The following is a 57,250-nucleotide window of genomic DNA, read 5'->3' on the forward strand; positions in this document are numbered from 1 at the left end:
CCATGAGCCGGCTGGAGACCGGGGCGAAGACGAGCATCATCAGGCCGCCCGGCGCCATCCACAGGCCGGCCGCGAGCACGGACTGACCCAGGCCGTAGCCGGTCGCCTCGGGGAGCTGGAGCAGCTGGGGCACGACCACCGACTGCGCCATCATGCCGAAGCCGATGGCGACGGCGGCGAGGTTCGTCATCAGCACCGGACGGCGCGCGCTGGCGCGCAGGTCGACCAGCGGGTCTGGGTGGCGCAGCTCCCAGGCGCCGAAGCCGACGAGGGCGAGGAGGCCGCCCACGATCGAGCCGACGGTGCGGGCGTCGGACCAGCCCCACGTCGTCGCCTTCGAGACGCCGACCAGGAAGGCCACGAGGCCGACCGCGAGGAGGAGCGCGCCGGCGGGGTCCAGGGCGCCGCGGGCGCCGTCCGGGGCCTCGTCGCGCACGTGGGGCACCAGGACGGCCACGGCGACGAGCACGACGAGCGCCGCGCCGCCGGAGACCCAGAAGAGCGCGTGCCAGTCGCCCACCTGGACGATCCACGCCGAGAGCGGCAGCCCGACGGCTCCGCCCACGCCGAGCGTCGCCGAGATGGTGGCGACGGCGGTCGCGGCCCGCTCGCGGGGCACGATCTCGCGGACCAGCGCGATGCCGACGGGGATGAACCCCATCGCCAGGCCCTGGAGCGCACGGCCGACGAGCACCGGCACGAGGCTGTCGGAGAGCGCGACGACCGCGGAGGCGACGGCGAGGACGGCCGCGCTGCCCAGCAGCACCGGCTTCTTGCCGACCAGGTCGCCGAGGCGTCCGGACACCACCATCGTCACCGCCGCGGTGAGCAGCGTGACCGTGACGACCCAGGCGGTGTCCGAGGCGTCGGCGCCGAGGAGGCTCGGGAGCTCGGACTGGATGGGGATGACGAGCGTCTGGGTGAGCGCGGCGACGAGGCCGCCGAGCGCCAGCGCGGCGACGGCGAGCCCGGGGCGACGGGCGTGCGGGGCGGTGGGCACGGGACTCCTGAGGTGCGGGGAAGGGGTGCGGGGAAGGTGGTCGACGCATATAGTTGCCATCAGCATCGAGTTGCAGGACGCAACACTACACCGCGCACACAGGGTCGCGAAAGCACCGCGACCCCCGCACCGGTGGCACGGGGGTCGAGGCGGGCCCGGAGGCCGGGTTCAGGCGCTCAGGCCGTCAGGTCCGTGAGCCGCAGGACGTCGAGCAGGTACCGGGCCGCGTCGCCACCCTCGTCCAGCGCCACCGCCACGGCGGCCCGCACGTCGAGGTCGGCGAGCAGGGCGGCCAGCACGCGGTCGCGGCCGCTGCCCGCGTCCGCCTTCTCGGCCGGGGAGCCGGCGGCCGCGTAGAGCTTCTCCAGCGTGGCGGCCGCGGCGGCGAAGACGGCGTCCTCGCACTCCCAGGGCTCGCGCCGGTCGCGGTGCAGCAGCCCCAGCCGCACGACGGGGCCGGTGAACCGGGTCAGCAGGTCGGAGACGAGGGTCAGGTTGCCGAGCGACTTCGACATCTTCACCCCGCCCTGGCGCACCTCGCCGACGTGCAGGACGGCGCGCGCGAAGGGGCTCACGTCGGTGGCGGCCTCGACCATCGCGGCCTGGTAGGCGTGGTGCGGGAAGGCGAGGTCGACCCCGCCCACGAGGACGTCGACGCTGCTGCCGAAGGTCGCGACCGCCATGGCGGCGCACTCGGCGTGCCACCCGGGGCGGCCCCAGCCCCAGGGGGTCGGCCAGGCCGGCACCCCCTCGGCCGACGGACGCCAGACCGGCACGTCGAACGGGGACTCACGGTCCGGCACGTCCTCCTGGTCGCCGTAGGCGGTGGAGAGCCGGAGCGCCTCCTCGGTCCCGAGGCCGGCGCGACCGGGCACCTCGGCCCCGCGGAAGTAGACGTACCCGGCGCGCTCGTAGGCCGCGCCGGTGGCCAGCAGGGCCGCGGCCAGCCGCACGACGGCGGCGACGTGCGCCCGGGCCTTGGGCTCGTGCGCCGGACGGGCCACCGCGAGGGCCTGCATGTCGCGGCCGAACTGGAACTCCTGGACCGACGCGAGCTCGTCGTAGTGCCGCCCGGCGCGGGCGGCCGCGGCGGTGAGGACGTCGTCCACGTCGGTGATGTTGCGGGAGACCTCCGCCTTCGCGCCCGAGGCCCTCGAGACCGAGGCGAGCAGGTCGGCCCACACGAACGTGGCGGCGTGGCCGACGTGCGTCACGTCGTAGGGCGTGATCCCGCACGTGTACACGCGCAGCGGCGAGACCGCCAGGAGCGGCGCCCCGTCGAGCACCAGGGGCTGCGGCACCCGGTCGGGGACGGGGTAACGGGCGGGAGCGGTGTCGGTGGCCACGCTCCGATCTTGCCGCACCGGCCCGGCGGCCCGCACAGGCGCTCGCGGTAGAACCGACGCATGACCTCGCGCCCGCAGCCGGGCGGCCCCCGCTGGCCGTTCGCCACCGCCGTCCCCACCCCGCTCCCCACCCCGCAGGGGCATCGGCTCCTGCCCGGGATCGCGCACGCCGAGGTGTTCGGCTCGCGCCCGCTGGAGCTCGACCTGCACCTGCCGCCCGCCGAGCTGGGCGAGGGCCCGTGGCCCCTGCTGGTCTTCCTGCACGGCGGCGGCTGGTGGTACGGCCGCCGCGGCGGGGTGGGTCCCCAGTTCGACGAGGGGACGTTCGAGCCGTTCGCCGAGCTCGCCCGCTCCGGCCTGGCGGTGGCGAGCCTCGACTACCGGCTCACCGGCGAGGTCGGCTGGCCGCTGCCGCTGCACGACGTGAAGGCCGGCATCCGGTGGCTGCGGTCGCACGCCGACGAGCTGGGGCTGGACGCCTCGCGGGTGGTGGTCTGGGGCGAGTCGGCCGGTGCGCACCTGGCCGCGATGGTCGCCCTCACCGCCGACGACCCGGCCCTCGAGGGTGACGTCGGCACCGCTCCCCTGTCCGCCGGGGGCGTCTCCTCGGCGGTGAGCGGGGCGGTCTGCTGGTACCCGCCGACCGACTTCGTCGCGTTCGGCCCCGACCGCGGCCTGGCGGAGATGCCGCCCGACTCCTTCGAGTCGCTGCTCGTGGGCGGCACCGCCTCGCAGCGCCCCGACGAGACCGTGGCCGCCAGCCCCGTCACGCACGTGGACGCCGGCAGCCCGCCGTTCCTCGTCGTCCACGGCACGGCGGACAGCGTCGTCCCGTTCCGCCAGGCCGAGCGGCTGCGCGACGCGCTGGCCGCGGCCGGCGTCCCCGTGGACCTCGTGCCGGTGGAGGGCGCCGAGCACGCGTGGCACGACGGCCCGGCGTCGGCCGCGACCGCCATGGCCGCCACCCGCGCCTTCCTGGACGCCCACCTGCGCTGAGCCGCGCGCAGGCACCGCGCAGGGCCACGCGCAGGCACCGCGCAGGGCCATCACGCAGGGCTCCCACCCGGCCCCCGGGGCCGACGGCACGAACGGCCCCGGAGGAGGGGTGGGAGCGGAGGTGGGGGGAGGCTCAGAGGCGCGCGGCGAGGCGGTGGTAGGCCGCGTTCCAGCGCAGCTCGCGGGCGAACGAGCGGGTGGTGGTGTCCTCGTCGATGACGACCACCTCGGTGCGGGTCATCTCGCCGAAGTCCTCGATGACGTCGCGCTCGAGCGCCTTGGTGAGGACGGTGTGGTGCGGGCCGCCCGCGGTGAGCCACGACTCGGCGGAGACCGACAGGTTCGGGCGGGGCTCCCACACGGCGCAGGCCACGGGCAGGGCCGGCAGCGGCTCGTCCGGCTCGACGACGTCGATCATGTTGACGGTGAGGCGGAACCGGTCGCCCATGTCGGAGATGCCCGCGACGAAGCCCGGGCCGGGGTCGGCGGTGAACTTCAGGCGCACCGGGTCCTCCCGGTTGCCGATGCCCAGCGGGTGGCACTCGAGGCTGGGGCGCGACTGGGTGATGGTCGGGCAGACCTCGAGCATGTGGGCGCCGAGGATGCGCTCGCGGCCCGGCTCCAGGTGGTAGGTGTAGTCCTCCATGAACGAGGTGCCACCGGGCAGGCCGGTCGCCATCACCTTCATGCCGCGGAGCAGGACGGACGTCTTCCAGTCGCCCTCGCCGCCGAAGCCGTAGCCGTCGGCCATGAGCCGCTGCACGGCCAGGCCGGGCAGCTGGCGCAGGCCGCCGAGGTCCTCGAAGTTGGTGGTGAACGCGCGGAAGCCGCCCTCGACGAGGAACGAGCGCAGGCCGGCCTCGATCCGGGCGCCGACGCGCAGCGAGTCGGCGCGCTCGCCGCCGGGCCGCAGCTCGGGGGCCACGTCGTAGAGGTCGAGGTACTCGGTGACGAGCTCGTCGACGACCTTGTCCTCCACCGCGTCCACCACGGCCACGAGGTCGTTGACGCCGTAGGTGTTGACCGAGGTGCCGAAGCGCAGCTCGGCCTCGACCTTGTCGCCCTCGGTGACGGCGACGTCGCGCATGTTGTCGCCGAAGCGGGCCAGGCGCAGGGTCGAGAGCTCGCGGCGGCCCAGCGCCGCACGGACCCACGAGCCGATCCGCTTGCCGACCGCCGGGTTGTTCACGTGCCCGGCGACGGTGGTGCGCGGGACGCCGAGGCGGGACTGGATGTAGCCGAACTCCCGGTCGCCGTGGGCGGCCTGGTTGAGGTTCATGAAGTCCATGTCCAGGGAGTCCCACGGGATGTCCTGGTGGCTCTGCGTGTGCAAGTGCAGCAGCGGCTTGCCGAGCGCCTCGAGGCCGGAGATCCACATCTTCGCCGGGGAGAAGGTGTGCATCCAGGCGATGACACCGAGGCAGGAGTCGTCCGCGGTCGCGGCGAGCAGGGTGGAGCGGATGGACGCCGAGTCGAGCAGGACCGGCTTCCACACGAGGCGGACCGGGAGGTTCGCGGACGCCTCGAGGCGGGCCGCGATGTCGCGCGACTGCTCCGCGACCTGCTCCAGGGTCTCGGGGCCGTACAGCGCCTGGCTGCCGGTGAGGAACCAGATCTCGAGGTGCTCGAGGCCGTCGGTGGTCATGGGTGCTCCTTGGAGGACTGTCGTTGCTCGGGGAAGTCGAGGTGGGGAGGGCGTGGCGGGGAGGGCGGGCCGCGGCTCAGCGCTGGCCGTAGACGTTCTGGTAGCGGTCGAACAGGGAGTCGACGGCCACCTGCGGGATCGCCACCGGCTCGCCGAGCTGGCGGGCCACGTGGACGGTCCGGGCGACGTCCTCGCACATGACGGCGGCCTTCACGGCGTCCTTCGCGTCCTTGCCGATGGTGAAGACGCCGTGGTTCTGCATGAGGACGGCCCGCGAGCGGTGCCCGGAGAGGGTCTCGACGATGCCGCGGCCGATCGAGTCGTCCCCGATGATCGCGAACGGCCCGACGGGGATCTCGCCGCCGAACTCGTCGGCCACCATCGTGAGGACGCACGGGATCGGCTCGGCCCGCGCCGCCCACGCCGTGGCGTAGGTGGAGTGGGTGTGCACGACGCCGCCGACGTGCGGCATGTGCCGGTAGACGTAGGCCTGCGCCTCGGTGTCGGAGGAGGGGGCGTGCTCGCCCTCGACGACGCGGCCCTCGAGGTCGCAGACGACCATGTTCTCGGGCGTCAGCCGGTCGTAGTCGACGCCCGAGGGCTTGATGACCAGCAGGTCCTGGCCCGGGACGCGGGCGGAGACGTTGCCGGCGGTCCACACGACCAGCTGGTAGCCGGTCAGGTGCCGGTGCAGGTCGCTGACCTCCTGGCGCAGGCGCAGGATGGTGGCCTCGACGTCGGCGACGGCGGTCATGCGTGGGCTCCTTCGAGGACGGCGGCGTCGGTGCTGCTGGTGCTGGTGCCGGCGGCGGCCTCGCGGGCCTCCCGGCGCTCGTGGGCGCGGTGGCGGACGCCGCGCAGGCCGCGCATGAGGTCGCGGCGCTCGCGGCCGAAGTGGTCGTGCAGGTCGCGGTAGACGGCGAAGAGCTCGTCGTAGGCCGCGGCGCTCGCCTCGTCCGGCACGAAGACGGCCTTGTCGACCTTGCCCATCGCCTTCGACGCGGCGACCACGTCGGGGTAGGCCCCGGCGGCGACGGCCGCGTGGATGGCCGAGCCGAGCGCGGGGCCCTGCGTGGAGCCGATGACGGAGAGCGGGAGGCGCGTGACGTCGGCGTAGATCTGCATGAGCAGCCGGTTCTTGGCCAGGCCGCCGGCGATGACGAGCTCGGTGACGGGGACGCCGGCGTCGCGGAAGGTCTCCACGATCACCCTGGTGCCGAACGCGGTGGCCTCGAGCAGCGCGCGGTAGACGTCCTCGGGGCGGGTGGCCAGGGTGAGGCCGATGACCGCGCCCGAGAGGTTGTGGTCCACGAGGACGGAGCGGTTGCCGTTGTGCCAGTCGAGCGCGACCAGCCCGTGCTCGCCGATCTCCTGCGCGGCGGCGAGGCGGGTGAGGAGCTGGTGGGCGTCCTCGCCGCTGGCCTCGGCGGCCGCGGCGTAGTCGGCGGGGAGACCGGTGCGGGTGAACCAGCCGAAGATGTCCCCGACGCCGGACTGCCCGGCCTCGTAGCCGTAGGAGCCGGAGACGATGCCGCCGTCGACGACGCCGCACATGCCGGGGACCTCGGCGAGGACGTCGGAGACCATGACGTGGCAGGTCGAGGTGCCCATGATCGCGACCATCTGGCCGGGCTCGACCGCCTGCGCCGCGGGCGCGGTGACGTGGGCGTCCACGTTGCCGACGGCGACGGCGATGCCCTCGGGCAGCCCGGTCCAGGCCGCGGCCTCGGCGGTGAGCGAGCCGGCGCGGTCGCCCAGCTGGCCCAGCGGGTGCTCGACCTTGTCGGCGACGAACGAGCCGAAGCCGGGGGCGAGCGCCTCGAGGAACGCCGGGGTCGGGTAGGCGCCGTCCTGGTAGATGCCCTTGTAGCCGGCGGTGCAGGCGTTGCGGACGTAGGTGCCGGTGAGCTGCCAGACGATCCAGTCGGCGGCCTCGACCCAGTGCTCGGTGAGGTCGTAGAGCTCGCGGTCGTCCTCGAAGAGCTCCAGGCCCTTGGCGAACTCCCACTCGCTGGAGATGAGCCCGCCGTAGCGCGGCAGCCACGCCTCGCCGCGCTCGCGGGCGAGGGCGTTGATGCGGTCGGCCTGCGGCTGGGCGGCGTGGTGCTTCCAGAGCTTGGTGTAGGCGTGCGGCCGGTCGGCCAGGCCCTCGAGCTCGTTGAGCGGGGTGCCGTCGGCGGTGGTGGGGACCATCGTGCAGGCGGTGAAGTCGGTGGCGATGCCGACGACGTCGGCGGGGTCGATCCCGGCGGCCGCCACGGCCGCGGGCACGGCCTCGCGCAGCACGGCCCGGTAGTCCTCCGGCACCTGGAGCGCCCAGTCCGGAGCGAGCCGGCGGCCGCTCGGCAGCGCCTGCTCGAGCACGGCGTGCGGGTACTCGTGGACGGCGGAGCCCAGCTCCGCGCCGTCGCTGACGCGGACCACCACGGCCCGCCCGGACAGCGTCCCGTAGTCGACGCCCACCACGTAGGTCTCGGACACCCTCGTCCTCCTCGCACTCGCTCGCAGCGCTCTGTGTGAGCGCTCACATAGGCAGGAGTGTGAGCGCTAACATCGGCGGCGTCAAGCGGTGGCCGGGACGCGTCGCGGGACGACCCTCGGCGGCCCTCGACCGCCCTCGACCACTCAGTCGAGCGCGGCGAACTCCCACCGGGCACGCCAGGCGTAGGACTCCCCCGCGGCCAGGCGGACGTCGGTCCAGCCGGGCTCGCCGAGGTGGTGCGGGGAGTCCGGGAAGGCGCCCGGCTCCAGGCACAGCCCGTCGCCCTGGCGCAGCAGCGTGGTCCCGCCGTCCGGGGCGAGCCCGTGCAGCGTCCCGTCGAGGAAGTTGCCGGTGTAGACCTGGACGCCGGCCTGGTCGCTGCGCAGCGTGAGGACCGTCCGGCTCGCCGGGTCGGCCAGCCGGGCGTGCTCGCGCAGGCCGTCGCCGTCCGGCTCGGCGTCCAGCACGTAGGTGTGGTCGATCCCGTGCGCGTCGATCACCTGCGGGTGCCCGCGGCGCACCACGTCGCCCAGGCGCTCGCCCGCACGCAGGTCGGCCTCGGCCGGCACGGGCAGCGGCCCCTCGGCGGGGATGCCCGTGGCGTCCACCTCCACCCAGCGGGACGCGGGGACGGTGAGCACGTGGTCGTCCACGGTGCCCGCGCCCGCCCCGGCGAGCGTGAGGTAGACGTGCTGGGTCAGGTTGAGCACGGTGTCCGCGGTGCTGGTCGCGGTGAGCGTGAGCGCCAGCGCCGCGTCGTCCACCTCGAACCGGGCCTGCACGTCGACCGCCCCCGGGAAGCCCTGGTCGCCCTCCGGGCTGTGGAGGGTCAGGACGGCGTGGTGCGTGCCGTGCTCGAGGACCTGCCAGCGCGCCCGGTCGAACCCCTCGGGCCCGCCGTGCAGGCTGTGGCCGCGGTCGACCGCCCCGAGCAGCACCTCGCGCCCGTCCAGCTCGAAGCGCGCCCCGGCGATGCGGTTGGCGTAGCGGCCGATGGTCGCCCCCAGGTAGGCGTCCCCGCGCCGGCGCTCGGCCAGCGTGGGGTGGGAGAGCGCGACGTCGCGGCGCTCGCCGTCGCCCCCGGTCACGCGCAGCCGGTGGACCGTCGCGCCCACGTCCAGCAGGTGCAGCTGCGGCCCCGGCGCCCGGCCCAGCACCAGCACCGCGTGCTCGGCGCCGGTCGGGTCGTCGGGCAGGTGGTAGCGGGAGCCGGCCGCGGGCTCAGGCTGCGTCGGCTGCGTCGGCTGCGTCGGGTGCGTCACGGGGCGGGACGGTAGCGCAGCGGGGTCTCGCGCCCCCGGACAGTCCCTGACGAACGGACCGCTTCCGGGCCCCGAAACCAGTCCGTTGGTCAGGGACTATCCCCGCGGCGGGGCGGTGGAGGCCCGGACGACGAGCGCGGGGACGAGCAGCGGGGCCGTGGGGTCGGGCTCGCCGTCGAGGGCGCGGACGGCGAGGTCGACGGCGAGGCGGCCCAGCTCGGAGAACCGCTGGGCGACGGTGGTGAGCGGCGGCCACAGGTAGCCGGCGCCGGGGGCGTCGTCGAACCCGACCACGCTCACCTCGCCGGGCACGTCGACGCCGGCGGCGTGCAGGGCGCCGAGCAGGCCGAGCGCGGTGTCGTCGTTGGCGCAGAAGACGGCGGTGACCGGCTCGTCGGCCTCCAGCAGGACGGCGGCGGCCGCGTGCCCCGCGGCGGGCGACCAGTCGCCCGCGACCTCGGGGCCGGGTGTCAGGCCGCGCTCGGCGTGGGCGGCCAGCCACCCGGCGCGGCGCTGCCTGGCCTCGACCCAGTCCTCCGGGCCGGCCACGTGCGCCACCCGGGCGTGCCCCAGGTCGAGCAGGTGCCCGGTGGCGAGCCGGGCGCCCGCGTCCTGGTCGATGCCGGCGGCCAGCGGCTGGCCGGGCGTCACGCCCTGGACGACGACCAGCGGGACGTCCAGCCGCAGGCCCTGGGCCGCGGCGAGCAGCTCGGAGTGCGCGGCGGCCACGACGACCGCCTCGACGGCCTGGTCGAGCAGGCGCTCGACGGCGCGGGTGAGCGCGGCGGCGGAGACGTCGTCGAGCGTCACGGACGAGACGTCGTACCCGGCCCGGTGGGCCGCCTCGCTCAGCGCGGCGCCGATCATCGCCGGACCGTGCAGGGCGAGCCCGGCGCCGACGAAGCCGATCCGGCCGCTGCGGTTGGTGGCGAGCACCCGGGCCGCGGTGTTGCGCCGGTAGCCGAGCTCGGCGATGGCGGCGAGCACCTTCTCCCGCGTGTCCGGGCGGACGAGCGGGGAGTCGTTGAGCACGCGGCTCACGGTCTGGTGGCTCACGCCGACGTGCGCCGCGACGTCCGCCATGCTCGGCCCCCGCCCCTCCGAGCGGGCGCGACGGCGCGGTGGGCGCGCGTCGTCCGGGCTCGGCGTGGGGGTCGCGGGGGGCATGGGCGGCATCGTAGGGGCGCGGCGCCCGGCCCGTGGGTCGGACGCCGAGCCCCGTGCGCCGGACCGGCGCGGGTCAGACCCGGCCGTACCGCCGCAGGAACGCCTCGACGCGACCCTCGCTGTCGAGGGTGCCGGCGCGGCCGGTCCAGAAGGGGTGGCTGTCGGACGAGACGTCGACGTCGACGACCGGGTAGGTGGCGCCGTCGACCTCGAGCGTCCGCAGCCCCTCGCGGGAGACGAGGGTCGAGCCGGTGACCACGACGTGGCCGGTGGAGCGGTCCCGGAAGGCGACCGGGCCGTAGGTGGGGTGGATCTGTCGCTGCACGGTTCCTCCAGATGAGTGAGAACGATTGTCGTTCGCATCAACAGGGGTGGGTGCCGGGTTGTTCCCGGGCGGCCGGTCGCGGGGGTGTGACCGGCCGATCACCCCGCGGATGCCGCGAGCGCGCCCGGGTTGGGCAGGATCGGAGGCATGACCGCAACGACGCCGTCCGCCTACTTCGTCCGCACCGGCCCGCACGAGCTGGAGGCCACGCGGCACACGGGCGGGGCGTGGAACCCGGCCGAGCAGCACATCGCCCCCGGGCTCGGGCTGCTCGTGCACGAGGTCATCCGCGACCTGGAGGCGCGGCGGCGCGACGACCGGATGCAGGTCAGCCGGCTCGCCTTCGACATCACCGGCACGGTGCCGGTCGGGCCGGTCGTGACGCAGGTGCGGATGCTGCGCCCCGGACGCACGGTCGAGCTGGTGGAGGCGACGCTGTCGCACGAGGGCCGCACCGTCGCCGAGCTGCGCGCCTGGCTGCTGGCCCCGTTCGAGACCGCCCACGTGGCCGGCTCGCACGTGGAGCCGATCCCGGGCCCGGACGAGGTCGAGCCGTGGGACGCCTCGAGCATCTGGCAGGGCGACTTCATCGCCACCTCGCAGGTCCGCCGGCGCGAGACCGCCCCCGGTCGCGCGCTGACCTGGGTGAAGGTCGGGATGCCGCTCGTCGCCGACGAGGTGGTCTCCCCCGTGGCCGCCTTCTCCGGGCTGCTCGACATCGCCAACGGCATGAGCCCCCGGGTCAGCCCGCAGGAGTGGATGTTCCCCAACGTCGACCTCACCGCCCACCTCCTGCGCGAGCCCGCCGGCGAGTGGCTCGGCCTCGACACCCGCGTCTCGTTCGGCCCGGGCGGCCTCGGCGTCACCGCCACCGTCCTGCACGACGAGGTCGGTGTCCTCGGCACGAGCACCCAGTCGCTCACCGTCCGCCCGCCGCGCCGCTGAGCGGGCGAGGACAGGCGGGGAGAATCAGGCGAGGAGCCTCAGGCGGTCCCGAGCTCGATGAGCGCCACGCCGGCCACCATCACAGCCAGCCCGAGGACGGCGCGTCCCGTGAGGGACTCCCCGTAGATCACCCGGGCCAGCAGGGCGGTGAGGGCCACCCCGGCGGCGGTCCAGATCGCGTACGCGACGCCGAGCGGCACGCCCTCGGCGAGGGTGACGGACATGAGCACGAACGCGATCGCGTAGCCGACAGCGACGACCAGCCACCAGACGCGCCGACCGTCGCTGGCCGCCCGCATGGCCGTCGTCCCGGCCACCTCGCACACGATCGCGATCGCCAGGGCCACCCACCCGTTCACGGGGCCTCGCCCTCGCCGTCCTGATCCGCGTGCGCGCCCCCGTGCGTGCCCGACTCCACCAGCACCACGCCGCCCACGACGAGCACGAGGCCGAGCACGGAGAGCGCGGTGAGCGGCTCGGCGAAGAAGACCGCGCCGAGCACCGCCGTGAGGCCCACGCCCGCGGCGCCCCAGGCGCCGTACGCGACGCCGAGGGGCATGCCGGAGCGCAGGATCTGCTCGAACAGCTTGAACGAGACGACGTAGCCGACGGCCACGACGGCGTACCAGGCCGGGTGGTCCAGGGCCGCCTTGAGCGCGACCGAGCCGGCCACCTCCGCGAGCACGGCGACGGCCAGCAGCGCCCAGGCACGACGGAGGTCGTCCGGGCGCGCGGCAGTGGCGGACGGCTGGGGAGGCACGCCCCGATCGTGGCAGGTCGGCGGCCCGTTCACCGCTTCGGGGACGGTCAGTCCCGGGGCAGGTGTGGCGCGAGCCGCAGCGCCAGGTGCAGGCGCAGCCGGGCGTCGCCGCGCCGCAGGTCCAGGCCCGTGCGCCGCTCCACCTGGGCGAGCCGGTGGTAGAGCGTCTGCCGGTGGATGCCGAGCAGGTCGGCGGTGCGGGCCGCGCTGCCCGCCTCGTCCAGGTAGGTCCGCGCCGTGCGCACGAGGTCCTCCTCGTCCCCGCGGACGAAGGCCCCCACCTCCCCCTCCAGCAGGACGGCGGCCAGGTCGGTGCCCCGCGCGACGCCGAGGAGCCCCAGCTCGCCGAGGTCCTCGGCGCGCTCGACGCGGCCCGAGACCCGGGCGACCCGCAGGGCCGTGCGGGCCCCCGCGTGCGAGGCCCGCAGGTCGTCGGCGCGGACGACGGGCCGCCCGGTGCCCGCGGTGACGGTCCCGTCCGCGGGCAGCCAGGGCCCGCCCACGCCGAGCGCGCGGAGCTGCTCGAGCGGCTCGGCGCCGGCCCGCACGGCGGACGGTCGGGCGACGGCCGCGACGAGCCCCCCGTCGTCCGGCACCCACACGACGCCGGCGCGCGCGGGCAGCGTGTCGATCCGGGCCGCCCACGTGGGGTCCGCCTCGAGCAGGACGCAGACGACCGGCTCGTCGGCGCGCAGGCCGGAGCCCGCCAGCAGCCCCTCGGCGGCGGGGCGGGCCTCGCGGGGGTCGCCGTCGAGGAGCTCGCGGAAGGCGGCGGTGCGGCGGGCCTGGCGGCGGCCGGTGTGGCTGAGCAGCTGGCCGGCGGTCTCCGCGATGCGCCGCACCTCGGCCGCGGTCTCCGAGCCGGGCTCGGGGAGCAGCCGCTCGTGCGGGTCGAGCAGCCAGAACCAGCCGTGCAGCCGCCCGAGGTAACGCACGGGCACGCACACCCGGGCGGCCGTCCTGCGGTCCGGGTCGGCGGGCGTGCGCAGCGGCTCCTCGGCGTCCGCGATGCCGTGGCCGAGGAACCAGGCGCGGACCTCCGGCGTGGCCCGGCGGGTGAGGATCGAGGCGGCCCGCACGTCGTCGGTCTCGGCCTGGCCGGAGTAGGCGAGGAGGCCGAAGGACTCGTCCTCGAGCGTGCACGCCCCGCCGAGGAGGTGGGACAGCTCGTCGACCAGGTCGTCCAGCGCGCTCACGCCGCACCTCCTGCGGGTCGGGGACGGCGCCGAGGCATCAGACACCTGCACCACATCATGCCGCGATCGCGTGGCACCTGTCGCTGTCGGGCGACGTCCGGGCCGACCTACCGTCGAAGCACCGCTGATCCACCCGCCCACACCCCGCCCACCTGCCCACACCTGGAGGCACCCGTGCTCGGTCCCGTGCTCCTCACCGCCTCGCGCTCCGCCCGCACCCGGGCCGCCGTCGAGGGCTTCGGCCCCACCCGCAAGGTCGTCGACCGGTTCGTCGCCGGCGAGACGACCGCCGAGGGCGTCGCCGCGTCCCGCGACCTGGCCGCCGGCGGCCTGGCCGTCACCGTCGACCACCTGGGCGAGGACGTCACCGACCTGGCCGGCGCCCGCGCCGTCCGCGACGCCTACCTCGAGCTCGTCACCGGCCTCGCTCCGCTGGCCGACCCCGCTCGGGGCGGGGCCGCCGGCCGCGCCGAGGTCTCCGTGAAGCTGTCGGCGCTGGGCCAGGCGCTGGGCCAGTCGCTGGGCCGGTCGGGGGGCCAGGGCGTGGACGGCCACGACATCGCCGAGCGGCACGTCACCGAGATCGCCGAGGCCGCGGACGCGGCCGGCGTCCGGGTGAACGTCGACATGGAGGACCACACCACCATCGACTCCACGCTCGCCATCACCAACCGGCTGCGCGAGCGCTTCCCCACCGTCGCCAGCGTGCTCCAGGCGAACCTGCACCGCACCGAGTCCGACGTCGCCGACCTCGCCGCCGCTGGCGCGCGGGTGCGGCTGGTCAAGGGCGCCTACAAGGAGCCCGCCTCCGTCGCGTTCCAGGACAAGGCGGACGTCGACGCGGCCTACCGCCGGCACGTGGCGACGCTCATGGCCTCCTCGGCCACGCCGCTGGTCGCCACGCACGACCCGGCGATGATCGAGCTGGCCGTCGCCACGGCCGTCGCCGCCCGGCGCGAGCCCTCCAGCTGGGAGCTCCAGATGCTCTACGGCATCCGCACCGACCTCCAGCGCGTCCACGCGGACGCCGGCCGGACCGTCCGCGTCTACGTGCCCTACGGCACCGACTGGTACGGCTACTTCATGCGGCGGCTGGCCGAGCGTCCCGCCAACGTCGCGTTCTTCCTCAAGGCGCTGGCCACGGGCTGACGGTCACCCCCCTCGTCGTTCCAGCGGCCTCCGGCCGGGCGGGGGGTGTGGCGTCGGCCATCCGTGACGCGGTCGTCACCCGCCCGGCGGCGACCGGGCCGGCCCGGGCCACCTAGCGTGACGGTTGCCGACGTCCGCCTCCCCGACGTCCCCCGAAAGGCGTCGGCGAAGGACCGACGATGACCTCGCCCACCTCCCCGCGCAGCGGCGCCGGCCCGGCCCTCGCCATGGCGCTGGTGCTGCTCGTGACGATGATCGGCACGACGATGCCGACCGCGCTGTACTCCCACTACGAGCAGCGGATCGGCTTCGGGGTCGAGATGGTGACCGTCGTGTTCGCCGTGTACGTCGTCGGCGTGATGGGGGCCCTGGTGGTCACCGGACGCTGGTCGGACACCGTGGGCCGGCGGCCGCTCATGGCCGCCGCGCTGGTGATCGGGATCGTCTCCGACGGGCTGTTCCTGCTCGCCGACGACAGCCTCCCGCTGCTGCTCGTCTCCCGCGTCGTCTCCGGCGCGAGCGCGGGCATCACGGTCGGGACCGCCACCGTGTTCATCGTCGAGACCGCCGCCGGTGCCCTGCGCGGGCGGGCCTCGGACCTCTCCGGCGGCGCCAACATCCTCGGCCTCGGCCTGGGCCCGCTCCTCGCCGCCGTCCTCGTCGCCCACGCCCCGTGGCCGCTGCACCTCACCTACCTCGTCCACGCCGTGCTGTGCGTGCTGGCGCTGCTCGTCCTCGCGGCCGGGAGGGAGACGGTGGACGTGCCGGAGCACCGCCCCGCCGGGGCGCTCGCGCCGCTGCGTCCGGCCCTGCCGCCGGAGATCCGCGCCGACTTCGTCCGCGTCACCACGCTCTCCTTCGCCGGCTTCGCGGTGCTGGGCCTCTTCACGGCCGTCATCTCGACCGTGTGCTCGCAGGTCCTCGACCTCACCGCGGCGGTGCCGGTGGCGCTGATCATCCTGGTGCCGTACGCGATGTCGGTCGTGGGGCACCAGGTCGCGCGACCGCTGCCCGAGCGTCGCGCCACCCTGCTGGCCGTGCTGCTGCTGGTCGCCGGCATGGCCCTGCTGGCGCTCTCCCTCCAGCTCGCCTCGACCACGCTGCTGGTGGTCGCCGGGGCGCTGGGCGGCAGCGGCCAGGGGATCGGGTTCAACCGCGGCCTCGCGGTGCTGACCCAGCGCGCCCCGGCCGACCGCAAAGGCGCCGTGACCTCGACGTACTTCCTCGTCAACTACGTCGCGATCTCGGTGCCCGTGCTGCTGGCCGGCGTCGCGGTCGCGCACCTCGGGCCGGTGGAGGCCGGCACCTGGTTCGCAGGCGGGGTGGCGCTGCTCGCCGTCGCCTCCGGCGTCCTCACGCTGCGGCACCGGCACGCCCACTAGCCTGCGGAGGTGACCGCTGACCCCGCCCCGGCCGACCCGGGCGACCCGGGCGACCCCGGCGTCGGCAGACCGCTGGCGGTGCCGGCGTTCCGGTGGTTCTTCACCGCCGAGGTCACCAGCGCGCTGGGCTCGGCGGGGTCAGGCATCGCCCTGGCGTTCGCGGTGCTGGACATCTCCGGCTCGGCCGCGGCCGTGGGCTGGGTGGCGGCCGCGAGCACCGTCCCGATGGTCACCCTCATGCTGCTGGGCGGCGCGGTGGCCGACCGGCTGCCGCGCACCCTCGTGCTGCGCGGGACGAACGCGACGATGTTCGTGGTGCGGTCGCTGGCCGCCGTCCTCGTGCTCAGCGGGCACGCCGAGGTGTGGCAGCTCGTGGTGCTCCAGCTGGTCGCGGGCACCACCGAGGCCCTCGGCTACCCCGCGTTCCACGGGATGATCCCGGTGCTGCTGCCGCCACAGCGGCGCAAGGCCGGGTACCTGCTGTTCAGCCAGGCGCAGAGCGCCACGCGCATCGTGGGGCCGGCGGCGGTGGGCCTGGTGGTGGCGACCGTGGGGGCCGGCTGGGCGATGGCGTTCGACGCGCTCACCTACCTGCTGGCCGCCGGGTTCCTCGGGCTGCTGCGGCTGCCGCGGGGCGAGCGGGCGGCCGCCCGTAGCAGCGTGCTGCGCGACCTCGCCGACGGGTGGGCGTTCGCCCGGCGGCTGGGCTGGGTGCTGCCGGTCTCGTCGTACTCGCTCGTCTTCAACGCGCTCATCGCCGGCGGGATCGGCGTGCTCGGACCCGTGATCGCGGCGGACACGATCGGCTCGGACGGCTGGGGCGTGGCCCGCTCGGGCCAGGCGGTCGGCGTGATCCTGGCCGCCTGGCTGCTGGGCCGGGCCGCCGCGGCCCGCCTGGTGCACCGGCCGCTGGTGGCCGCGATCGCCGGCTTCGGGGTCACTGGGCTGCCGGTGCTGGCCCTCGGGCTCGGCGCCGGGACCGTCGTCCTGACCCTCGCGTTCGGTGCCGCGGGCGCGGGCTTCGCCCTCATCGACGTGGCCTGGGGCCTCGTGGTGGCCGAGAAGGTGCCGGAGGAGATGCTCTCCCGCATCCAGTCCATCGACGGGTTCTTCTCCTTCGTCGGGATGCCCGTCGGCGAGCTGCTCGTCGGCCCGCTCGCCGTCGCGTTCTCCACCCGCTCCGTGGAGCTCGGTTTGTTCGCGCTCTTCGTCGCCGCGACCGTCGCCGGCCTCAGCCGCCCCGCGCTGCGGCGGGTGGAGCTGGGGTCGTCGCCGACCTAGGCGGCTGGGCGTCGCATCCGGGGATCGCAGCGGGGAGCGCCGTCGACGGACCGGAACAACGGTCGGGCGCCCCCGACCCCGTTTGCGTTGTCGCAGGTCAGCGGGTTGGCCGCCCGGCAGCCTCGCCGTTGTTCCGGTTCGTGGACGGCCGGGCCCGCGGCCGTCGCCGGCTGGGCCCCCTGCCCACGCGCCCACGGCGGCTCGATCGGTCGGTGGCGGGCATGAGCGTCAGCCGCGCAGACGCTCCTTCTCCGGGACGGGCGCGAGCACGTTGCCGGGGCCGTCATCGGCCCGTCGCCCGAGCGCGAGGGCCCGAGCCAGCGGGCCGACCAGCAGGTCGTAGACCGGCGGCACCAGCAGGAAGCCGAGGCGCGTGAGCGAGTTCGCCGGCCCCACCGAGACCCGTCGGCGCGGGCGCTCGAGGCACCGCACGGCGGCTCGCGCGACCCGGTGCGGGGAGACCACCGGTGGAGGCGGAGAGCCGTGCCTGCCCAGGTACGTGCCGGCCTGCTCGTAGACCGGGGTGTCGACGCCACCGGGGACGACCAGGGAGACCCGGGCGCGGGCGGCTCGGCCGCGGTTCTCCTGCTGCAGCGTCCGGACGAGCCCGTGCACCCCCCACTTGGCGGTCGCGTAGGCGCCCATGCCCGGCACCGTCACCTCGCCCAGCAGCGATCCCACGACCACGAGCGAGCCGACCTCGTCGCGGCCCGACCAGTGCCGCAGTGCCGTGCGCGCGACGTTCACCGCGCCGCCGAGCGAGACCGCGAGGGCGTGGTCGAGCACCTCGTCCGGCACGTCCTCCACGCGGCCGTAGGCGAGGACGGCGGGGCAGTGGACGACTCCCGTCAGGGCGCGTCCCCGGCCCGTCGCCCATTCCGCGGCCCGGTCGAACAGGTCACGCACCTCGGCAGCCGACGACACGTCCGCGACCACCGGCAGCGCCGCGCCCTCGCCCTCGCTGACGTCGACCGCCCGCTCCAGCGCCTCCGCGCTGCGCGAGGCCAGGACGACGTCGTGGCCGGCGGTCCGCAGCAGGGTGACCACGGCGAGGCCGATCCCGCTGGAGGCCCCGGTGACCAGGACCGCTCCCCCACCCGGGTGAGCGGAGGGGGCCGATCGCCCCCAGTCGCGGCTCGGTCCACGCGTTCTCAGTGACATCTCATCCTCCTGGGCGGACTTCCCCCGCAGGTTCGTGGGTACCCGGTTTTTCGTTGCACCACTCAACTATCTGGGGCGGGCGTGGCCCGTCGGCCACGTCCCAGTCAAGGAGGAGTCGCATGAGCACACATCGCCCGGTCGTCGTCATCACCGGAGGGACCGGCGGCATCGGCCGCGCCACGGTCCGTGAGTTCGCCGAGCACGGCTACGACGTAGCGGTCCTCGCCAGGGGCCGCGCCGGCCTCGACGCCGCGTCGAGGAGGTGGAGCAGCGGGGCGCCCGAGGCCTGGGGCTCTCGGTCGACGTCGCCGACGGCGAGGCGGTCGAGGCGGCCACCGACCTGATCGAGGAGCAGCTCGGCGAGATCGACGTGTGGGTCAACGTCGCGTTCGCCGGGGCTCTCTCCTACTTCTGGGACACCACCCCGGAGGAGTACCACCGGATGACCGCCGTGACCTACGACGGCCAGGTCAACGGGGTGCGCTCCGCGCTGAAGCGGATGCGACCGCGCGACCGCGGCGCGATCGTCAACGTCTCGTCGGCGATGGCGCACCGCTCCATCCCCCTGCAGTCGGCCTACTGCGGCGCCAAGCACGCCGTGAAGGGCTTCACCGAGTCGGTCCTGACCGAGCTCAAGGCCACCGGCAGCCACGTCACCATCGGGCTCGTGACGCTGCCCGGAGTCAACACCACCCAGTTCGCCTGGAACCTGAACAAGATGCCGCAGCACCCGATGCCGGTGCCGCCGATCGTGCAGCCCGAGGCGTGCGCGAAGCAGATCCGGCACTCCGCCGAGACGGGCAAGCGCAACGCCTGGGTCGGGGTCGCCACGGCGTACACAGTGCTGGGCAACCGGCTCGCCCCGTCCTTCGTGGACTGGTACCTGGCACGCACGGGCGTGGCGTCCCAGCAGACCGACGAGGCGCTGCCGCGCTACGGCTCCAACGTCTTCGAGCCCCGCGACGAGCACGAGGACCGCGGCGCCCGCGGCCCCTTCGACAAGGGGGCACTCGAGCACGACCCGGTCTCGATCATCGGCCGACACCGCGGGGCCGCCATCGGCGCCACGCTGGCCACGGCCGCCGCCATCGTCGGGTCGCTCGCGCTGCGCCGGCAGGCGGCCTGACGTGCCCGGGCAGGCACCCGTCCCACCCGCGGCGTCGATGCCGGCCCCGCGGGCCCCGGCGACGCAGGCCCACACGCGGGACGACGCCGGGTTCGCCGATCTCGGCCGCTACGGCGTCCTCGGCGACGGGCGGGGCGTCGCCCTGGTCGCACCGGACGCCTCCGTCGACTGGTGGGCCACGCCCGACCTGGACTCGCCTCCGACCTTCGCGGCGCTGCTCGACCCGGAACGGGGCGGTGCGCTGCGTGTCAGCCCGGACGCCGAGGTCCTGGGGACCTCCGCGCGGTACCTGCCCGGCACGAACGTCCTGAAGACGACGCTGGTCACCGCGTCGGGCACGCTGGTCGTGCTCGACGCGCTCGACTCCGGCCACTCCGGCCCGCTCCCGTGGAGCGAGCTCGCCCGCCGTCTGACCTGCACCGACGGGGAGGTCACCGTCACGCTCGAGATCGCGCCCGGCGACGGCCTGCGGGCCTGGCAGCCGTGGGTCGAGGAGACGTCGGCGGGCGTCGTCGTGCACGCCGGCCCCACGGTGATCGGGCTCCGGGTGACCGACGAGGCCACCCTGCACGTGGAGCACCGGCGGGTGCTGGTGCGCCTGCACCTGGCCGCCGGGGAGCGGACGACGGTGGGCCTCGTCGCGTCCGAGGCCGACCCGGTCTTCCTCTGCGACGTCGCCTCCATCGACGCCCGGCTCGACCGGACGGCCGAGTCCTGGCGCTCGTGGAGCGACTCGGTCGTGTGGGAGGGACCCGAGCGCGACCGCATGGTGCGCTCCGGCCTGGCGCTCAAGACGCTGCTCATGACGACCTCGGGCGCCATCGCCGCCGCTGCGACGACGTCGCTGCCCGAGCGCGTGGGTGGCGACAAGAACTGGGACTACCGCTTCACCTGGGTCCGCGACGCCGCCATGACGATCGACGCGCTCGCGGCGCTCGGCCTGGAGGAGGAGGTGCACGCGGCCATGCGCTGGCTGCTGCACGCCATCCGCGACCACGGACCCGACGTCCAGGTGCTCTACACCTTGGAGGGCGACGTGCCGACCGCGCTCGAGGAACCGGACCTCCCCGGCTACCGCGACTCCCGTCCGGTGCAACGCGGCAACCGGGCCACCGGCCAGCTGCAGCTCGGCGTCTACGGGCACCTCTTCGGGGCCGTGCTGGGCTGGGTCGAACGCGGTCACGTGCTCGACCCCCGCACCCAGCGCGAGCTCTCCGACCTCGCCGACATCTGCGCCGACCGCTGGCGCACCCCCGACGCGGGCATCTGGGAGCTGGAGGGGAACCAGCGCTGGACGTCGTCGGCGATGAGCGTCTGGCACGCGCTGGAGTGCGCGGCCACCCTCGCCGAGCGGGGGCAGCTGCACGGCGACGGGCGCCGCTGGCACGGCGAGGCGGAAGCCGTGCGGGAGTGGGTGTGGGAGCACTGCTGGTCCGAGGTGGCCGGTGCCTGGACCGCCCGTCCTGGCACCGACGACCTGGACGCATCGGTGCTGCTGGGCGCCATCACGGGCTTCGACCGCAGCGAGCGGATGAACAGCACCCTGGACGCGGTCGGGCAGCGGCTCGGCGTCCAGGGCACAGGGTTGGTCTACCGCTACACCGGCGCCGAGAAGGAGGAGGAGACCTTCCTCGCCTGTGCGTTCTGGCGGGTCCATGCCCTCGGCCTGCTGGGCCGGACCGATGAGGCGCGTGACCTGCTGCGCTCGCTCGACCACCTCAGCGACCCCGAGGGGCCCGGCCACGGCCTGCTGGCCGAGATGGCCACGCCCGATGGCGTCCCCACCGGCAACCTGCCGCAGGCCCTCAGCCACCTCGCGCTGATCGGGGCCACCGCGGCCCTGCGGGCGGCGGGCGAGGGGGAGCAGCCCACCACCCCGGTGGACCCGGCACCCACGGGCAGGGGTGGTGTCGCGTGAGCCCCCTGCTGCAGCAGGCCCTGCACACCCGGGCCGGGCGCCTCGGTCTCGCGCGCTCCGTCTGGGGCCTGGCGGCCCTCACCGTGCCCGGTCGCGTGGCCACCCTGCTGCCCGGCGCGCGTGACGACCGGTTCACCCGCAGCATCGGTCGCGTGCTCGGCGCGCGCCACCTCGCGCAGGCGGTGCTCTCCGGGCCGGACCCGACACCCAGCGTCCAGGCGATGGGCGTGTGGGTGGACGGCGCGCACGCCGCGTCCACCCTCGTCCCCGTGCTCACGGGCAGGCCCTTCGGCGCGCCCGCCCACCGCTGGGCTGCGCTCGTCGACGGGGGCATCGCGGCGACCTGGGCCTACGTCGGCTGGCGCGGGCTGCCCGTTCAGACCGGCGAGCCGGCCGGCGGGTTCCGAGCGGACGCGGCGCGGGTTCTCCTGTGCCGACTGCCCGGCGGCCGCCTCCTCCTCCGGCGCGCTGGGCTCCCGACCGGCTCTGCCTCCTGACAACGCGGGTGGGGCGGGGCACGCGGGCGAAGGAGCCGGATCTGGGCGTCGCGGCTGGGCCCGACAGAGGGGAGCGCCGTCGACGGACCGGAACAACGGTCGGGCGCTCCCGACCCCGTATGCGTTGTCGCAGGTCAGACGGTTGGCCGCCCGGCAGCCTCGCCGTTGTTCCGGTTCGTGGACGGCCGAGCCCCTGCCCATCCAGCAGCGGTGCCCCAGCAACCACCCCCGCCCACCAGACCGTTGCCCAGCCACCGCTCGCCGACGTCCTTCGCAGGTTCTTCACTCCCCGAGGGGGGATGGCCGACGCGGCCTTCACGCCCCGCCGCGCAGGCTGGGGTCATCCCCGGGAGACGCGCTGTCGAGAGCCCGGCGGGTGGTGAGCCACCGCGCCGAGGACGGACGACTCCCGGGGTTCGGTCTTTTTCGGGTACCGCGCGGCGGGGGCGGCCGGGACCGGGGAAGGATGCCCGGACCGCAGGCGTTGCGCGGGGGAGACACCCGTTCCGACGCCCACCCGCCGACGCGGCGGAATAACCCCCCAGGGGGTTGCGTTGGGGCGAGTGACCTTCCCCGATCCGCGAGCCGAGAGGACCCAGCCACCATGGCGACCATCGACCTGACCAAGGACGACTTCGAGAAGACCGTCACCGACAACCAGATGGTGCTCGTGGACTTCTGGGCCTCCTGGTGCGGCCCGTGCCGTCAGTTCGCCCCGGTCTACGAGAAGGCCTCCGAGAACCACGACGACATCGTCTTCGGCAAGCTCGACACCGAGGCCGAGCAGGAGATCGCCGCCGCGGCCCAGATCACCTCGATCCCCACGCTGATGGCGTTCAAGGCCGGTCACCTGGTCTTCGCCCAGCCCGGCGCCCTCCCGGCCCAGGCCCTCGAGCAGGTCATCAGCGCCGTCAAGGAGCTGAGCGTCGAGGAGATCGAGAAGGCCGTCGCCCAGCAGGAGGCGGAGCAGGGCTCCCAGGAGGGCTGACCCCCCCTGGGCCGCAGGCCCGCCCTGAGCCCGCAGCCCGCCCTGAGCCCGCAGCCTGCAGGCCCCCCCCTGAGCCCGCAGCCCCCGCGGCCCACCCCCGGGCGGGCGTCAGCCGCGCAGCCGCTCGACGGCGCTCATCCCGTGGTAGACGACGAGCGCCGCGAGCGAGCCCAGCGCGATACCGGTGACGGTGACGGTGTCGCCGCCCAGCGTGAGGTCGCCGATGCCGATGACCAGCGCCACCGCCGCGGTGAACTGGTTGACCGGCCGGTTGAGGTCGACCCGGTTGTCGACCCAGATCTTGATGCCGACCACGCCGATGAGGCCGTAGAGCGCGACCGTCACGCCGCCCAGCACGCCGGCCGGGATGGTGTTGACCAGCGCGCCGAACTTCGGCGACAGGCTGAGCACCAGCGCCACCAGGCCCGCCACCCAGTACGCGGCCGTCGAGTAGACGCGCGTCGCGGCCATGACGCCGATGTTCTCGCCGTAGGTCGTCGTGCCCGAGCCGCCTCCGGCGCCGGCCAGCGTGGTGGCCAGTCCGTCGGCGAGCAGCGCCCGGCCGGTGCGGGCGTTCACCTCGTCGTCCCCCGTGAGGTGCGCGACGGTGCGCACGTGCCCGACGTTCTCGGCCACGAGCACGAGCACCACCGGCAGGAACGCGGGGAGGACGCCCCACGACACGACCGGCGTGCCGAAGTCGGGCAGGCCGACCCAGGCGGCGTCGGCGACGGGCGCGAAGTCCACGACGCCGGCCACGGCCGCCACCACGTAGCCCACGAGGACGCCGAGCAGCACGGCGAGCCGCGAGGCCAGCCCGCGCAGGCCCACCGCCACGAGCAGCACCGCCGCCAGCGTCACGCCCGCCACCCACGGCGAGACCTCGACGTTCGCGGTGGCGGCGCCCGCCAGGTTGAGGCCGATGAGCGCGACGATCGAGCCGGTGACGACCGGCGGCATGAGCGCGTCGATCCAGCCGGTGCCGGTCACGAGGACGACGACGCCGACCAGGGCCAGCAGGACGCCGGTGGCCAGGACGCCGAAGAGGGCGCTGCCCATCGTCCCGGTGGCGGTGGCGGCGGTGATCGGCGCGATGAAGGCGAAGGACGAGCCGAGGTAGCTCGGCACCCGGTTCCCCGTGATCGCCAGGAACAGCAGCGTGCCGACGCCCGAGAAGAAGAGCGTCGCCGTGGGCGGGAAGCCGGTGAGCACCGGGACCAGGAACGTGGCCCCGAACATCGCCACGACGTGCTGGACGCCGAGCCCGATCGTCCGCGGCCAGCTCAGCCGCTCCGTCGGGGCGACCACCGCCCCGTCCGCGATCGTGCGCCCGTCCCCGTGCACGCTCCAGCCACCGAACCCACCCGCACCGCTTCCGCCAGCCATGCCCCGCATCCTGGTGCACCGCCGTGGCACGGGGCCAGCCGCCGAGCCGGCCGCCGGGCCGGCCACCGAGCCGGCCACCGAGCTGGCCACCGGCCAGCCGCCGGCCAGGCGCCGGAGCCCGCCGCCACGGCCCGCCGGCCGTGCGGCAGAGTGGCCGGGTGACCTCCCCGGTACGCGTGCAGCCCCTCGACCCCGTCCGCGACGCGGCGCTCCTGGACGCCGCGCTGACCGCCGTCTCGCCCGGAGACCCGCTCGCCTGGATGTACCTCCACTGGCGGCGGGCCGAGGCCACCGGCGGGCTCCCCTGCCGCTGGTTCGTGGCGCTCGACGACGACCACGACCAGGCCGGCACCCCCGTCGGCCTGGCGCTGGCGGTCTGCCGGCCCGTCGCCGTGGCCGGGTTCGGCTCCGGACTGGTCTCGGTCACGCCGTCGCGCCGCAGCGAGGGCGTGGGCACGGCCCTGCGAACAGTCGTCGAGGCCGCGGCCCGTGGCCTCGTCCCGGGGCTGGTCTACGAGTACCGCGAGGGCGAGGACGACGCGGAGGCCGCCCGCCGCGCGTGGGGGCTGGCGGTCAGCGAGCGGCACCACGAGTCGGTGCTGGACCTGGGCCCGAGCACCCTGGAGCGGCTGGCCGGCGTCCCCGTGCCCGACGGGGTGCGGCTGGAGCGGATCGACGACCTCGACGCCGTGGCCGCGGACGCGTGGCGGGGCCTGCACGCACGGTTCACCGCCCTCTTCGCCGACGCCCCGGACGTGGCGGACGGCGACGCCAACGTCCCCTACGAGGTGTTCCGCGGGCTCCTGACGCAGCCGTGGATGCTGCTGCTCGCCAGGGACGCGTCGAGCGACGCGCTGCTCGGGCTCACGATGGTCACCGAGCGCCCCGGGGAGGCGGCCGCGGCCAACACCTTCTTCACCGGCACGACGCCGGCGGCGCGCGGCCGCGGGATCGCGACCGCCGTAAAGGCGCAGCAGGCCGTGCGGATGGCCGCGTACGGGGTCAGGCGGCTCTACACGCAGAACATGGTCGGCAACGAGCCGATCCTCGCCGCCAACCGGCGACTCGGGTTCGCGCACGCGGTGACCACCTGCGACGTCCCCGTGCCCCTCGACCCGGCCTGAGCGCCCTCGCGCCGCCCGACGCGATCAGGGCTCAGCGCAGAGGCGGGTCAGGACGCGCGGCGCTGCTGGATCTGCTGCCAGACGAGGCTCACGAGGACGGCGCCGGCGATCGAGCCGATGAGGCCGGTGGGGCGCAGGGCGAGGCCGTCGCCGGCCAGGAGGCTCACGAGCAGCCCGCCCACGAGCGAGCCGAGCAGCCCGACGGCGACCGCGGTCGGCCACGAGACCTCGCGGAACGGCACCCCCAGTGCCAGCTGCGCGAGCCCGCCCACGAGGACGCCGAAGCAGACGATCGCGATGATCAGCACGGTGGAGCCACCTTTGTCTTCCCTGTCGGCAGCGGCACCCACGACGGCACCGCGCCGTGGACGGTAGGTGTCCGCTCCCCCGGCGGCCACCGCGAGGGGGTGGATTCACCCCCGGCGGGTGAGCGATCGGTCCAGACCAGTGGGGCCCGAAGGAAGCCGCCCACGGCCACCCCCGGAGCCCGGCGAAGACCCTTGCGGGCTGAAACCCGGGTGCCGACGGACGTCCCGCCGGACCCCGTTCCCCGCCTGGGAGCGTGAAATTCCTGTGCAGATTACCCCGGGGGGTACCAACACCCAGGGGCCTGCCGATGGGCCGTGCATCCCCCCACGGGTTTCTTCCCACCTCGACGACGCGGACGGGAGTGAAACGGCGGATTCGACAAGTTGCCGTCGGAACCCACATCCACAGGGCCATCCTGTGACGAAGTCCCCCGTGCACGACGTGCCCCCAGCACGCCCCCACACCGGTCGCGACACCTCCCCCAGAGGACGCGGCTCGGTCACGACAACCACATCCCACGGACGGAACACCCCAATGCTCCACGAACTCTGGGAAGACCCTCTCGCGCCCGAAGACGCCCGCTACTGGGTGTGCCCTGCTGGACCGGAGGGCGACGAGTGCCGCGCCTCCCTGTCTCCGGGCGCCCAACGCACCATGACCGTGCACGCCACGAACCAGCTCGAGGCGATGTACCAGATGTACGACCACCTCAGTCGCCTCGCGAGCTGAGCCGCTCCACCCTCAGCCGGCGGTCCACCGCAGGCTGCGTCCGTGACCATGGGTCCGGGCGAGCATCCGGCCGTCCAGGCCGAGCACGAACGTCTGGTGCTCGACTGGGATCTCGGGGCCGGTGCTCGTGACCGAGGGCAGCACGTTCTTCCCCTCGTTGCTGACCCAGTGGCACGCACCCTCGGCCACCAGGCCGCGCACCATCTCGTCGAAGCGCACCCGGTCGGTGGGCTCGAGGTAGGCCACGACCGCGCTGTGGAAGACCACGGGCGTGCCGTGCCGGCCCGCCTCGGCGACCAGCGACGGCAGCTCCTCCAGCAGGTCGCCCACCCGCAGGTCGGGCGGGTCCGCCCGCGCCACCTCCACGGCGTGCCGCAGCCGGGCCCGCCGCTCCTCCTGCTCGGGCCAGACCAGGGTCTCGAGCCAGGCCATCGCGTCCTCGTCCGTGACGTCGAGCGGGTGCAGGTCGACGCCGGCGCGCCAGGCCACCTCCGGCAGGGCGGACGGGAGGGGCGCGGCGCCCCGCACCCGGCACGGCAGCCGCAGCTCGGCGCCGAGCGCCACCGCGCCGGCCCCGGTGTCCCAGGCGTAGCCCCAGCGGTCGGGGTACAGGCAGAGCCCGGCCGACGCGCCGACCTCGAGGAGCGCCAGCGGCCCACCGGCCCGCTCGGCCACCAGCCCGAACGCGGGCAGCAGGGTGGCGAGCCGGCCGACCTCGTTCGTCTGGGTCGCCCGTGCCAGGACGGTCGCGCGGATCGTCCCGTCGTCGGCGAGCAGCGCCTCGCGCAGCCCCGCGTACGGGCCGGGCGCCGGGACGCCGTGCCAGCGCGCGGCCGCGAGCACGAGGTTCGGCTGCTGCTTGATCCCGGGCAGCGTCGCCACCCAGGCGCTCACCTCGGGGTCGGCCGCCACCCCCTCGGCCCAGTCGGCCATCGTCGCCGAGTCGGCCCGGGCGTACGAGGCGAAGTCGAGGTAGGACTCGGCGACCTGCGCGTAGGGCTCCACCCGCCCGACGCTAGCGCCCGCGGCCGCGGGCGCGACGCCACAGCGGGGGTGTCCACGTCTCACCCCTGCGGGCGGTCACCGACACCCCCGGGGGTGAAGGATGGGCCGGTGATCGACGACTGGCTGCTGACCTCGACCGAGCGGGGCAACCCGCACACGAGGATCGACGGCCACCGCAGCGGCGGCGCGGCCTGGGCCACCGGCAGCGCGGTCCGCCCGATCGTCCACGGCCACCCCTACCTCGCCGAGCTCCACGCCCGGGTCAGCGCCCTGGGCGAGGGCGACCGCCTCTACTTCACCGACTGGCGCGGCGACCCCGACGAGCAGCTCACCGACGACCCCGGCAGCACCCTCACCGACGTCCTCGTCGCCGCCCTGGGCCGGGGCGTGGACGTCCGCGGCCTGCTCTGGCGCTCCCACTGGTCGCGCCTGGGCTACTCCGCCGAGGGCCACCTCCGCCTCGGCGAGGCGATCGGCGAGGCGGGCGGCGAGTGCCTGCGCGACATGCGGGTGCGGGCCCGCGGCAGCCACCACCAGAAGCTCGTCGTCCTGCGGCACCGCGACGCCCCCGAGCGCGACGTCGCCTACGTCGGCGGCATCGACCTGTGCCACAGCCGCCGCGACGACGCCCGGCACCTCGGCGACCACCAGGCCGAGACCCGGCTCGCCTCGGCCTACGGCTCGACGCCCGCCTGGCACGACGTGCAGGTCGCCGTCACCGGACCCGCCGTGCTGGACGTCGAGACCACCTTCCGCGAGCGGTGGGAGGACTCGCTCCCCCTCACCGTCAACCCGGGCCGCTGGCTCTCCAGCAGGCTCCAGCGCGAGCAGCTCGAGCCCAGCCCCCTCGGCGCGCAGTGGCCGGCCCCGCCCTCGCCGGACGGCGCCCACGACGCCGTCCAGGTGCTCCGCACGTACCCCTCGATCCGGCCCCGCGGCTTCGACTTCGCCCCGGACGGCGAGCGCTCGGTGCGCGCCGGCAACCTCAAGTCGCTCGGGCGGGCCCGCCGGCTCGTCTACGTCGAGGACCAGTACCTGTGGTCGGAGGAGGTGGGCGAGCACTACGCCCGCGCGCTGCGCGAGAATCCCGACCTGCGCTGCGTCTTCGTGCTGCCGCTGGTCCCCGACGAGGAGGACCCGCTGCACCGCGTCCCGCAGCTCTACGGACGCAGCCTGGCCATGCGCCGCATCCTCGAGGCCGGCGGTGACCGGGTGGCCGTCTTCGGGCTCAGCAACGAGCACGGCCTGCCCGTCTACGTCCACGCCAAGACCTGCATCGTCGACGGACGCTGGGCCTCCGTCGGCTCCGACAACCTCAACCGGCGGTCCTGGACGCACGACTCCGAGGTCGCCTGCGCCGTCCTCGACGAGCGGGACGGACCCGAGGGACCCGACGGGCCCGCGCCCGCCGACGCCTTCCCCCGCGTCCTGCTGCGCACGCTGGCCGCCGAGCACCTCGGGTGCGAGCCCGAGGCCGTCCCGGAGGACCCCCACGCGCTCTTCGACGCGATGGTGGCGTGCGCCGACGCCCTCGACGAGTGGTTCGCGGGCGGGGTGGCCGACCCGGCTCCCGACCCCGAGTCCGGGGTGCGGGGGCGCGTGGTCCGCCGCGTCGTCGGCGCGCGGCCGCACGTGCGCGACCAGCTCGCCGCCCGGGTGCCCGCCCGGCTCGCCACCTCGTGGCAGCGGCAGGCCCGGCTGCGGGCGGACGCCGAGGCGCACGGGACGATCGGTCGGGCCGGCGCGGCCGCCACCCGGCCCCCCGGCCGGCTGCGGCGGCTCGCCCCGCCCGTCCTCACGCCCGCGCAGGAGCGCTGGGCCAAGCCGCTCTACGAGCTCGTGTTCGACCCCGACGGGCGCCCGCCCGGGCTGGGCGCCGACTGACGCCGGGCGGCCCGGTACTCCGACGGGCTGGCGCCGTAGCGACGCCGGAACCGCTGGCTGAGCAGGGACGCGTCCCCCACCCCCCAGCGGGCGCCGAGCTCGGAGATCGAGAACCGATCCATCCCCGGGTCGTCGAGGTCGCGCCGCACCCGCTCCAGCCGCGCGGCGCGGATGTAGCCCGCCACCGTCTCCGGCTCGTCCTCGAAGAGCCGGTGGAGGTAGCGCAGGGAGACGTGGTGGGCCGCGGCCACCACCGGCGGCGCGAGCGCGGGGTCGTCCAGGTGCGCGTCGATGTAGGCCTGCACCCGCTCGAGCAGCCCCACGCCGGGTCCGGGGGTGCTGCGCAGCGCGACCACCAGCGCGGTGACCAGGCCGGCCAGCCCGACCCCGAGGGCGGAGCCGCGCAGCGTCTCCTCCGGTACCTCGCCCGAGAAGATCGAGCGGACGACGTCGACGACGTTGCGCTGCAGCGGCCCCCCGCCGGTGCGCGGGACGGCGGCCAGGTCGATGAGGGCCCGGGTGGGCAGGGCGACGTCGCGCCGCGGCACGTGCAGCGCGAACGAGCGGCTGCCGGGCCCGAACTCCGCCGTCACCCGGTGCAGCGGCTCGAGGACGGTGAGGTCGCCGGGCCCCAGCACGGCCGTGCGGCCGAGCTGGGAGACCGTGACCGTGCCGAGGTCGCCGATGACGAACAGGGCCCGCTCGTCGTCGGCCGCCGCGACCGTCTCGTCGGTGCGCCGGAAGGTGGCCGGCCCGAGCCGCACCTCCGAGAGGCGCACGGGGCCCAGGTCGACCACCCGCAGCGTCGACTCCCACTCCTCGACCGGGACCGACAGCTCCAGGTCGCCGAAGTTGAGGCTCATCAGGTCGGTCCACCGCCGCACCCGCTCGGAGGCCGGCCACTCGCGCGCGTCGAAGACGGTGACGACCCCGGCGTCCGGCCGGCGCGGCGGCTCGCCCGTGGGGACGCCGCTCGAGGACCCGCTCATCGCCGCAGGCTAGCCGTCGCCGCCCCGGCGCGGGAGGTCAGAACGGGTACCGGGCGATGCTGCCCTGCACGGTGATCCACTGCGTCTCCGTGAAGGCCTCGATGTTCGCCTCGTGCCCGCCGAACCGCGAGCCGGTGCCCGAGGCCCCGGTGCCGCCGAACGGGGCGTGCGCCTCGTCGTCCACCGTCTGGTCGTTCACGTGGACGATGCCCGACTCGAACCGCTCGGCCAGCTCGAACCCGCGGTAGGCGTCACCGGTGAGGATGCCCAGCGAGAGGCCGTACTCACTGCTGTTGACCAGGTCGGTGAGCTCGTCGAGGTCGGAGAACGGGACCACGGGCGCCACCGGCCCGAAGACCTCCTCGCGGAACGCCGGGTGCTCCGGGCGGACGCCGGAGAGCACGGTCGCGGCGTAGAAGAGACCGTCGTGCGTGCCGCCGGCCTCGAGCCGCGCGCCCGCCGCCACCGTGGCCTGCACGAGGGCGTCGACCTTGGAGAGCTGGCCCGAGTCGATGATCGGGCCGAGCGGCGCGCCGGAGGCCGGGTCGCCCGCGGGCAGGTTCCGCGCCTTCTCCGCCAGGGCGGCCACGTAGGCGTCGTGGACGCGCTCGTGGACCAGGTGCCGACCGGTCGTCATGCAGATCTGGCCCTGGTGCAGGAAGGAGCCCCAGGCGCCGGCGGAGGCGGCCGCGGCGACGTCCACGTCGTCCAGGACGACGAGGGCGTTGTTGCCCCCGAGCTCCAGGTGCGCCCGCTTGAGCAGCTCGCCGGCGCGGCGGCCGATCGCGCGGCCGGCCGCGGTGGACCCGGTGAAGGAGAGCACGGGGACCTGCGGGTGGTCGACGAGGGCCGCGCCCACGTCGGCCCCGCCGGGCAGGACGCTGAACAGGCCGGCGGGCAGGCCGGCCTCCTCGAGGACGGCCGCGAAGAACAGCCCGCCGGAGACGGTGGTGCGCGGGTCGGGCTTGTGGACCACCGCGTTGCCCAGCGCCAGGGCCGGCGCGATGGAGCGGGCGGAGAGGATGGCGGGGAAGTTGAACGGCGAGATGACGCCGACCACCCCGACCGGACGCCGGCGGGCCATGCTGAGCCGCGGCCGGTCGGTCTGGAGGAGCTGTCCGTACGGCATCATCGCGGTCGCCGCGGCCTGGTGGAACTCGGCCGCGACGAGGCCCGCCTCGAAGCCGGCCTTGCCGAGGGCGGAGCCCGCCTCGCTCGCCAGCCACTCGGCCAGCAGGGACTGGTGCTGCTCCAGCAGGAGCCCGGCCCGGCGCAGCACGGCGGCCCGCTCCTGCGCCGGCGTCCGGGCCCACGTGCGCTGGGCCTCGACGGCCCGCTCGACGGCGCGGTCGAGGTCGTCGGGGGAGGCGGTCGCGTAGCGGCCGAGCGTGGCGCCGGTCGAGGGCGAGACGATGTCGGCGACCTCGGTGCCCTGGCGCCAGCCGTCCGCGTAGAAGCGGCCGTCCCAGGTGGTCTGGTCGAAGAAGGTGGCGCCGGTGCTGTGCTCGGTGGTGTGGTCGGTGGTGGCGGTCATGCGCTCGCGTCCCTTGCTGCCTCGGCGCGGCCGGTCCGCGTCGGTGGGGTGGAGAGGGCGCCCGTGCGCAGGGCGCTCTCGTGCACGCGCGCCATCCGGGCGCGGCGCTTGTCCGCGGCCTGGGCGGCGCGCGGGCTGGTGCGGCGCTGCGAGAAGGGCAGCGCGGGGTCGGGCGCCTTGGCCTGGGCCAGGAGCGCACGGCGGAACAGGGCCTTGACGACCGGACCGGCGACGGGGCCGGGGTCGCCCATGCGGTGGACGCGGCGGATCGGCTCGGGCGTGACGAGCTGGACCAGCGTCCTGCCGAACCAGTGCAGGGGCCGCGGGAAGAACCGCTCGCACAGCTGGCGGGTCATGCCGTTGATCAGCTCGAGGCCCTCGGGGGTCGTCTGCCAGGACCGGGCCTCCCACTCCTCGGCCATCGCGAGCAGCCCGGCGTAGTCGTCCGGGAACCCGGTCACCGGGCCGTGGGTGCCGACCAGCCGCGAGCAGAGGTCCCGCAGGGCGTGGTGCCAGGCGATGGCCACGTTCGGGTGCTCGGGCGGCAGGTCGAGCGCGCGGCGCATGCGCTCGCCGAACACGGCCAGCGCGGCGAGCGTGTAGAGGTAGTCCTCGTCCTGCCCGAACGCCGCCGGGTGCTCGCGGGCGACGCCCAGGTGGTAGCGGTTGAGCCGCTCGGTGGCGGCGATCCCGGCCTCGCTGTTGACGCCGTCGACCAGCCAGGCGAAGAAGTAGCCGTTGCCGTCGTCGAAGCGCCGCTCGCTGCGGTGCAGCATCTTGCCGGTGCCCACGAGCGTCCTCGCGCCCTCGGGGTTCATCACGGCGCCGGCCGTGGAGACGAGCAGCACCAGGTTCATCGGCAGGAAGTCGAGGCGGTACTCGGCCACCAGCCGGAGGATCTGCTCGTAGTCGTGCTCGGGGTCGAGCCGCGCGATCTCGGCGTCGACCCAGCGGCGGGGCCGCGGGGCGCCGGTGGCCCGGTCGGCGGTGGGTGCGGTGGTCATCGTGGCGCCGCGGCTCAGGCGCCCTGGCCGACGGGCCAGAACGCGAGCCGGAACGATGCGATGCGCTCGTCGCGCAGCGTGTAGGACGCCAGGCAGCGGCCGACCGCGCGGCCGGGGCCGAGGGGCCCGACCGGCGTCATCACGTCCTTGGAGACGTCGAAGACCATGTCGAGCTCGGCCAGCAGCACGTCGCCCTGCTCGGCGACGGCCAGCGGCACGAGCTCCTCCCGGACGCCGTCGTGGGCCTGGGCCAGGAAGCCCGCCAGCTGCTCGCGCCCCTCGATCCGCAGGCCGGGGGCCTCGAGGACGACGTCCTCGGTGTAGAAGTCGCGGGCGGTGGCCGCCTCGTCGCCCGCGTTGTAGGAAGCCAGGTACTCCGCGTAGGAGAAGCGCGTCGTCGTCGCCATGGGTGCTCCTTGTCCTCGCCCGGGGAAGGGACCTCCTGCCCCGGTCCTCCCTGCCGTCCGGCGGGAGCCAGCCGAGCGTGGCATGACCTGGGTCACACGATCTGTGTCGCGCGTGCACGGTGGCTACGACATCCGTGCACAGGCGTCCGCACCCCGGACGCACCGCCCTGGAGCGGCTTCGGACGCAGCCCCCGGACGCACGCGAGGCCGCCCCCTCGCGGGGACGGCCTCGAACGGCGTGCGGGGAGCGCTCAGCGGCTGGTGTAGCCCGCGTCCACGTGCAGCGTGGTGCCGGTGACGTAGGAGGAGGCGTCGGACGCCAGCCACAGCGAGGCCTGGGCGATCTCGTCGGCCTGGCCGAAGCGGTTGAGCAGGCTCAGCAGCGGCGCGTACTCCTCGACGGTGTGCCCGAACTGGTCCAGGGCCGCGCGCAGCATCGGGGTGTCGATCGCACCCGGGGCCACGTTGTTGACCCGGATGTTGGCCGCGCCGTTCTCGAGGGCGGCGACCTTGGTCATGCCGACCACGCCGTGCTTGGCGGCCACGTAGGCGATGTTCTGCGGCTGCGGCCGGAAGCCGGAGACCGAGGAGATGTTGATGATCGATCCGCCCTCGCCCTGCGCCTGGAGCTGCTTGAGCTCGTACTTCATGCACAGCGCGGTGCCCTTGAGGTCGACCGACATGAGCCGGTCCCAGTAGGCCTCGTCGAAGTCGTCGACGGGCTTGTCGTCGGGGGTGAGGGCGGCGTTGTTGACCGCCGCGTCGAGCCGGCCGAAGCGGGCGACGGTCTCGGCGACCATCGCCTCCACCTCGGCGGACTGCGAGACGTCCACCTTGACGAAGTGGGCGCTCTCGCCGATGTCGGCGGCCACCGCCTGGCCCTTCTCGACGTTGAAGTCCGCGACGACCACCTTGGCGCCGGCCGCGGCGAACAGTCGCGCCGTCGCCTCGCCCATGCCCATCGCCGCGCCGGTCACGATCGCGACCTTGCCCTCCAGAACCGGGAACGTCATTGCTCCTCCTCGAGCATCGGGGTCCGGCCCCGGTGGGAGCCGGTCGGAGGGCTTCCCTCCACCTCGACGCTACTGCTGTTGCCACTACAGGTGTAGCGCACGTGCGCCACGAGACACCCGGCCCCCGCAGCGGTCCGGACAGGTACCCGGGGGAGGATGTGCGCCATGACGACGAGGCACCGGTTGCTCACCGCGGTGCGCGCGGCGTGCCTGGAGCCCGGGGTGGACGTCGGGAGCCTCACCGTCGCCGACCTGGCCCGCCGCTCCGGGGTGCACCGCGTGACCTTCTACCGGCACTGGCCCGACGTGCCGGCCGCCGTCACCGAGGCGTTCCTCGAGGAGATGGAGCGGCTCTCCACCGTCGACGCGGACGAGGTCGCCGCCGCCCAGGACCAGGCCGCGCTCTCCCGCGTCTACGAGGCCGCGCTGCTCGCCCAGCTCCGCACCGTCCGCGACCACCGCGCGATCTACCGGGTGCTCTTCGCCTGGCCGTCCTTCATCGCCGACGCCCTGCCCCGGCTGCGCCAGCGGGCTGCCCTCATGGTCGAGGCGGTCGAGCGCACGGGGACGCCGGTCCCCGGCGCGCACGACGGCCTGGCCGCCGACTTCGTGAGCGGCGCCGCGCTCGCCGTCCTCGCGGCCTGGGTGCGCTCGGACTCCGAGGACGTCGAGGGGACGACCGCCGAGATCGTGGCCCTGATGCCGTCGTGGTGGCCCCGGCCGCGCTGACTGCCCGTACCTCTCCGTCGGCCCAGCTCGTCAGCCCGGCCCGTCGGCCCGGCGCGTGAGTGCGGGATCGGGGTGGATGCGGTGCGTCCCGCACACCCCGTCCACCCCGATCCGGGTCGTGCCGGGTCTCTTTCCCGGGTCTCGCGGGGAGTCACCCCATCTGGAGCAGCATGACCGCCATCGCGCCGGCCATCACCGACTCGCCGGCGAGCCCCGCGCGGCAGGCCCGCGCCTCGCCGCGGCTGCGGACGAACAGCCAGAGCGCCGCCCCGGCGACGACCAGCAGCAGGAGCGCGCCGGTGGTGCCCAGCGCCTCGCGCAGGAGCCCGGACCCCGAGGCCGACCCAGTGCTCATGCCCGTGCTCATGTCCATCCCCGCCATCGCGTGCGCGGACGACGCCTCGGCCGCCTGAGCCGGCATCGTCAGCATGAGCGCGAGCATCCCGCTCATCCCCGCGAACGCGCCGGCGAGCCGGAGGTAGGCCGCGCGGCCCAGCGGCCGCACCACCCGCACCAGGCAGCCGAGCGAGCCGAGGGCGTAGCCCGCCACGAGCACCGCGAGGACGGCGGTGGGCAGGTCGAGCAGGAGCATGGCGGCCATCCCCGCGGACATGACGAGGTGGCCGTAGTCGGCCCCGCGGGGCTCCCCCGGCACCCGCCACGCCGGGACGACCGCCCTGGCCAGGCACACGACGCTGGCCAGGGCGACCGCCACCAGGAGCAGGTCCTGCATCAGCAGCAGCTGCAGCCGTCGCCGCACCCGCCCTTGCCGGTGTGGCACGCGGCGGGCGACGGGGGCAGGTCGAGGGCGGGGTTGCCGTCGAAGAAGCCCATCGGCTTGAGGTGGAAGCCCACGTAGGCGCAGGGCATGACCGGCCAGTCCTCGGGGCGGACGATGTGGTGCGCCGTGACCGTCGGCCACAGCACCAGGTCGCCGTCCGCGATGTCGTCCCCGCCGGCGACGTAGTCGGGCAGGCCCTGGACGTCGGAGGTCTGGTACGGGTACTTGCCGGCCGAGTACTGCTCGGTCGGGTCGTAGGCCGAGGCCCACACCGCGTGCTGCACGAAGCGCGCCCGGTCGTAGATGTAGCTGCCCTCCTGGACCATCGAGGGCACCGGGTCGCGCGGGATGAACTTGTAGGCGACCGGGCTGCCCAGCTCGTTGACCTTGGAGGGGTTCACGACCTTCCAGTACCGGGCCGTGGAGTAGTCCCAGTCGTAGCCGCCCTCGGTGTCGACCACGGTCTCCTTCGTGATCCAGGCGTTGTGGTGCGGGTTGAGGGCCGGGTCCGGCTCGGGCACCGAGTCGACCTGGACGAGGCTGTTGCCGGGGCCGTCGATCGTCATGTCGAGGCGGAAGCTGAAGGCGTGCTGGTGGTGGGGGCCGTAGATGCCCGGGGCCACCAGGTTGCCGTGGCGCGGCTTCTCGCCGACGGCGATGGAGCCGGTGGTGAGGACGCCGGTCAGCTTGATCTCGAGCTCGATGGAGGCGTCGTTGTAGAGGTACCAGAAGAAGCCGTACTCGTAGTTGCCGACCGTGGCGATGGTGGAGATGACGAGGCGGCGCGACCGGCGGACCTCGACCTCGCCGGTGCGGAAGTCGGTGTGCTTCCAGGAGATGCCGTAGTCCTCCTCGTGCATGCAGATGGCGTTCGGCAGCTCCACGGCGCGGCCCTGGGCGTCGTTGAAGACGGCGTCGAAGTAGAAGATCTCGCCGAGGCAGTCGCAGCCGAGGGTGAGGGAGTTGGCGCTGAAGCCCATCCCGACCTCGCCCATGTCGAACACGTTCTTGTTCCAGTGGGTCGGCGCGGTGTCGCCGTAGGGCACCACCATCTCGGCGAGCGCGGCCCGGTGCATGATCGGGCGCTCCTCGCCGCGGTCGGTGTAGGTGAGCTGGTGCAGGACGAGGCCCTCGCGCGGGTTGAACCCGACGCGCAGCGACCACTTCTGCCACTCGACCTTCCAGCCGTCCACGCTGAAGCTCGGGCCCTCGGGCTGGGTGATCTCGATGGGCTTCACCCCGTCGCGGAACCCGCTGAAGTCCGGGCGGTTCTCGCCGGGCTTGTCCTCGCCCCACATGAACCGCTCGGAGTAGTTGCCGGCCATCGGCGGCAGCGGGACCACGCCGTGGTCCTCGACCTCCATGACCTCCATCGTGTCCATGTTGAAGGTGACGATGAGGCCCTCGACCGGGCGGGCGTAGCCGTGCTCGCCGGGGGCGGCGCGCATGAAGGTGAGCGGGCGGCAGATGAGCGGGGAGTCGGCGTAGGCGTCCTGCGGGCCGTAGTAGCCGGCGGGCCACGGGTCGACCATCGCGAGGCTGAAGTCCTCCACGCCGCGCAGGCGCATGGCGGCCTGCCAGCGCTCGTCCTTGACCACCTGCTCCTCCACGCCCTCCATGTGCTCCATGAGGTAGGACGGGAAGCGGCCGGGGACGGGCGTCCACGAGGAGACGACGGAGGCCTCCAGGTCGACGACCACCTCGACGAGCAGCTTGGCGGCGGTGTCGTAGGCGACGCAGAACGCCGAGCGCGGCAGCGCCTCCAGCGTCAGGTCGGCCTTCTTCGGGGGCTCGTGCAGGGAGATCATCACGAACGACATCGAGTCCGTGGCACCGTCCGCCGCCTTCACCACGGCCGCGGCCGCCTCGATCTCGGCGCCGGTCAGCGGGTCGAGCGGGTGCGGCGCGCTGCTCGCGCTGCCGGTGACGGGAGAGATCTCGGTGTCGATGGCCATCAGTGGCTTCCTTCCAGGGCGGGTGCGGTACGGCGGTTCAGGAGGTGCGGGCGGGACGTGTCGGGGGAGGTCCGGCGGCGCCGTCGGGGGCGCCGCCGGACCGGTCGGGCAGGTGCGGCCCGGTGGGCAGGCGTCAGGAGGTCGCCTTCTCGTCCTCGGCCAGGACGGCGAGGTGGGCCAGCGCGTCGGGGGCGCTGAGCTTCGCGGCGGAGCGACGCCCGAAGACGTAGACCAGGACGGCGAGGACGAGCGTGCCCGCAGCGATCGACCCGAGCCACGTCATCCACTCCTTCGGGGTGACGTCGATCCACGGCGTGGCGAAGGAGTAGTAGATGCCGGCGAGGGTGGCGACGCAGCCCACGGTGGCGACGAGGTAGACGACCGGGAGGCCACCCGGGATGCGCCAGAAGTCCTCGTTCTCGTACCGGTCGGCGTACTTGTGCCGGGCGATGACCAGCGGCACGAAGAAGAAGAAGCCGGAGACCAGCCACACCACCGACAGGGCGCCGGTGAGGTAGATCGTCACGTTCGCGAGGCTGGACTGGGAGAACAGGCCGACCATCACCAGCGACGAGATGGTGCCCTGCACCAGCACGGCGGTGACCGGGTTGCGGGTGCGCGGGTTGAGGTGGGTGAAGATGCGGGGCAGGTGGCGCTCGAGGCCGGAGACGAAGATCAGCCGGCTGTAGGCCACCTGGTAGGTCACGAGGGCGACGAAGACGATGGCCGCCAGGACGACGCCGCAGACCTCCATGAGGCCCGGGACGCCGGAGACCGACAGCATCCCGATGACGCCGGTGACCGGGTCGATCTCGGCGCTCGGCAGGGCGAGCATCGTGCCGATCGTGGTGAGCAGGTAGATCGCGATGAGGGCGACCGAGCCCCAGCCGATCATCCGCACGGCGCTGCGCTTGACCGAGAGGAACTCCGCGCCCATGTTGAAGGGCGTCTCGACGCCGACCAGGTAGAGCAGGACGGTGCCGAACATCCAGCCGCCGGCGGCGAAGTCCGGGACGGTGAGGTCGTGAGCCGTGATCGGGGTGCCGCTGCCGTTGTCCACGGCGGCGGTGAGGCCGACGAGGAAGATCACGACGGTGAGCACGCCGTAGACGACGAAGACCGCGTTCATGATCTTCTGGTTGGCGGCCAGCTTGGCCAGGGCCAGCGCGACCACGGACCACAGCACGACCAGCTGCAGGATGATGCTGAGCGTCAGCCCGATCTCGGCGTGGAAGCTGAGCAGCAGGAGCTGGATGACGATGGCCGGCGAGGCCGAGCCGTTGAGGATGACCGGCACCCACGAGAGGAAGCCGCCGAAGAAGGCCAGCGGCTCGTTCATCGTCCGGTAGGCCCAGATGTAGACACCGCCCTGGCCGGGCCACAGGTTGCCGAGCTCGGCGACGGCCAGGCCCGCGGGCACGAGGAAGAGCACGATGCCCAGCACCCACATGGGGATCGCGCCCCAGCCCGCGGTCGCCATGACCGAGGAGCCGGTGATCCAGCAGATGATGAACACGTAGGTGGCGGTGAGGCCGAAGGTGCCAAGCACCTTGGGGAGCACCTGCTCGGGGACGAGCTCGGTGGTCATGAGGGCGTCGCGGTCTCGGGCGACCGACGTCTCGGCGACGTTCTGGGCCATGTGCTTCCTCTCGCTGATCGGTACGGCGTGCGTACGGCGTGCGTGCTGCGGTCGTGCAGGGAGCGGTGGTGCGGTGCGCTGGTCGCGACGCTGCGAGCAGGAGCGGTGGGTCAGTCCTCGACGATGCGGCCGTCCTTCATCCGGACGACGCGGGAGGCGACCTCGGCGACCGTCGGGTCGTGCGTGCTCGCCACGACGGTCACGCCCAGGCGCGAGCAGAGGTCGCGCAGCTGGGTGACGACGGCGGTGCCGGTGCGGTGGTCGAGGTTCGCGGTCGGCTCGTCGGCCAGGATGAGCGTCGGGTTGCTGACCAGCGAGCGCGCGATCGCGGTGCGCTGCTGCTCGCCGCCGGACATCTTGGTCGGCTGGTGGTCGACGCGGTGGGAGAGCCCCACGTGGTCGAGCAGCTCCAGGGCCCGGGTGCGCAGCGCGGCCCGGTCGTAGGGCTCGAACATGAGCGGGAGCTCCACGTTCTCGACCGCCGAGAGAAACGGGATGAGGTTGTAGCTCTGGAAGATGAAGCCGATCGTGTCGTGGCGCAGGGCCGCGAACTGGCTCTCGGTGAGCCGGCCGGTGTCCTGGCCGTTCAGCCGCACGCTGCCCTTCGTCGGCCGGTCGAGGCCGCCGATGATGTTGAGCAGCGTGGACTTGCCCGAGCCGCTGGGGCCCATGAGGCAGACGAACTCGCCGGGCTGTACCTGGAGCTCGACGGCGACCAGCGCCTTGACGACCTCGTCGCCCAGCTGGTGCAGCTTCCAGACGTCGCTCACCTCGACGACGGGTCCGGCGGACGCCTCGAGGGGCTCGGTGTGGGGGTCGGTGACGGTCATGTCAGCCTCCGGTGCTCAGGGAACGGATGGGCGGGCGCGACGCAGCGCGCCAGGTGGGGAGGACGCTCGTGGCGAGCGCGGCGCCGATGCTGACCAGCACCGACACGAGGACGCCGAGTGCCGCGCCGCCGAGCGACACCCCGGCCGCGGCCGCGCCCACGGCGTCCAGGACGAGGGAGACGACGACCGCGACGACGGACCCCAGGACCGCCCCCGCGACCGCGGAGATCACGGGCTCGACGAGCAGCGCGGTGACGACCGGGCCGCGCGGGACGCCGGTCGCGCCGAGGACGCCGAGCTCCCGGGTGCGGTGGCTGATGGTGCGCGTGGTCGCGACCGCGACCTCCACGACGCCGACCAGCAGCACGGTGACGGCGATGAGGACGACGGCGCGACCGATCTCGTCGGCGTGGCCGAGCGACGCCGCGGACTCGCGGATGCCCGCGGCCATGGCGAAGACGACGACGACGAGGAAGGCCCCCGTGGCGGTGGTGAGCGAGGGCAGCACCAGCTCCGCGGCGCGGCGCCGGGTGGAGAGGAGCCCGTAGGCGAGTCCGTACTTCAGCATCACAGGCCTCCGAGCAGCTGGACGGGCCGCTGCTGGAGCAGCCGGTGGACCGGGACGAGCGCGCCCACGATCGCCATCGCCGGCAGGAACGCGGCGACCATCGCGGAGGCCTGGACCCAGGCGAGCGGGGTGGCGATCTCGGGGATGACGAGCGCGACGGCGGCGCCGGCGCCCAGGACGCCCACCACCCAGGCGGTGACGAAGACGATCCCCGACTCCACCAGGAAGAAGTAGAGGACCTCGTCGGCCAGGCCGATGCTCGACATGATGCCGAACTCCCGGCGGCGCTCGTGGACGGCGGCGAGGAAGGAGCTCACGGCGATGACGAACCCGAGGATGAGCCCGATCGTGGAGATCAGGCCCAGGGCGGAGCTCGTCACCTGCCCGGAGAACAGCGCCGAGTAGCGCTGCTCGAAGGTCGTCGCCCCGCTGCCGCCGACGGTGTCGTAGATGAGCCCGTCGCCGGCGGCGTCGGGGCTGACGGCCGGGTCGGTCGTGGTCGGCAGGCCCGTCGACTCCGCGAGCACGGCGCCGAGGTCGTTGCGGGTCAGGTCGGCCGCGGGGACGGTGACCGTCCACCAGCCCACGTCGCCCACGGCCGTGGTGGCCACGTCGGCGGACGTCGTGATCCAGGTGTCCCCGGCGTCCGCGTCCTCCTCGAGGCTCACGGTGAGGTCGCTCCCGCCGAGGCTGAGGGTGTCGCCGTCGGTGACGCCGAGCCGCTCCGCCACGGAGGAGGGCACGAGGGCGGTGCCCGCGTCGACGCCCTCCAGGCCGTGGACGGCGACGGTCTTCCCGTTCACCGTCGTCTCGCCGGCCACGGTCCGCAGGGCGGTCCAGCCGTCGGGGAGGTCGAGGGACGCCGTGGGCGCCCCGTCGGCGACCAGGGCCTCCGCCTCCGGGTCGTAGGTGACGCCGTCGGCCGGCACCACCCACAGCTGGGCGTCCGCGACGACCGCGTCGACGGTCTCCGCGCCGGTGAGGGCGAAGCTGGCCGAGATGGTCCGCACCACCGTCACCGACAGGATCGCCAGCGCGATCCCGAGGGTGGACAGCACGAACCGCTCGGGTCGTCGGCGGATGTTCGCGATCGCGAAGACGAGGAGCCGGCGGAACGTCCCCGAGGAGGACGAGGCGACCAGCTCGGGAGCCGGTGGTGCGGGTGCCGTGGTTGTCGTGCTCACGCAGGTCAGACAAGTAGCCGGACGTTTCGCCTGCCGCGCCTGCTCGGTGGCCGACCCGTTACGTCGGCGCCCGCCCCGGTAACGAGTGCATGGCCTCGGCAAAGGACGAAGGGCCCGATCCTGTGCGGGACCTTCGGCCCCACCGACGATTCGTCGGCCGACGGCACCGGTAACGCCGATTTTTCGTGCCGCGCCTTCCGGGGGCGCACCCGGGAGGCGAATGCTCGGGCTTTACCACCAGGAAATGACCTCGGAGGTATCCCCCGTGCCCGATCGCACCACCCAGGACGACCACGTCCGGCCCGCCCCGGGTGTGCCGAGTGCGCCGGTGGGGCCGCCGCGCCGGCGGCGCAAGCGCTCCAGCGCCCTCGACGACGTGGACGAGCGGCTCGTGTGGGAGCTCGTGCGCGACGCGCGCACCAGCATCAGCCGGCTCGCCGCGCGCACCGGGCTGGCGCCCTCGACCGTGCACGCGCGGGTCCGCGCGCTGGTCGGCGCCGGGGTCCTGCGCTCGTTCCACGCCCACGTCGACCTCGAGGCGCTGGGGCTGCCCCTCCAGGCGATGATCAACGTCCGGCTGCGGGAGGACGCCCGCGCCGACGGCCGGGGGTTCGGCGTCCGGGTGGTGCGCCGGGCGCCGGTGCTGCACGTCTACCAGCTCGGCGGGCCGGACGACTACCTCGTGCACGTCGCCTGCGCCTCGCCCGGCCACCTCCGCGACCTGGTCGAGGACCTCACCGCCGACCCGGCCGTCTCCTCCGCCAGCGCCTCCATCGTCTACGAGCACCTGGTGGCCGCCGAGCACATGGACCACCTCGACGGCCTGGAGCAGATGCGGACCTCGATCGCCTGACCCTCGATCGCCCGACCCTCGATCGCCCGACCCTCGATCGCCCGGCCCTGTGGGGCAGGGCCAGGCGACCGAGGAGGCGCCTCACACGGTGGCTGCGCGTGCGTGCTTCCCGTGCTTGCCGTGCTTCGGGTGCAGCATCGCCGTGAGCCAGGTGCGGCGCGGCGAGCAGACGATCTTCCCGTCGACCACCGTGCAGGTCTGCTGGTAGCTGCTGGAGAAGAGGTGCTGCCCCAGCCAGGAGTAGCCCGGGCCGGGCTCGGCGCCGCGCGGCGTGAACGGCACGAAGTTCGCCGCGTCGTCCGTGCTGCCCGTGCCGTCGTAGCGGGCGACCGTCGGGTAGGGGTAGACGGGACGCGTGCGGGTGACCGTGCCGTCGTCGTCCGTGGACGAGGCGATGAGCGCGTCGGGGGCCCGGCCGCTCTCCACCCAGGCCATCGTCGGCGTGAGCACGTCGGTGCTGTGCGGGCCCGCCCCGTCACCGCAGTGGGCCATGCCCGGGAACAGGTAGAGCCGCGCGAACCGCGCCACGTTCCCGCTGCCCATCGCCTGCTTCATCGCGTGCCAGTAGGCCAGCGTGTTCTGCGGGGAGATGTGCTGGTCGTTCCACCCGTGCCAGAGGACGAGCCGACCGCCGGAGGCGCGGAACGCCGAGAGGTCGGGGTCGAGCGCCGACTGGTAGCTGGAGGACTGCACGGTCCTCCAGAACCCCTTCTCGCTGAAGTCGAGGTCGGTGAGCTGCGGGTCGTCCAGCGTGGTGTTCGTGAACGCCAGCGCCTTGATGTAGCCGAGCACGAACCGCTGGCTGCCCACGGTCTCGCCCTGGGCGGTGGGGATGAACAGCGTCCACTCCAGCTCGGAGCCCCACTCGTGCGAGATCGCCACCTCCAGCCGCTTCCCGCTCGGGGTGGTCGCGCCGTCGTGGAGCCGCTGCACGACGCCGGCCTCCTCGGCGGTCAGGCAGGAGGAGTCGTCCACGCCGTCGGCGCAGAGCATGGTCATCGGGTCGAAGTCGCACCGGCGCGGGTCGTCCAGGACGCCGTCGACCACGCCGTCCAGGCCGTCGCAGGCGGCGAGCACGGCGTCGTGGATGGCGGGCAGCTTGTCCGCCAGCAGGATGTACTGCCCGTCGTCGTCCAGGTTGGTCAGGACGTTCCAGGCGTGGTGGTAGGTGTTCTGCACGACCATGTTGCTGGCCGGGGCGCCGGCGGCGATGCCGTCGAAGTCGTCGGGGTAGCGCTGGGCCTCCATGAGCGCCTCGCGCCCGCCGTCCGAGCAGCCGTCGAAGTAGGAGAAGCGCGGCGCGTGCCCGTAGAACTGCGTGATCATCTCCTTCGCCACCAGCGAGGTCACGTGGACGCCGCGGTAGGAGAAGTCGAGCGCCGCCTGGGCGTCGGCGGCCCAGGAGCCGTCGTTGCCGCCCTGGTGGCCCATGTCGGTGGTGGCCGACGCGATGGTGCCGTCCTCCACGACCGTGCAGCCCTCGGTCTGCGTGTAGCTGATGTTCGAGCTGCCGCAGAGGCCGCCGCAGCCGGTCTGGAGGTAGCGCTGCGTCCAGCCCTCCAGCGGCAGCCGGACGACGATCGTGTCGGCCGGCGCGATCGTGCCGGTCACCTGGCAGTAGGGCGCGGTCTCGCCGTCGTCGACCACCTCGGTGGCGGTCACGGTGACGGGGGCGTCGGCCGCGTCGTCGAGGTCCATCGTCGCGACGTCGTCGCACGACATGACCGGCGCGAGCTCCGGCAGGACGAGCAGGCCGTCCTCGTCCACGACGACGGGCGTGGCGGGGCCGGAGCCGCCGTGGCCCCCTCCCGCCTGGGCGGTGCCGCCGGTGAGCACGAGGGCCCCGGCGACGAGGAGCGCGAGGGTCGCGCTCGTGAGGACGGCGACGGCCGAGCGCCGGCTGCCGTGATGACTGGTGTGCATGTGGTCTCCCCCTCGAGAGGACGGTGCGTGGTCCGCCGGGCAGGGTCGGGGGCGCCCGGCGCTGTGACGTTAACCACATTGCCAACAATGTGTCCACCAAGATCGTGAAGGATCTCGCCGCGTCGTCCTTCTGACCGTTTCTGGGCACAAATGCGCAGGTCAGAGCCCCTGTTCGAAGGCAGGAAGGCCCCGCCGACCGGGGGGCACGCCCGGTCGGCGGGGCCTGTCGCGCAGGTCCTGCGGGGCCCTACTGGCGCCCCACTCCGTACTGCAGCGCCACCTTGCGCGTGGCCTGGAACTCCTCGAGCGTCTCGCCGCGCATCGAGGCGTAGACCTGCGGGTTGGGGATGCCCAGGACGGCCGCCATCTTCTCGAGGACGAAGAAGGTGACCCCGCTGCGGACCATCTCGATCCAGCGACGCTCGCGGATGAGCGTCCGCTCCTCCTCGCTGAGCCCGTGCTCCTCGGCCAGGGCCTCGAAGTCCTCCAGGAACCGCCGCCGGTGCTCCGGCTCCACCAGGCGGTGGAGGAAGTCGTTGACGCGGTAGCCGGCCGCGCTCCGGGCGAGGGTGAACGGGTAGGTGCCGGCGAGGGCCTCCGCCCCCGCGAGCTCGCGACCGACGTGCTCGCGGTGGGCGGCCGCCAGCGCCTCGTCCGGTGCGTCGCCGAGGTCCTCCAGGACGACGGTGGCGATGTTGGTGACCGACGGGGCGTAGGTCATGGAGTGGACGAGGCGGACCTTCTCCGACAGCGCGCCGCGCATGATCAGCCACATCACCACCTCGGCGCCCTCCATGCCGCCGCGCTCGGCGTACTCGGCGATGCGCATCTCGACGAGCTTCTCCGGGTCCTCGACGATGAGCCGCAGGAACTCGGTGTCCCACTCCTCGTTGACGAACCCGGCCCGCTCGCCGTGCACCTGGTGGGAGAGGCCGCCGGTGCCGACCACGGCAACCCGGAGGTCCTCCGGGTAGCTCTCGACGGCCCGGCGCAGCGCCTTGCCGAGCTTCCAGCAGCGGCGCGCGTTCGGGATCGGCAGCTGGAGCACGCCCACCTGGAGCGGGACGATGGCGCCCGGCCAGGGCCCGTCCTCGTCGCCCATCATCGACAGCGGCGAGAGGCACCCGTGGTCGAGCGCCCGGCCGCGGAAGAACGACATGTCGAACTCGTCGGCCATGAGCGAGGCGCCGATGTGCCGGGCCAGGTCCGCGTGCCCCGTGGCGGGCGGGACGTCGCGCGGTCCGCCGCCCTCGTCGGCTGCCTCGTAGGTGTCGTCCACCCCCAGCGCGAACGCCGAGTAGTGGTCGAAGAAGAACGACGTGATGTGGTCGTTGTAGATCATGAACAGGACGTCGACGTCCTGCTCCTGCACCCAGCGGCGCACCTCCCCGAACCCCTCGAAGATGGGCGCCCAGGCGGGGTCGTCCTCCTTGTGGGCGTCCTTCGCGAAACCGATGGTCGGGGAGTGCGAGGCGCCGATGCCTCCGACGATGCGGGCCATGTCTTCTCTCCTCTGGCTGCGGGGTGCTCAGGCGGCCGGCGCGGAGCCGGCGGGGCTGGTCTGGGTGTTCTGGCTGTTCTCGCTGGTCGCGCGGTCGGGTCCGGGGTAGACGGTGCCGTCGAGGATCAGCCGGGCGGTGCGCAGGACGGACGTGGAGAGCACCTCTCCCGCCTCGCCCAGCCGCGCGTCGACGTCCAGGAAGCCGCTGGGGTGCTCGACGCGCACCGGCTCCCCGGCGGCCGGCGCCACCGCGACGTCCGCCGCGACGCTCCCGGGCAGGCGGACGGCGGCGGCGACCGTGGCCGCCCCCAGCACCCCGATGGCCTGGTGCACCCGCTCGGGGATGAAGCTGCGGGTGGTGAGGCTGCCGCCGCCCTTCGGGCCGGAGACGAGCACGATCTTGGGGACGGTGGTGGCGGCGAGGTCGGTGGAGAGCCCCATCGCCGCCGCGGCCTCGGCCCGCACGGCGTCCACGCGGGCGCGCAGCGCCGGGTCGGCCTCGAGGACGGCGGGCTCCTCCGTCCCGGCCAGGCCGAGGTCCGCGGCCCGGACCAGCACCGACGGCATCCCGTTGTCGATGCAGGTGGCCTCCAGGCCGGCGAGCACCTGCCGCGCGCGACCGGTCGGCAGAAGCGGGGTGGCCGAGGGCACCGCCACGATCTCGACGGGCGCGGCCGTGCCGGGCACGCCGGTGATCTCGGTGTCGCCGGCGAAGGTGACCACCCCGCCCGGGGTCTGCACCCGCAGGACGGCGAGCGCCCCGGTGTTGACCAGGCGCACGCGGACGTCGGTGACGCCGTCGGTGGCCGGCACCAGGCCGCGCAGGACGGCGAACGGGCCGACCGCGGCCAGCATGTTGCCGCAGGTCTGCGAGCCGGAGACCACCGCCGCGTCGACGACCACCTGGAGGAACAGGTAGTCCACGTCGGCCTCGTCGTCGGCCGAGGGCGAGACGACGGCGACCTTGCTGGTGAGCGGGTGCGCCCCGCCGAGGCCGTCGATCTGCCGGACGTCGGGGCTGCCCATCACGCGCAGCAGCAGCGCGTCCCGCTCGGCTGGCTCGGCGGGCAGGTCCGCGGCCAGGAAGACCCCGCCCTTGGAAGTGCCGCCGCGCATGAGCGCGCAGGGGATGCCGGCCACGTCAGCCGTCCGACCGGACCGCGTCGCGGTCGAGCTCGTCCCACCGGCGGTAGGAGACGCCGAGGTCGGCCAGGACGGCGCGCAGGCCGTACCGGTCCAGGCCCAGCTGGCCCTCGAGGAAGGCGGCGCGGGTGGCGGCCTCCTTGGCCTCCCGGGCCTCGCAGCCCAGCAACGCCTCGTCCACCCGACCGCGCGGCACCACGACCACGCCGTCGTCGTCCGCGACCACCACGTCGCCGGCCTCGACGACCTGGCCGGAGATCACGACGGGCAGGTTCACGTTGCCGGCGGTGGCCTTGACGCTGCCCTGCACCGAGACGTGCCGCGACCAGGCGCCGAAGCCCATCTCGCGCAGGGTGGCGGTGTCGCGCACGGCCGCGTCGCAGACCACCGCACGCGCACCGCGGTGCTGCAGGGCGGTGGCGAACAGGTCGCCGAACACGCCCCACGTGGACGGGCCGGCCATCGCGACGACGAGGACGTCGCCCTCGCCGCACTGCTCGACGGCCGCGTGGATCATCAGGTTGTCGCCGGGCCAGCAGAGGGCGGTGACGGCGCGACCGGCGACGGCCATCCCCTGCTGGATCGGGCGGAGGTCGGGGCCCAGGCTGCCGGTGCGACCCAGCGCCTCGTGCACCGTCGCGGTGCCGTACCCCTCGAGCCGGCGGACCTTCGCGGGGTCGGGCCGCGGGACGTCGGTGACGACGAGCCTGCGCATCAGACGGCCTCGCCGTCCGGCCGGTAGCCCTTCTTGGCCTTCTGCACCAGCTCGTAGACGTGGTGGCGCAGCTCGGCGAACCGGGCCGTGGAGCGGGTCTCCAGCTGGTCGCGCACGTCCGGGAGGTCGACGGTGACGTCCTCCAGGATCACGGTCGGGCGGTTGGAGAGGACCAGGACGCGCTGGCCGAGGTAGACGGCCTCCTCGATGTCGTGCGTGACGAAGAGGACGGTGACGCCGAGGCGGTGCCACAGGGTGCGCACGAGGTCCTCGAGGTCGGCGCGGGTCTGGGCGTCGACGGCGGCGAACGGCTCGTCCATGAGCAGGACGCTGGGCTCGTAGGCGACGGCGCGGGCGATCGCCACGCGCTGCTGCATGCCGCCGGAGAGCTGCCAGGGATGGGCGTCGCCGCTGTCGGCCAGGCCCACCGCCTCGAGGGCGGCCTCCACCTTCTCGCGGCGCTCGGCCTTCTTCAGGCCCTTCTCCTTCAGCGGCAGCTCGACGTTCTGGCGGACCGTGAGCCACGGGAAGAGGCTGCGGCCGTACTCCTGGAAGACCACGGCCATGCCGGCCGGCGGTCCGGTCACGCGGGCGCCGTCGAGGACGACCTCGCCCGAGGTGAGCGGGAGCAGACCCGCGATGCCGCGCAGGAGCGTGGTCTTGCCGGCGCCCGAGGGCCCGACGATGCAGACGAGCTCGCCGCGGGCCACCGAGAACGTGAGGTCGCGGACGGCCTCGACCTGGCGACCGGCGCCCTCGTAGATCTTCTTGAGTGCGCGGACGTCCAGGGCGACGTCGCTGCTCGGGGTGCTCACGTGGTCTCCCGGGGTGGTGGAGGGACGGGTCCGGTCGGCGGGCGCCGTGCGCCGCGTCGTGGGGAAGAGGGACGTCATGTCAGGCTCCTCGGTCGGCCTGCCGCAGACCGCGGTACCAGGCGAGGCTGTAGTGCTCGACGACGCGGAACAGCACCGAGAGGGCGAACCCGATGAGGCCGAGCAGGATGATGCCGGTCCACATCTGCGGGACCGCGAACGCGCGTTGGAACTGGACGATGGAGGCGCCGAGGCCGCGGTTGGCCCCGAACAGCTCGCTGATCACCATGAGGATCACGCCGATCGACAGGGCCTGGCGGGCGCCGGCGGCGACCTGCGGGCTGGAGCCGCGCAGCACCACCTGGAACAGGTGGGTCCGGCGGCGGAGCCGGTAGGAGCGCGAGGTGTCGACGAGGACCTCGTCGAGGCCGCGGACGCCCTCGACGGCGTTGAGCAGGATCGGCCAGAGGCAGCCCAGCGCGATGGTGACGATCTTCGACGTCCACCCGGTGTAGCCGGCGAAGAGGGCGATGATCGGCACGAGGACCGGCGGCGGGATGGCGCGGAAGAACTCCAGCGTCGGCTCCAGGAAGGCCCGGAGCGTCGGGTTGAGGCCGATGGCGGAGCCGAGGGCGACGCCCGCGACGAGCGCGATCGAGTAGCCGATGGCCAGGCGCGCGAGGCTCGGGAGGACGTCGTTGACCAGCCGCTCGGCGTCCCACGTCTCGGGGAAGACCTCCACGATCCGCGAGAGCGGCGGCCAGAAGAAGCTGGTGCTGCCCGCGCTCGCGAACCACCACACCGCCACGAGGACGACGGGCAGGGCGAGGGCGAGGACGAGCTGGGTCAGTGCCTTGCGGACGGTCACGGGAGCTCCCGGCGGATCGAGGGGTGCCAGCGCAGGACGCGCCGCTCCACCTGGCGGGCGAGGACGTTGACGGCCACCCCGATGACGCCGACCACGACGACGAGCGCGTAGGTGGTGGCGACCGCGCCGGAGGACTGGGAGACGCCGATCCGCTGGCCCAGGCCCGGGACACCGATCACGAGCTCGGCGGTGATCTCGAGGATGAGCGCGACGGCGGCCGCCAGCCGGAAGCCGGTGACGACATAGGGCAGCGCCGTGGGCCAGACGACCTGACGCAGGACGGTCAGCCGGCTGAACCGGTAGGAGCGCGCGGTGTCGCGCACGACCGGGTCCACGTCGGCGACGCCGTAGAGGACCTGGACGAGGACCTGCCAGAACGAGGCGTAGACGACGAGGATCAGCGCCGACTGCGGCTGCGAGCCGTAGACGAGGACGACGAGCGGGATCAGCGCCACGGACGGGATCGGCCGGAGGAACTCCACGGTGGAGGCCGTCAGCGCCCGCAGCAGCGGCACGCTGCCGATGAGCACGCCGGCGGCGACCCCGGCGGCCATCGCGACCGCGAGGCCGATCGCCCAGCCGCGCAGGGTCTGGCCGAAGGCGGTCCAGAACTCCGGCTCGGTGACGAGGCGGCCCAGCGCCGCGCCGATGTCCGTCGAGCTGGGCAGGTACGTGGGGTCCGCGACGCCGAGCGCCGGGAGGATCTGGAGGACCACGACGACGCAGAGGAGGCCGAGGCCTCCCAGGGCGACGTCGCGGGTGCGTCCCGACAGCACCGGGCGTCTCGGGGACGCGACGGCACCGGCGGGAGCGGTGGTGGTGGCCACGATCAGGGGTTCCCTCTCGGGTCGCGGGCGGTGGGTCGGGCGGTGGGTCGGGCGGGACGCCGGGCGGGGCGGGCCCTGCCGAGGCAGGACCCGCCCGTCGGACGTGCGGGCCCCCCGGGGTCAGGGCAGGAGCGCGGAGACGTCCGGCGTCGAGTCGACGATCCCGTCGGTGACCATGAGGTCGGCCAGCGAGCTGACGGCGTCCGTCGGGACGTCCGACGACCAGCGCGGCAGGACGACGTTCGCCTGCACGTCGGCGTCCAGGTCGGTGTAGGTCGACAGGATGTCGCGCACCTCGTCGGGGTGGTCCGCGGCGTAGTCGAGCGACTTGTTCATGGCGCTGGTGAACGCCGCGACCGTGTCGGGGTCGGAGTCGGCGTAGTCCGCCGAGGTGAAGTACATGCCCACCTCGAGGTCGGGGTCGGCGGCCGCGTAGTTGGAGACCACCTGGGTGTCGCCGCCGCCCGTCGCGATGGTGAGGAAGGGCTCGACGAGCTGGCCGGCGTCCACGTCGCCGCTGGCCACCGCCGGGGCGATGTCCGGGAAGCCGAGCTCGACGTACTCGATGGTCGACGGGTCGCCGCCGGCGGCACGGACGGCCGCGTTGATGGTCACCGTGTTGATGTTGTTGAGCGTGTTGACGGCGATCTTCTTGCCGGCCAGGTCGGCCGGGGAGCTGATGTCGCTGCCCGCGGGCACCACGACGGCCCCGAAGTCGGCGCCCTCCTCGCCGGTGCTCTGCACGCCGGCGGTGACGGCCTTGAGGCTCAGGCCCTGGGAGCCGGCCAGCAGCAGCGAGACGGTGTTGGAGAAGCCGAACTGGTACTGGCCGCTCACGACGCCCGGCACGATCGCGGCGCCGCCGTCCGCGGTCTGGAGGTCGAGGTCCAGGCCCTCGTCGGAGAAGAAGCCCTGGTCGATGCCCAGGTAGATGGGGGCCACGTCGATGATCGGGATGATGCCGACGCTGACGGTGGTGGTGCCGTCAGCGGAGTCCGAGCCGTCGTCACTGCCACCGCAGGCCGCCAGGCCGAGCGGGAGCACCAGGGCTGCCGCGGCGAGCAGGCTGCGGCGGCGCAGACCGGCGTGGATGGGGTGCATGTCGTCTCCTCGTTGATGCGACGCGAGACCGCGACGGGCGCGGACGCCGGGGGTCGCTCCGGCGTGTGACGCACACTACACACGATTGTGAACAATCGGAAGAACAATCTTGGGGACAAAAAATCCGGCCCGCTGGAGCGGGCCGGATCGGGTGGAGCGGGGTGCCGACGGGGACGTCAGTCCGTCTGCTGGAGGGCGCGGATGACGCTGGCGACGTGCTCTCGGACGGCCGCCTCGGCGGCCGCCGGGTCCCCGGCGCAGACGGCCTCGATGATGGCGAGGTGCTCCGGGAGCGAGACCTGCGGGCGCCCCGGGCGCAGGGCCAGGCGGAACTGGTGCCGGACGTTGCGGGCCAGCAGCCTGCCCAGCACCTCCTCCGCGACGTCCTGGCGCCCCATCACGCGGATCTTGTCGTGCAGCCGCACGTTGAGGCCGGAGTAGACCATGATCTCGCCGCCGGCGACGGCGGCCTGCATGGCCGCCCCGATCTCTCGGAGCTCGGCCACGTCCTCGGGCGTCGCGTTCTGCGCGGCCTTGGCGCCGACGAGGCCCTCCACGACCATCCGCACCTCGGTGATCGCGACCGCCTCCTCGACGCTCACGACCCGGACGCGGGCGCCGCGGTTGGCGATCCGCTCGACGAGGCCCTCGTGCTCGAGCTGCTGGAGCGCGTTGCGCACCGCGCCCCGACTGGCCTGGTAGGACTCCGACAGGTCCGCCTCGACGAGCCGCTGCCCCGGCGCGAACTCGCCGGAGACGATGTCCTCCCGGATGCGGTCGGCGGTGGGCTCGGCGCCGACCTTGGGGGCCAGGGGTGCGGTGCTCGCGGCCATGGTGACTCCTTCTCGCCAGGACCGAACGACGGCTCCCGCCGCCGGCCCGCGATGTGTACTCTGCGCATCCTAACGATCGGCAGACAATTTTGTTCACAATCCACGGAGGTGCGGGATGACCCACGTTCTCCTCGTCGGCCTCGGCGAGGTCGGACGGGTGCTGACCGAGGATCTCACGTCCGCCGGGCACGCGGTGGCCGCGCACGACGTCGGTTTCCCCGACGCCGCGTCGCGGGCTTCGGCGAACGCCCGTGCCCTGAGCCTGCCGACCGACGTCGCCCTCGCCGAGCAGGTGCCGGCCGCCGACGTCGTGGTCTCGGCCGTCACCCCGTCGTCCTGCGTCGAGGTGGCCCGGGCCGTCGCCCCGCACCTGCGGGCCCGCACGTGGTTCCTGGACCTGAGCTCGGCCTCCCCGGGCCACAAGCGCGAGGCCGCGGGCCTCGTCGAGGACGCCGGCGGGCGCTACGTCGAGGTCGCGCTCATGTCGGCCGTCAGCCCTCGCCGGCTGGGCTCGCCGTTCCTGCTCGGCGGACCGCACGCGGAGGACGCCCTGGGCCTCGCCGCCGGCCTGGGGATGACCGGTGCGGGCCTCGCCGACGGGCCGCTCGGCACCGCCGCCGCCACGAAGCTGTGCAGGTCGGTGGTGGTGAAGGGGATGGAGGCGGTCTTCACCGAGGCCCTGCTCACCGCCCGTCGCCTGGGGGTCGAGGACGCCGTCCTCGCCTCGCTCACCAACATGCTGCCCGAGGGCGACTGGGAGGCGCTGGCGGGCTACTTCGTCGAGCGGTCGCTGCGCCACGGCACCCGCCGGTCCGAGGAGATGCGCGAGGCCGCCCACACCGTCGCCGGGGCCGGCCTCGAGCCCTGGATGTCCCGGGCCTGCGTCGAGCGCCAGGCCTGGGCCGGCGGGCGCGTCCCGGCCGAGCCGGGCGAGCCGCTCCTGGCCCTGCTGGACAGGGTCCTCACCGACGTCCCCGCACCCCCGTCCTCACCCCTGGAGGAGCACGCATGATCATCGACTGCCACGGCCACCACACCACCGCTCCCGCGGCCCACACCGCGTGGCGCACGGCCCAGCTCGAGGCGCACGCCGCCGGCCGCCCGGCGCCCGCGTACCCCACGATCAGCGACGACGAGCTGCGCGAGGGGATCGAGGGCGCCCAGCTGCGGCTCCAGCGCGAGCGCGGCGCCGACGTCACGATCTTCTCCCCGCGCGCCTCCGCCATGGGCCACCACGCGGGCGACCTGGCCACCAGCACCGCCTGGGCCCGCGCGTGCAACGACCTCGTCGCGCGCGTCGTGGAGCTGTACCCCGAGAACTTCGCCGCCGGGTGCCAGCTCCCCCAGGCGGCCGGCGAGCCGCTGGACGCCGCGATCGCCGAGCTGCGTCGTTGCGTGGAGGAGCTCGGCTTCGTCGGCCTCAACCTCAACCCCGACCCCAGCGGGGGTCACTACACCTCCCCGCCGCTGACCGACCCGTACTGGTTCGGCCTCTACGAGGTGATGTGCGAGCTCGACGTGCCCGCGATGGTGCACGTCTCGGCGTCCTGCAACCCGGCGTTCCACGCGACCGGCGGTCACTACCTGGCGGCGGACACCACCGCGTTCATGCAGCTGCTCGAGGGCGACCTGTTCTCACGCTTCCCGGACCTGCGGCTGGTGATCCCGCACGGAGGCGGCGCGGTGCCCTACCACTGGGGCCGCTACCGCGGCCTGGCCGACATGCTCGGGCGGCCGCCGCTCGACCAGCACCTCATGGGCAACGTCTTCTTCGACACCTGCGTCTACCACCAGCCCGGCATCGACCTGCTGCTCTCGGTCATCGACACCCCGAACGTGCTGTTCGGCTCCGAGATGGTCGGCGCGGTGCGCGGCATCGACCCGACGACCGGCTTCCACTTCGACGACACGAGGCGGTACGTGGACGCCGCGGACGTGACCCCGGCGCAGCGGGCGGCCGTGTACGAGGGCAACGCCCGGCGGGTCTACCCGCGGCTCGACGCACGGCTGGTCGCCCAGGGGCGCTGACCGGCGCTGACCGGCGCTGACCGGCGCTGACCGGTGCTGATCGGCGCCGATCGGCGGGCCGCGAGGAATCCTGCGCAGCGATTCTGTGCAAGTCCGGGCATTTGTCCGGCGCTCCTTGCCCCGGCGTTTCGGACTGTGCTCAGATCTGGCCACACCGGCCCGCGCCGCTGCACCCGAGTCGCCCCGAAGCCTCCTGTGACGGCCCCGCGGACCGCCACGCCGAGCCGTCCGCCGCGCCGCGCCCCACCGGGGCGGCGCCGGTGGCCCCTGCCGTCGACGCGTGGACCCCCGGGGTGCGAGACCCGCACCGGGATCCGGGACCAGCACCCACCCGTCCAGCCAGGAGTCTCGTCATGCCCTTGTCCCGCAGAGAGGCCGCGCGCTCGGTCGCGCTCGCCGTGGGGGCGACCGCCGCCCTCGGCGCCCTCGAAGCCCCGTCCACCGCTGCGTCCGCGGCCGCGAAGAAGCCGACGCCCAAGGCGGGCAAGTACGGGCCGCTGGTCCGCCACACCGGCCGCGGCCCGACCGGCTACCAGGTCACCTTCCGCTACCACGCCCCGTCGGCGACCCGCGTCCAGCTCAAGGGCGAGTGGTACTTCCAGGACCCGCTGAAGCTGTCGCCGCGCCTGTACTCCCCCGACCACGCGGTGGAGTCCGACGGGCTGGTGCCCGAGGACTGGTACGCCGGCTGCATCCCCATGTCCCACCCCAACTCCACCAACCCGTGGTGGCCGGTGGTCGACATGGTGAAGGGCCGCGACGGGACGTGGACGACGACCGTCCCGCTGCCCGGCGGCGTCTACACCTACGGCTTCTTCGTGGACGGCGACGCCGACTACGCCTCGACCACGGGCCAGCTGCCCGACCCCGCCAACCCCGCGTGGAACGTGCACAAGGGCGTCGTGGACGGGCGCGCCGTCGACCGCAGCCAGGTCTACGTGCCGTCCGACCCCGACTTCGACCCGGTCGACATGGCCTGGCAGGGGCCGACCACCGGGACGCCCGGCGCGCTGCGCTACGTCACCTACGACTCCCCGGACCACCTCGACCCGGTGGGCCAGAACTTCTTCGTCGTCTACACGCCGCCGGGCTACGACCGGAAGCGCTCCGAGCCCTACCCGACCTTCTACCTCAGCCACGGTGGCGGCGAGGACGAGATGGGCTGGACGACCCAGGGCAACATGCAGAACATCCTCGACAACCTCATCAACGAGGGCCTGATCGAGCCGATGCTCGTCGTCATGCCGAACGGCAACGGCTACGCGGCCTCCGACACCAACGAGGACTACCGGGTCGACCTGCGCGAGCGGGTCATCCCGTGGATGGAGGCGCACTACCACGTCTCCCCGGACCCGCTGCGGCGCGCGTTCTCCGGCCTCTCCGCGGGCGGCATGCGGACCGCCTACCTGCTCGTCGGGGACACCGACCTGTTCGGCTACTACGGGATCATGTCGGCGGGCCTGCCCCCGGGCACGGTGATCACCGACGAGATGGTGGCCGAGCTGGTCGACAAGCAGGTCTACGTGGGCTCCGGCTGGTCCGACCCGATCGATCCCGGGTTCACGCTGCCGACCACCGGCCGCGCCATCCACCGGGGTCCGTTCCGGGCCGTCCGCGACCTCACCGACGCCGGCGTGCACGTCACCTCGTGCTTCATCGACGGCACGCACGAGTGGCACGTGTGGCGGCTCATGCTGCGCGACTTCCTCACCCGGTGCGCGTTCCTGCCGCAGACCTCTGCTCCGGAGAGCTGGGGCGCCTGAGCGGCTGCACCTGCTTCATCTGCTTCACCCGCTTCACCCGCGTCCCGCCGGGACGTCATACGGAGGGACGTCCGTCCCCTCAGACGGATGACGTCCCGGCGGCCGCGGCCACCTCGACCAGCTCGCGGGCCAGGGGGGTGCAGCCGGATGTCGGCCAGACGGCCGTGAGGGGCCGCTCGGTGAGCAGTCCGGGGACCCGGACCTCGCCGAGCGCCCCCGTGGCCAGGTCGCCGGCCGCGGCCCGGGCCGAGACCACGCCGATCCCGCCCCCGGCGCGGGCGGTGGCGAGGATCGTGGCCGTCGAGCCGAGCGCGTCGGCGTGCGGCAGGGCCGGCGGCTCGCCGAGGAGCTGGGTCAGCGCCTGGAGGAACGTCTCCCGGGTGCCCGAGCCGGTCTCGCGCAGCAGCAGCGGCAGCCCCACGAGGTCGGCGCCGCTCACCTCCGCCCCCGCGGCGACCGGCCCGTCGTGGCCGACCACGAGGACGAGCCGGTCGTGGCCCACCACGGTGCGCTCCAGGCCGTCCGGCACGAGGGGCGACTCGACGAACCCGACATCCGCCTGCCCCGCCGCGACCTGGGCGGCGACGGCGCGGCTGTTCTCCACGGCGGCGACCACCTCGACGTCCGGGTGCCTGCGGCGGAGGGCGAGCAGCCACCCGGGGAGCAGGTACTCCGCGACCGTGAGCGACGCCGCCACCCGCACGCGCGCCTCGGCGTGACCGCGCAGGCTCTCGACGCCGTCGGTGAGCTCGCGGGCGGCGTTGACGACCGCCGTGGCCCAGGCGAGCACCGCCTCGCCGGCCGGCGTGAGGCTGCTGCCGCGGGAGGTCCGGTCGAGGACCTGGACGCCGAGCTGGCGCTCGAGCCGTGCCAGTCGGGTGCTGGCGCTCGGCTGGCTGAGCCCGTGCGCCGCCGCGGCACGGCTCACGCTGCCCAGCTCGGCCACCGAGAGGAGGAGGTCGAGCGAGACGAGGTCGGGCGTCCACGGGCGCAGCACGGGTCCAGCCTCTCAGGTGACGGGGTGGCGCGGCGGCTGCTGCGGCGTTCTGGTGGGTGGCACGCCGATGTGCCCCACGAGGGCTCCGCGCCACCCACCGGCACCGCCGCGTTCGGTCCTCGTCACCACGAGGACCCAACGCCTCCCAGCGTCCACCCTCCCTCGCAACCTCCCAGGTCAGAGCGCTGTC

The 57,250-nt window shown here is 74.3% G+C and carries 51 protein-coding genes and 1 pseudogene (1 of these 52 cut by a window edge); 16 read left to right on the forward strand and 36 right to left on the reverse strand.

Annotation, left to right across the window (positions count from 1 at the left end; genetic code table 11):
- Positions 1–1,000 carry the 5' portion of an MFS transporter gene (locus E8D37_RS08010; RefSeq protein WP_206055643.1) on the reverse strand. It extends 464 nt beyond the left edge of the window, so the window shows 1,000 of its 1,464 coding nt (coding positions 1–1,000); it begins with the start codon at positions 998–1,000; the stop codon falls past the left edge of the window.
- Between the two features lie 176 nt (positions 1,001–1,176).
- Positions 1,177–2,346 (reverse strand): cysteine--tRNA ligase, encoded by a 1,170-nt coding sequence (locus tag E8D37_RS08015; RefSeq protein ID WP_240770277.1) that lies wholly within the window; start codon positions 2,344–2,346, stop codon positions 1,177–1,179.
- A gap of 60 nt (positions 2,347–2,406) precedes the next feature.
- Here E8D37_RS08015 and E8D37_RS08020 point away from each other — a divergent pair, with 60 nt between their 5' ends.
- A complete protein-coding gene (locus E8D37_RS08020) occupies positions 2,407–3,342 on the forward strand; it encodes an alpha/beta hydrolase (protein WP_136569252.1) in 936 nt (311 codons plus the stop codon).
- A gap of 133 nt (positions 3,343–3,475) precedes the next feature.
- On the opposite strand, the gene araA is transcribed toward E8D37_RS08020, so the two are convergent.
- The 6 genes from araA to E8D37_RS08050 form a co-directional block, all read right to left on the reverse strand.
- Positions 3,476–4,987 (reverse strand): L-arabinose isomerase, encoded by a 1,512-nt coding sequence (araA, locus tag E8D37_RS08025; RefSeq protein WP_136569253.1) that lies wholly within the window; start codon positions 4,985–4,987, stop codon positions 3,476–3,478.
- Between the two features lie 76 nt (positions 4,988–5,063).
- Positions 5,064–5,741: an L-ribulose-5-phosphate 4-epimerase gene (locus E8D37_RS08030; RefSeq protein WP_136569254.1), complete on the reverse strand. Its 678-nt coding sequence runs from the start codon at positions 5,739–5,741 to the stop codon at positions 5,064–5,066.
- Positions 5,738–7,468, reverse strand: a complete 1,731-nt coding sequence (araB, locus tag E8D37_RS08035) for a ribulokinase (RefSeq protein WP_136569255.1) — start codon at positions 7,466–7,468, stop codon at positions 5,738–5,740. The genes E8D37_RS08030 and araB overlap by 4 nt, the downstream gene beginning before the upstream one ends.
- 144 nt (positions 7,469–7,612) lie before the next feature.
- A complete protein-coding gene (locus E8D37_RS08040; RefSeq protein ID WP_168929678.1) occupies positions 7,613–8,731 on the reverse strand; it encodes an aldose epimerase family protein in 1,119 nt (372 codons plus the stop codon).
- A 96-nt stretch (positions 8,732–8,827) separates the two neighbouring features.
- On the reverse strand, positions 8,828–9,898 hold the full coding sequence (locus E8D37_RS08045; RefSeq protein WP_136569257.1) for a LacI family DNA-binding transcriptional regulator: 1,071 nt from the start codon (positions 9,896–9,898) through the stop codon (positions 8,828–8,830).
- Between the two features lie 73 nt (positions 9,899–9,971).
- Entirely contained in the window at positions 9,972–10,223 is a 252-nt protein-coding gene (locus E8D37_RS08050; RefSeq protein ID WP_136569258.1) for a type B 50S ribosomal protein L31, read from the reverse strand.
- A 147-nt stretch (positions 10,224–10,370) separates the two neighbouring features.
- Between E8D37_RS08050 and E8D37_RS08055 the strand changes: the two genes are divergently transcribed.
- A complete protein-coding gene (locus tag E8D37_RS08055; RefSeq protein WP_136569259.1) occupies positions 10,371–11,168 on the forward strand; it encodes a thioesterase family protein in 798 nt (265 codons plus the stop codon).
- 38 nt (positions 11,169–11,206) lie between these two features.
- On the opposite strand, the gene E8D37_RS08060 is transcribed toward E8D37_RS08055, so the two are convergent.
- The 3 genes from E8D37_RS08060 to E8D37_RS08070 are packed head-to-tail and all read right to left on the reverse strand — an operon-like array spanning position 11,207 to position 13,124.
- Positions 11,207–11,527: a multidrug efflux SMR transporter gene (locus E8D37_RS08060; protein ID WP_136569260.1), complete on the reverse strand. Its 321-nt coding sequence runs from the start codon at positions 11,525–11,527 to the stop codon at positions 11,207–11,209.
- The gene (locus tag E8D37_RS08065; RefSeq protein ID WP_136569261.1) at positions 11,524–11,928 is read right to left on the reverse strand and encodes an SMR family transporter; all 405 of its coding nucleotides are present in this window, start codon (positions 11,926–11,928) and stop codon (positions 11,524–11,526) included. Before E8D37_RS08065 ends, E8D37_RS08060 begins: the two co-directional genes overlap by 4 nt.
- A 47-nt stretch (positions 11,929–11,975) precedes the next feature.
- Positions 11,976–13,124 carry a helix-turn-helix domain-containing protein gene (locus tag E8D37_RS08070; protein WP_136569262.1) on the reverse strand — a complete coding sequence of 383 codons (1,149 nt, stop codon included), beginning with the start codon at positions 13,122–13,124 and terminating at the stop codon, positions 11,976–11,978.
- 174 nt (positions 13,125–13,298) lie between these two features.
- Between E8D37_RS08070 and E8D37_RS08075 the strand changes: the two genes are divergently transcribed.
- The 3 genes from E8D37_RS08075 (at position 13,299) to E8D37_RS08085 (ending at position 16,936) form a co-directional block, all read left to right on the forward strand.
- The gene (locus E8D37_RS08075; RefSeq protein WP_136569263.1) at positions 13,299–14,273 is read left to right on the forward strand and encodes a proline dehydrogenase family protein; all 975 of its coding nucleotides are present in this window, start codon (positions 13,299–13,301) and stop codon (positions 14,271–14,273) included.
- Between the two features lie 179 nt (positions 14,274–14,452).
- Positions 14,453–15,655: an MFS transporter gene (locus E8D37_RS08080; RefSeq protein WP_136569264.1), complete on the forward strand. Its 1,203-nt coding sequence runs from the start codon at positions 14,453–14,455 to the stop codon at positions 15,653–15,655.
- 9 nt (positions 15,656–15,664) lie between these two features.
- The gene (locus E8D37_RS08085) at positions 15,665–16,936 is read left to right on the forward strand and encodes an MFS transporter (RefSeq protein ID WP_136569265.1); all 1,272 of its coding nucleotides are present in this window, start codon (positions 15,665–15,667) and stop codon (positions 16,934–16,936) included.
- A gap of 228 nt (positions 16,937–17,164) precedes the next feature.
- On the opposite strand, the gene E8D37_RS08090 is transcribed toward E8D37_RS08085, so the two are convergent.
- Positions 17,165–18,097 carry an SDR family NAD(P)-dependent oxidoreductase gene (locus E8D37_RS08090; protein WP_136569266.1) on the reverse strand — a complete coding sequence of 311 codons (933 nt, stop codon included), beginning with the start codon at positions 18,095–18,097 and terminating at the stop codon, positions 17,165–17,167.
- Positions 18,098–18,131: 34 nt separating this feature from the next.
- On the opposite strand from E8D37_RS08090, the pseudogene E8D37_RS08095 reads away from it, so the two are divergent.
- The 4 genes and pseudogenes from E8D37_RS08095 to trxA form a co-directional block, all read left to right on the forward strand.
- Positions 18,132–19,220, forward strand: a pseudogene (locus tag E8D37_RS08095) (SDR family NAD(P)-dependent oxidoreductase); the annotation flags it as partial.
- Positions 19,221–19,224: 4 nt separating this feature from the next.
- On the forward strand, positions 19,225–21,141 hold the full coding sequence (locus E8D37_RS08100; protein ID WP_206055646.1) for a glycoside hydrolase family 15 protein: 1,917 nt from the start codon (positions 19,225–19,227) through the stop codon (positions 21,139–21,141).
- Positions 21,138–21,638 carry a hypothetical protein gene (locus E8D37_RS08105; protein ID WP_136569267.1) on the forward strand — a complete coding sequence of 167 codons (501 nt, stop codon included), beginning with the start codon at positions 21,138–21,140 and terminating at the stop codon, positions 21,636–21,638. Before E8D37_RS08100 ends, E8D37_RS08105 begins: the two co-directional genes overlap by 4 nt.
- A gap of 604 nt (positions 21,639–22,242) precedes the next feature.
- Complete coding sequence (trxA, locus tag E8D37_RS08110; RefSeq protein ID WP_136569268.1) at positions 22,243–22,626, forward strand: thioredoxin; 384 nt, start codon at positions 22,243–22,245, stop codon at positions 22,624–22,626.
- A gap of 108 nt (positions 22,627–22,734) precedes the next feature.
- Here trxA and E8D37_RS08115 read toward each other — a convergent pair whose 3' ends face one another.
- On the reverse strand, positions 22,735–24,012 hold the full coding sequence (locus tag E8D37_RS08115; RefSeq protein WP_136569269.1) for a solute carrier family 23 protein: 1,278 nt from the start codon (positions 24,010–24,012) through the stop codon (positions 22,735–22,737).
- 158 nt (positions 24,013–24,170) lie between these two features.
- On the opposite strand from E8D37_RS08115, the gene E8D37_RS08120 reads away from it, so the two are divergent.
- The gene (locus E8D37_RS08120; protein WP_136569270.1) at positions 24,171–25,136 is read left to right on the forward strand and encodes a hypothetical protein; all 966 of its coding nucleotides are present in this window, start codon (positions 24,171–24,173) and stop codon (positions 25,134–25,136) included.
- Between the two features lie 47 nt (positions 25,137–25,183).
- Here E8D37_RS08120 and E8D37_RS08125 read toward each other — a convergent pair whose 3' ends face one another.
- Positions 25,184–25,444, reverse strand: coding sequence for a GlsB/YeaQ/YmgE family stress response membrane protein (locus E8D37_RS08125; protein WP_136569271.1), 261 nt, complete (start codon positions 25,442–25,444; stop codon positions 25,184–25,186).
- 742 nt (positions 25,445–26,186) lie between these two features.
- Positions 26,187–27,179, reverse strand: coding sequence for a DUF2332 domain-containing protein (locus E8D37_RS08130; RefSeq protein WP_136569272.1), 993 nt, complete (start codon positions 27,177–27,179; stop codon positions 26,187–26,189).
- A gap of 108 nt (positions 27,180–27,287) precedes the next feature.
- Here E8D37_RS08130 and E8D37_RS08135 point away from each other — a divergent pair, with 108 nt between their 5' ends.
- Positions 27,288–29,063 (forward strand): phospholipase D family protein, encoded by a 1,776-nt coding sequence (locus E8D37_RS08135; RefSeq protein WP_136569273.1) that lies wholly within the window; start codon positions 27,288–27,290, stop codon positions 29,061–29,063.
- Here the strand turns inward: E8D37_RS08135 and E8D37_RS08140 are convergent.
- The 5 genes from E8D37_RS08140 to E8D37_RS08160 all read right to left on the reverse strand — a co-directional run bounded on the left by E8D37_RS08140 (position 29,009) and on the right by E8D37_RS08160 (position 34,010).
- Positions 29,009–30,052 carry a helix-turn-helix domain-containing protein gene (locus E8D37_RS08140; protein ID WP_136569274.1) on the reverse strand — a complete coding sequence of 348 codons (1,044 nt, stop codon included), beginning with the start codon at positions 30,050–30,052 and terminating at the stop codon, positions 29,009–29,011. The genes E8D37_RS08135 and E8D37_RS08140 overlap by 55 nt on opposite strands.
- Before the next feature lie 37 nt (positions 30,053–30,089).
- Positions 30,090–31,586 (reverse strand): aldehyde dehydrogenase family protein, encoded by a 1,497-nt coding sequence (locus E8D37_RS08145; RefSeq protein ID WP_136569275.1) that lies wholly within the window; start codon positions 31,584–31,586, stop codon positions 30,090–30,092.
- Positions 31,583–32,590: a hypothetical protein gene (locus E8D37_RS08150; RefSeq protein ID WP_136569276.1), complete on the reverse strand. Its 1,008-nt coding sequence runs from the start codon at positions 32,588–32,590 to the stop codon at positions 31,583–31,585. The genes E8D37_RS08145 and E8D37_RS08150 overlap by 4 nt, the downstream gene beginning before the upstream one ends.
- Positions 32,591–32,604: 14 nt before the next feature.
- Entirely contained in the window at positions 32,605–32,997 is a 393-nt protein-coding gene (locus tag E8D37_RS08155) for a nuclear transport factor 2 family protein (protein ID WP_168929679.1), read from the reverse strand.
- A 251-nt stretch (positions 32,998–33,248) separates the two neighbouring features.
- A complete protein-coding gene (locus tag E8D37_RS08160) occupies positions 33,249–34,010 on the reverse strand; it encodes an SDR family NAD(P)-dependent oxidoreductase (RefSeq protein ID WP_136569278.1) in 762 nt (253 codons plus the stop codon).
- Between the two features lie 165 nt (positions 34,011–34,175).
- Here E8D37_RS08160 and E8D37_RS08165 point away from each other — a divergent pair, with 165 nt between their 5' ends.
- A complete protein-coding gene (locus tag E8D37_RS08165) occupies positions 34,176–34,739 on the forward strand; it encodes a TetR/AcrR family transcriptional regulator (RefSeq protein ID WP_136569279.1) in 564 nt (187 codons plus the stop codon).
- 151 nt (positions 34,740–34,890) lie between these two features.
- Here the strand turns inward: E8D37_RS08165 and E8D37_RS08170 are convergent, their stop codons facing one another.
- The 6 genes from E8D37_RS08170 to E8D37_RS08195 form a co-directional block, all read right to left on the reverse strand.
- Positions 34,891–35,472 carry a DUF5134 domain-containing protein gene (locus tag E8D37_RS08170; protein WP_136569280.1) on the reverse strand — a complete coding sequence of 194 codons (582 nt, stop codon included), beginning with the start codon at positions 35,470–35,472 and terminating at the stop codon, positions 34,891–34,893.
- A complete protein-coding gene (locus E8D37_RS08175; protein ID WP_136569281.1) occupies positions 35,472–37,475 on the reverse strand; it encodes a primary-amine oxidase in 2,004 nt (667 codons plus the stop codon). Before E8D37_RS08175 ends, E8D37_RS08170 begins: the two co-directional genes overlap by 1 nt.
- Before the next feature lie 133 nt (positions 37,476–37,608).
- On the reverse strand, positions 37,609–39,114 hold the full coding sequence (locus E8D37_RS08180) for an APC family permease (protein ID WP_206055647.1): 1,506 nt from the start codon (positions 39,112–39,114) through the stop codon (positions 37,609–37,611).
- Positions 39,115–39,224: 110 nt separating this feature from the next.
- The gene (locus E8D37_RS08185) at positions 39,225–39,944 is read right to left on the reverse strand and encodes an ABC transporter ATP-binding protein (RefSeq protein ID WP_136569282.1); all 720 of its coding nucleotides are present in this window, start codon (positions 39,942–39,944) and stop codon (positions 39,225–39,227) included.
- Position 39,945: 1 nt separating this feature from the next.
- A complete protein-coding gene (locus E8D37_RS08190) occupies positions 39,946–40,512 on the reverse strand; it encodes an ABC transporter permease (RefSeq protein ID WP_136569283.1) in 567 nt (188 codons plus the stop codon).
- Positions 40,512–41,696 carry an FtsX-like permease family protein gene (locus E8D37_RS08195; RefSeq protein WP_136569284.1) on the reverse strand — a complete coding sequence of 395 codons (1,185 nt, stop codon included), beginning with the start codon at positions 41,694–41,696 and terminating at the stop codon, positions 40,512–40,514. The genes E8D37_RS08190 and E8D37_RS08195 overlap by 1 nt, the downstream gene beginning before the upstream one ends.
- Positions 41,697–41,961: 265 nt before the next feature.
- Between E8D37_RS08195 and E8D37_RS08200 the strand changes: the two genes are divergently transcribed.
- Positions 41,962–42,549, forward strand: a complete 588-nt coding sequence (locus E8D37_RS08200; RefSeq protein WP_206055648.1) for an Lrp/AsnC family transcriptional regulator — start codon at positions 41,962–41,964, stop codon at positions 42,547–42,549.
- 81 nt (positions 42,550–42,630) lie between these two features.
- Here E8D37_RS08200 and E8D37_RS08205 read toward each other — a convergent pair whose 3' ends face one another.
- From E8D37_RS08205 to E8D37_RS08245, 9 genes are all read right to left on the reverse strand, one after another.
- Positions 42,631–44,472 (reverse strand): tannase/feruloyl esterase family alpha/beta hydrolase, encoded by a 1,842-nt coding sequence (locus E8D37_RS08205; RefSeq protein WP_136569286.1) that lies wholly within the window; start codon positions 44,470–44,472, stop codon positions 42,631–42,633.
- A gap of 247 nt (positions 44,473–44,719) precedes the next feature.
- Complete coding sequence (locus tag E8D37_RS08210) at positions 44,720–45,973, reverse strand: gallate dioxygenase (RefSeq protein ID WP_136569287.1); 1,254 nt, start codon at positions 45,971–45,973, stop codon at positions 44,720–44,722.
- Positions 45,974–46,000: 27 nt separating this feature from the next.
- Positions 46,001–47,113, reverse strand: coding sequence for a PrpF domain-containing protein (locus E8D37_RS08215; RefSeq protein ID WP_136569288.1), 1,113 nt, complete (start codon positions 47,111–47,113; stop codon positions 46,001–46,003).
- A gap of 1 nt (position 47,114) precedes the next feature.
- Complete coding sequence (locus E8D37_RS08220; protein WP_136569289.1) at positions 47,115–47,831, reverse strand: 4-carboxy-4-hydroxy-2-oxoadipate aldolase/oxaloacetate decarboxylase; 717 nt, start codon at positions 47,829–47,831, stop codon at positions 47,115–47,117.
- Positions 47,831–48,724, reverse strand: coding sequence for an ABC transporter ATP-binding protein (locus E8D37_RS08225; protein WP_136569290.1), 894 nt, complete (start codon positions 48,722–48,724; stop codon positions 47,831–47,833). The genes E8D37_RS08220 and E8D37_RS08225 overlap by 1 nt, the downstream gene beginning before the upstream one ends.
- A 1-nt stretch (position 48,725) precedes the next feature.
- The gene (locus E8D37_RS08230; RefSeq protein WP_136569291.1) at positions 48,726–49,511 is read right to left on the reverse strand and encodes an ABC transporter permease; all 786 of its coding nucleotides are present in this window, start codon (positions 49,509–49,511) and stop codon (positions 48,726–48,728) included.
- Complete coding sequence (locus tag E8D37_RS08235; RefSeq protein ID WP_206055650.1) at positions 49,508–50,338, reverse strand: ABC transporter permease subunit; 831 nt, start codon at positions 50,336–50,338, stop codon at positions 49,508–49,510. The genes E8D37_RS08230 and E8D37_RS08235 overlap by 4 nt, the downstream gene beginning before the upstream one ends.
- Before the next feature lie 120 nt (positions 50,339–50,458).
- The gene (locus tag E8D37_RS08240) at positions 50,459–51,439 is read right to left on the reverse strand and encodes an ABC transporter substrate-binding protein (RefSeq protein ID WP_136569292.1); all 981 of its coding nucleotides are present in this window, start codon (positions 51,437–51,439) and stop codon (positions 50,459–50,461) included.
- A gap of 176 nt (positions 51,440–51,615) precedes the next feature.
- On the reverse strand, positions 51,616–52,272 hold the full coding sequence (locus E8D37_RS08245) for a GntR family transcriptional regulator (RefSeq protein WP_136569293.1): 657 nt from the start codon (positions 52,270–52,272) through the stop codon (positions 51,616–51,618).
- Between the two features lie 115 nt (positions 52,273–52,387).
- Here E8D37_RS08245 and E8D37_RS08250 point away from each other — a divergent pair, with 115 nt between their 5' ends.
- The 3 genes from E8D37_RS08250 (at position 52,388) to E8D37_RS08260 (ending at position 56,063) form a co-directional block, all read left to right on the forward strand.
- Entirely contained in the window at positions 52,388–53,284 is an 897-nt protein-coding gene (locus tag E8D37_RS08250) for a DUF1932 domain-containing protein (RefSeq protein WP_136569294.1), read from the forward strand.
- Entirely contained in the window at positions 53,281–54,300 is a 1,020-nt protein-coding gene (locus tag E8D37_RS08255; protein ID WP_136569295.1) for an amidohydrolase family protein, read from the forward strand. Before E8D37_RS08250 ends, E8D37_RS08255 begins: the two co-directional genes overlap by 4 nt.
- Before the next feature lie 353 nt (positions 54,301–54,653).
- Entirely contained in the window at positions 54,654–56,063 is a 1,410-nt protein-coding gene (locus tag E8D37_RS08260; protein WP_136569296.1) for an alpha/beta hydrolase-fold protein, read from the forward strand.
- A 79-nt stretch (positions 56,064–56,142) separates the two neighbouring features.
- Here the strand turns inward: E8D37_RS08260 and E8D37_RS08265 are convergent, their stop codons facing one another.
- Positions 56,143–57,060 (reverse strand): LysR family transcriptional regulator, encoded by a 918-nt coding sequence (locus tag E8D37_RS08265; RefSeq protein WP_136569297.1) that lies wholly within the window; start codon positions 57,058–57,060, stop codon positions 56,143–56,145.
- Between the last annotated feature and the right edge of the window lie 190 nt (positions 57,061–57,250).

The organism is Nocardioides sp. GY 10127 (assembly GCF_004919085.1).
Classification (GTDB): Bacteria; Actinomycetota; Actinomycetes; order Propionibacteriales; family Nocardioidaceae; genus Nocardioides.

Coding starts and splice junctions, on each gene's coding strand:
- E8D37_RS08090 (WP_136569266.1), bottom strand. CDS start 18,097: ATGTCACTGAGAACGCGTGGACCGAGCCGCGACTGGGGGCGATCGGCC.
- E8D37_RS08165 (WP_136569279.1), top strand. CDS start 34,176: ATGACGACGAGGCACCGGTTGCTCACCGCGGTGCGCGCGGCGTGCCTG.
- trxA (WP_136569268.1), top strand. CDS start 22,243: ATGGCGACCATCGACCTGACCAAGGACGACTTCGAGAAGACCGTCACC.
- E8D37_RS08190 (WP_136569283.1), bottom strand. CDS start 40,512: ATGCTGAAGTACGGACTCGCCTACGGGCTCCTCTCCACCCGGCGCCGC.
- E8D37_RS08145 (WP_136569275.1), bottom strand. CDS start 31,586: ATGACCGCCACCACCGACCACACCACCGAGCACAGCACCGGCGCCACC.
- E8D37_RS08250 (WP_136569294.1), top strand. CDS start 52,388: ATGACCCACGTTCTCCTCGTCGGCCTCGGCGAGGTCGGACGGGTGCTG.
- E8D37_RS08210 (WP_136569287.1), bottom strand. CDS start 45,973: ATGGCCCGCATCGTCGGAGGCATCGGCGCCTCGCACTCCCCGACCATC.
- araA (WP_136569253.1), bottom strand. CDS start 4,987: ATGACCACCGACGGCCTCGAGCACCTCGAGATCTGGTTCCTCACCGGC.
- E8D37_RS08255 (WP_136569295.1), top strand. CDS start 53,281: ATGATCATCGACTGCCACGGCCACCACACCACCGCTCCCGCGGCCCAC.
- E8D37_RS08175 (WP_136569281.1), bottom strand. CDS start 37,475: ATGGCCATCGACACCGAGATCTCTCCCGTCACCGGCAGCGCGAGCAGC.
- E8D37_RS08020 (WP_136569252.1), top strand. CDS start 2,407: ATGACCTCGCGCCCGCAGCCGGGCGGCCCCCGCTGGCCGTTCGCCACC.
- E8D37_RS08245 (WP_136569293.1), bottom strand. CDS start 52,272: ATGGCCGCGAGCACCGCACCCCTGGCCCCCAAGGTCGGCGCCGAGCCC.
- E8D37_RS08240 (WP_136569292.1), bottom strand. CDS start 51,439: ATGCACCCCATCCACGCCGGTCTGCGCCGCCGCAGCCTGCTCGCCGCG.
- E8D37_RS08185 (WP_136569282.1), bottom strand. CDS start 39,944: ATGACCGTCACCGACCCCCACACCGAGCCCCTCGAGGCGTCCGCCGGA.
- E8D37_RS08220 (WP_136569289.1), bottom strand. CDS start 47,831: ATGCGCAGGCTCGTCGTCACCGACGTCCCGCGGCCCGACCCCGCGAAG.
- E8D37_RS08045 (WP_136569257.1), bottom strand. CDS start 9,898: ATGCCCCCCGCGACCCCCACGCCGAGCCCGGACGACGCGCGCCCACCG.
- E8D37_RS08180 (WP_206055647.1), bottom strand. CDS start 39,114: ATGGCCCAGAACGTCGCCGAGACGTCGGTCGCCCGAGACCGCGACGCC.
- E8D37_RS08170 (WP_136569280.1), bottom strand. CDS start 35,472: ATGCAGGACCTGCTCCTGGTGGCGGTCGCCCTGGCCAGCGTCGTGTGC.
- E8D37_RS08260 (WP_136569296.1), top strand. CDS start 54,654: ATGCCCTTGTCCCGCAGAGAGGCCGCGCGCTCGGTCGCGCTCGCCGTG.
- E8D37_RS08225 (WP_136569290.1), bottom strand. CDS start 48,724: ATGACGTCCCTCTTCCCCACGACGCGGCGCACGGCGCCCGCCGACCGG.
- E8D37_RS08140 (WP_136569274.1), bottom strand. CDS start 30,052: ATGAGCGGGTCCTCGAGCGGCGTCCCCACGGGCGAGCCGCCGCGCCGG.
- E8D37_RS08150 (WP_136569276.1), bottom strand. CDS start 32,590: ATGACCACCGCACCCACCGCCGACCGGGCCACCGGCGCCCCGCGGCCC.
- E8D37_RS08030 (WP_136569254.1), bottom strand. CDS start 5,741: ATGACCGCCGTCGCCGACGTCGAGGCCACCATCCTGCGCCTGCGCCAG.
- E8D37_RS08055 (WP_136569259.1), top strand. CDS start 10,371: ATGACCGCAACGACGCCGTCCGCCTACTTCGTCCGCACCGGCCCGCAC.
- E8D37_RS08205 (WP_136569286.1), bottom strand. CDS start 44,472: ATGCACACCAGTCATCACGGCAGCCGGCGCTCGGCCGTCGCCGTCCTC.
- E8D37_RS08115 (WP_136569269.1), bottom strand. CDS start 24,012: ATGGCTGGCGGAAGCGGTGCGGGTGGGTTCGGTGGCTGGAGCGTGCAC.
- E8D37_RS08080 (WP_136569264.1), top strand. CDS start 14,453: ATGACCTCGCCCACCTCCCCGCGCAGCGGCGCCGGCCCGGCCCTCGCC.
- E8D37_RS08155 (WP_168929679.1), bottom strand. CDS start 32,997: ATGGCGACGACGACGCGCTTCTCCTACGCGGAGTACCTGGCTTCCTAC.
- E8D37_RS08160 (WP_136569278.1), bottom strand. CDS start 34,010: ATGACGTTCCCGGTTCTGGAGGGCAAGGTCGCGATCGTGACCGGCGCG.